65 protein-coding genes, 1 tRNA gene and 1 pseudogene (2 of these 67 cut by a window edge) are annotated in these 54656 nt (G+C 63.6%); 13 read left to right on the plus strand and 54 right to left on the minus strand.

Annotation, left to right across the window (positions count from 1 at the left end; all coding sequences use genetic code 11):
- From mazG to N7I30_RS16455, 8 genes are all read right to left on the minus strand, one after another.
- On the minus strand, nt 1-816 hold the 5' portion of the coding sequence (mazG, locus tag N7I30_RS16420) for a nucleoside triphosphate pyrophosphohydrolase (protein WP_498640172.1). The gene continues 57 nt to the left of window position 1, outside the view; the window shows 816 of its 873 coding nt (coding positions 1-816); its start codon is at nt 814-816; the stop codon falls past the left edge of the window.
- A gap of 261 nt (nt 817-1077) precedes the next feature.
- A complete protein-coding gene (locus N7I30_RS16425; protein WP_498640174.1) occupies nt 1078-1890 on the minus strand; it encodes an MBL fold metallo-hydrolase in 813 nt (270 codons plus the stop codon).
- 15 nt (nt 1891-1905) lie between these two features.
- On the minus strand, nt 1906-2700 hold the full coding sequence (locus N7I30_RS16430; RefSeq protein ID WP_498640334.1) for a TatD family hydrolase: 795 nt from the start codon (nt 2698-2700) through the stop codon (nt 1906-1908).
- Nucleotides 2700-4247, minus strand: coding sequence for a methionine--tRNA ligase (gene metG / locus N7I30_RS16435; RefSeq protein WP_498640176.1), 1548 nt, complete (start codon nt 4245-4247; stop codon nt 2700-2702). The genes N7I30_RS16430 and metG overlap by 1 nt, the downstream gene beginning before the upstream one ends.
- Nucleotides 4248-4354: 107 nt before the next feature.
- Nucleotides 4355-5413, minus strand: a complete 1059-nt coding sequence (locus N7I30_RS16440) for a DNA polymerase III subunit delta' (RefSeq protein ID WP_498640178.1) — start codon at nt 5411-5413, stop codon at nt 4355-4357.
- Entirely contained in the window at nt 5410-6078 is a 669-nt protein-coding gene (gene tmk, locus N7I30_RS16445; RefSeq protein WP_498640180.1) for a dTMP kinase, read from the minus strand. The genes N7I30_RS16440 and tmk overlap by 4 nt, the downstream gene beginning before the upstream one ends.
- A gap of 34 nt (nt 6079-6112) precedes the next feature.
- Nucleotides 6113-7306 (minus strand): D-alanyl-D-alanine carboxypeptidase family protein, encoded by a 1194-nt coding sequence (locus tag N7I30_RS16450; protein WP_498640182.1) that lies wholly within the window; start codon nt 7304-7306, stop codon nt 6113-6115.
- A gap of 197 nt (nt 7307-7503) precedes the next feature.
- Nucleotides 7504-8595 carry a septal ring lytic transglycosylase RlpA family protein gene (locus tag N7I30_RS16455; protein WP_498640184.1) on the minus strand — a complete coding sequence of 364 codons (1092 nt, stop codon included), beginning with the start codon at nt 8593-8595 and terminating at the stop codon, nt 7504-7506.
- A gap of 822 nt (nt 8596-9417) precedes the next feature.
- Here N7I30_RS16455 and N7I30_RS16460 point away from each other — a divergent pair.
- The 3 genes from N7I30_RS16460 (at nt 9418) to N7I30_RS16470 (ending at nt 10653) form a co-directional block, all read left to right on the plus strand.
- Nucleotides 9418-9711: a helix-turn-helix domain-containing protein gene (locus N7I30_RS16460; protein ID WP_498640186.1), complete on the plus strand. Its 294-nt coding sequence runs from the start codon at nt 9418-9420 to the stop codon at nt 9709-9711.
- 389 nt (nt 9712-10100) lie between these two features.
- Entirely contained in the window at nt 10101-10334 is a 234-nt protein-coding gene (locus N7I30_RS16465) for a hypothetical protein (RefSeq protein ID WP_498640188.1), read from the plus strand.
- Nucleotides 10335-10389: 55 nt separating this feature from the next.
- Nucleotides 10390-10653: a pyocin activator PrtN family protein gene (locus tag N7I30_RS16470; RefSeq protein ID WP_498640190.1), complete on the plus strand. Its 264-nt coding sequence runs from the start codon at nt 10390-10392 to the stop codon at nt 10651-10653.
- Between the two features lie 54 nt (nt 10654-10707).
- Here N7I30_RS16470 and N7I30_RS16475 read toward each other — a convergent pair whose 3' ends face one another.
- Both N7I30_RS16475 and N7I30_RS16480 read right to left on the minus strand, forming a co-directional pair.
- Nucleotides 10708-11181 (minus strand): hypothetical protein, encoded by a 474-nt coding sequence (locus tag N7I30_RS16475; protein WP_498640192.1) that lies wholly within the window; start codon nt 11179-11181, stop codon nt 10708-10710.
- Nucleotides 11182-11201: 20 nt separating this feature from the next.
- A complete protein-coding gene (locus tag N7I30_RS16480; RefSeq protein WP_498640194.1) occupies nt 11202-11666 on the minus strand; it encodes a hypothetical protein in 465 nt (154 codons plus the stop codon).
- A gap of 857 nt (nt 11667-12523) precedes the next feature.
- Here N7I30_RS16480 and N7I30_RS16485 point away from each other — a divergent pair.
- The 4 genes from N7I30_RS16485 (at nt 12524) to N7I30_RS16500 (ending at nt 13688) form a co-directional block, all read left to right on the plus strand.
- Entirely contained in the window at nt 12524-12622 is a 99-nt protein-coding gene (locus N7I30_RS16485) for a pyocin activator PrtN family protein (protein ID WP_498640336.1), read from the plus strand.
- 203 nt (nt 12623-12825) lie between these two features.
- Nucleotides 12826-13023 (plus strand): hypothetical protein, encoded by a 198-nt coding sequence (locus N7I30_RS16490; protein WP_498640196.1) that lies wholly within the window; start codon nt 12826-12828, stop codon nt 13021-13023.
- Between the two features lie 96 nt (nt 13024-13119).
- Nucleotides 13120-13485: a DUF1622 domain-containing protein gene (locus tag N7I30_RS16495; protein ID WP_228240175.1), complete on the plus strand. Its 366-nt coding sequence runs from the start codon at nt 13120-13122 to the stop codon at nt 13483-13485.
- Between the two features lie 5 nt (nt 13486-13490).
- On the plus strand, nt 13491-13688 hold the full coding sequence (locus tag N7I30_RS16500; RefSeq protein ID WP_498640198.1) for a hypothetical protein: 198 nt from the start codon (nt 13491-13493) through the stop codon (nt 13686-13688).
- 1282 nt (nt 13689-14970) lie between these two features.
- On the opposite strand, the gene N7I30_RS16505 is transcribed toward N7I30_RS16500, so the two are convergent.
- From N7I30_RS16505 to N7I30_RS16665, 33 genes are all read right to left on the minus strand, one after another.
- Complete coding sequence (locus tag N7I30_RS16505) at nt 14971-15627, minus strand: SOS response-associated peptidase (protein WP_498640200.1); 657 nt, start codon at nt 15625-15627, stop codon at nt 14971-14973.
- A 341-nt stretch (nt 15628-15968) separates the two neighbouring features.
- The gene (locus N7I30_RS16510; protein WP_483213244.1) at nt 15969-16175 is read right to left on the minus strand and encodes a CsbD family protein; all 207 of its coding nucleotides are present in this window, start codon (nt 16173-16175) and stop codon (nt 15969-15971) included.
- A 325-nt stretch (nt 16176-16500) separates the two neighbouring features.
- The gene (locus tag N7I30_RS16515; protein WP_498640202.1) at nt 16501-17106 is read right to left on the minus strand and encodes a hypothetical protein; all 606 of its coding nucleotides are present in this window, start codon (nt 17104-17106) and stop codon (nt 16501-16503) included.
- Nucleotides 17107-17340: 234 nt separating this feature from the next.
- Nucleotides 17341-17676, minus strand: coding sequence for a hypothetical protein (locus tag N7I30_RS16520; protein WP_370193552.1), 336 nt, complete (start codon nt 17674-17676; stop codon nt 17341-17343).
- Nucleotides 17657-18097, minus strand: coding sequence for a hypothetical protein (locus tag N7I30_RS16525; RefSeq protein ID WP_498640204.1), 441 nt, complete (start codon nt 18095-18097; stop codon nt 17657-17659). The genes N7I30_RS16520 and N7I30_RS16525 overlap by 20 nt, the downstream gene beginning before the upstream one ends.
- A gap of 235 nt (nt 18098-18332) precedes the next feature.
- The gene (locus tag N7I30_RS16530; RefSeq protein ID WP_498640207.1) at nt 18333-18689 is read right to left on the minus strand and encodes a hypothetical protein; all 357 of its coding nucleotides are present in this window, start codon (nt 18687-18689) and stop codon (nt 18333-18335) included.
- Between the two features lie 3 nt (nt 18690-18692).
- Entirely contained in the window at nt 18693-19010 is a 318-nt protein-coding gene (locus N7I30_RS16535; RefSeq protein ID WP_370193549.1) for a hypothetical protein, read from the minus strand.
- A 2-nt stretch (nt 19011-19012) separates the two neighbouring features.
- Nucleotides 19013-19714: an NlpC/P60 family protein gene (locus N7I30_RS16540; RefSeq protein ID WP_498640209.1), complete on the minus strand. Its 702-nt coding sequence runs from the start codon at nt 19712-19714 to the stop codon at nt 19013-19015.
- A 462-nt stretch (nt 19715-20176) separates the two neighbouring features.
- On the minus strand, nt 20177-20791 hold the full coding sequence (locus N7I30_RS16545; RefSeq protein ID WP_498640211.1) for a hypothetical protein: 615 nt from the start codon (nt 20789-20791) through the stop codon (nt 20177-20179).
- Nucleotides 20761-23070 carry a hypothetical protein gene (locus tag N7I30_RS16550; RefSeq protein WP_498640213.1) on the minus strand — a complete coding sequence of 770 codons (2310 nt, stop codon included), beginning with the start codon at nt 23068-23070 and terminating at the stop codon, nt 20761-20763. Before N7I30_RS16550 ends, N7I30_RS16545 begins: the two co-directional genes overlap by 31 nt.
- Before the next feature lie 70 nt (nt 23071-23140).
- Nucleotides 23141-23542, minus strand: coding sequence for a hypothetical protein (locus N7I30_RS16555; RefSeq protein ID WP_498640215.1), 402 nt, complete (start codon nt 23540-23542; stop codon nt 23141-23143).
- 9 nt (nt 23543-23551) lie between these two features.
- Complete coding sequence (locus tag N7I30_RS16560; protein ID WP_498640217.1) at nt 23552-25417, minus strand: phage tail protein; 1866 nt, start codon at nt 25415-25417, stop codon at nt 23552-23554.
- Nucleotides 25418-25807 carry a DUF6950 family protein gene (locus N7I30_RS16565; RefSeq protein ID WP_498640219.1) on the minus strand — a complete coding sequence of 130 codons (390 nt, stop codon included), beginning with the start codon at nt 25805-25807 and terminating at the stop codon, nt 25418-25420. It lies immediately after the preceding gene.
- Nucleotides 25808-26374: a hypothetical protein gene (locus tag N7I30_RS16570; protein WP_498640221.1), complete on the minus strand. Its 567-nt coding sequence runs from the start codon at nt 26372-26374 to the stop codon at nt 25808-25810.
- Entirely contained in the window at nt 26374-27051 is a 678-nt protein-coding gene (locus tag N7I30_RS16575) for a hypothetical protein (RefSeq protein ID WP_498640223.1), read from the minus strand. The genes N7I30_RS16570 and N7I30_RS16575 overlap by 1 nt, the downstream gene beginning before the upstream one ends.
- Nucleotide 27052: 1 nt before the next feature.
- Nucleotides 27053-29173, minus strand: a complete 2121-nt coding sequence (locus tag N7I30_RS16580; protein WP_498640226.1) for a hypothetical protein — start codon at nt 29171-29173, stop codon at nt 27053-27055.
- Nucleotides 29174-29176: 3 nt separating this feature from the next.
- Nucleotides 29177-29398, minus strand: coding sequence for a hypothetical protein (locus tag N7I30_RS16585; RefSeq protein WP_498640227.1), 222 nt, complete (start codon nt 29396-29398; stop codon nt 29177-29179).
- 68 nt (nt 29399-29466) lie between these two features.
- Nucleotides 29467-29817, minus strand: a complete 351-nt coding sequence (locus N7I30_RS16590; protein ID WP_498640229.1) for a hypothetical protein — start codon at nt 29815-29817, stop codon at nt 29467-29469.
- Nucleotides 29817-30245: a phage tail tube protein gene (locus N7I30_RS16595; protein WP_498640231.1), complete on the minus strand. Its 429-nt coding sequence runs from the start codon at nt 30243-30245 to the stop codon at nt 29817-29819. The genes N7I30_RS16590 and N7I30_RS16595 overlap by 1 nt, the downstream gene beginning before the upstream one ends.
- Before the next feature lie 3 nt (nt 30246-30248).
- The gene (locus tag N7I30_RS16600) at nt 30249-30644 is read right to left on the minus strand and encodes a DUF3168 domain-containing protein (protein ID WP_498640232.1); all 396 of its coding nucleotides are present in this window, start codon (nt 30642-30644) and stop codon (nt 30249-30251) included.
- A gap of 3 nt (nt 30645-30647) precedes the next feature.
- Nucleotides 30648-31109, minus strand: a complete 462-nt coding sequence (locus N7I30_RS16605) for an HK97-gp10 family putative phage morphogenesis protein (RefSeq protein ID WP_498640234.1) — start codon at nt 31107-31109, stop codon at nt 30648-30650.
- Nucleotides 31109-31435, minus strand: a complete 327-nt coding sequence (locus N7I30_RS16610; RefSeq protein WP_498640236.1) for a phage head closure protein — start codon at nt 31433-31435, stop codon at nt 31109-31111. The genes N7I30_RS16605 and N7I30_RS16610 overlap by 1 nt, the downstream gene beginning before the upstream one ends.
- 72 nt (nt 31436-31507) lie before the next feature.
- Nucleotides 31508-32998, minus strand: a complete 1491-nt coding sequence (locus tag N7I30_RS16615) for an SGNH/GDSL hydrolase family protein (protein WP_498640238.1) — start codon at nt 32996-32998, stop codon at nt 31508-31510.
- Between the two features lie 70 nt (nt 32999-33068).
- Nucleotides 33069-33335: a spike base protein, RCAP_Rcc01079 family gene (locus N7I30_RS16620; RefSeq protein ID WP_370194842.1), complete on the minus strand. Its 267-nt coding sequence runs from the start codon at nt 33333-33335 to the stop codon at nt 33069-33071.
- Nucleotides 33335-33925, minus strand: coding sequence for a head-tail connector protein (locus tag N7I30_RS16625; RefSeq protein ID WP_498640240.1), 591 nt, complete (start codon nt 33923-33925; stop codon nt 33335-33337). The genes N7I30_RS16620 and N7I30_RS16625 overlap by 1 nt, the downstream gene beginning before the upstream one ends.
- Nucleotides 33925-34239, minus strand: coding sequence for a hypothetical protein (locus N7I30_RS16630; RefSeq protein WP_498640242.1), 315 nt, complete (start codon nt 34237-34239; stop codon nt 33925-33927). Before N7I30_RS16630 ends, N7I30_RS16625 begins: the two co-directional genes overlap by 1 nt.
- A 28-nt stretch (nt 34240-34267) precedes the next feature.
- Complete coding sequence (locus N7I30_RS16635) at nt 34268-34477, minus strand: hypothetical protein (RefSeq protein WP_498640244.1); 210 nt, start codon at nt 34475-34477, stop codon at nt 34268-34270.
- A 66-nt stretch (nt 34478-34543) separates the two neighbouring features.
- Nucleotides 34544-35863, minus strand: a complete 1320-nt coding sequence (locus tag N7I30_RS16640; RefSeq protein WP_498640245.1) for a phage major capsid protein — start codon at nt 35861-35863, stop codon at nt 34544-34546.
- Nucleotides 35864-35896: 33 nt separating this feature from the next.
- Nucleotides 35897-36589: an HK97 family phage prohead protease gene (locus N7I30_RS16645; RefSeq protein ID WP_370194848.1), complete on the minus strand. Its 693-nt coding sequence runs from the start codon at nt 36587-36589 to the stop codon at nt 35897-35899.
- Between the two features lie 4 nt (nt 36590-36593).
- Nucleotides 36594-37826 carry a phage portal protein gene (locus N7I30_RS16650; RefSeq protein WP_498640247.1) on the minus strand — a complete coding sequence of 411 codons (1233 nt, stop codon included), beginning with the start codon at nt 37824-37826 and terminating at the stop codon, nt 36594-36596.
- Nucleotides 37823-39535 (minus strand): terminase large subunit, encoded by a 1713-nt coding sequence (locus N7I30_RS16655; protein ID WP_498640249.1) that lies wholly within the window; start codon nt 39533-39535, stop codon nt 37823-37825. Before N7I30_RS16655 ends, N7I30_RS16650 begins: the two co-directional genes overlap by 4 nt.
- Entirely contained in the window at nt 39504-39968 is a 465-nt protein-coding gene (locus N7I30_RS16660; protein WP_370194851.1) for a P27 family phage terminase small subunit, read from the minus strand. Before N7I30_RS16660 ends, N7I30_RS16655 begins: the two co-directional genes overlap by 32 nt.
- Before the next feature lie 64 nt (nt 39969-40032).
- Nucleotides 40033-40383: an HNH endonuclease gene (locus tag N7I30_RS16665; RefSeq protein ID WP_498640252.1), complete on the minus strand. Its 351-nt coding sequence runs from the start codon at nt 40381-40383 to the stop codon at nt 40033-40035.
- 120 nt (nt 40384-40503) lie between these two features.
- Between N7I30_RS16665 and N7I30_RS16670 the strand changes: the two genes are divergently transcribed.
- Nucleotides 40504-40929 (plus strand): avidin/streptavidin family protein, encoded by a 426-nt coding sequence (locus tag N7I30_RS16670; RefSeq protein ID WP_498640338.1) that lies wholly within the window; start codon nt 40504-40506, stop codon nt 40927-40929.
- A gap of 819 nt (nt 40930-41748) precedes the next feature.
- On the opposite strand, the gene nusG is transcribed toward N7I30_RS16670, so the two are convergent.
- From nusG to N7I30_RS16700, 6 genes are read right to left on the minus strand one after another with little or no spacing between them, the layout of a single operon-like run.
- Nucleotides 41749-42429, minus strand: a complete 681-nt coding sequence (gene nusG, locus N7I30_RS16675) for a transcription termination/antitermination protein NusG (protein WP_498640254.1) — start codon at nt 42427-42429, stop codon at nt 41749-41751.
- Entirely contained in the window at nt 42429-44195 is a 1767-nt protein-coding gene (locus N7I30_RS16680; RefSeq protein ID WP_498640256.1) for a DnaB-like helicase C-terminal domain-containing protein, read from the minus strand. The genes nusG and N7I30_RS16680 overlap by 1 nt, the downstream gene beginning before the upstream one ends.
- 17 nt (nt 44196-44212) lie before the next feature.
- Nucleotides 44213-44959, minus strand: coding sequence for a DUF1376 domain-containing protein (locus N7I30_RS16685; RefSeq protein WP_498640258.1), 747 nt, complete (start codon nt 44957-44959; stop codon nt 44213-44215).
- Nucleotides 44956-45171 carry a hypothetical protein gene (locus N7I30_RS16690; protein ID WP_498640260.1) on the minus strand — a complete coding sequence of 72 codons (216 nt, stop codon included), beginning with the start codon at nt 45169-45171 and terminating at the stop codon, nt 44956-44958. The genes N7I30_RS16685 and N7I30_RS16690 overlap by 4 nt, the downstream gene beginning before the upstream one ends.
- Nucleotides 45168-45881 (minus strand): hypothetical protein, encoded by a 714-nt coding sequence (locus N7I30_RS16695; RefSeq protein WP_498640262.1) that lies wholly within the window; start codon nt 45879-45881, stop codon nt 45168-45170. The genes N7I30_RS16690 and N7I30_RS16695 overlap by 4 nt, the downstream gene beginning before the upstream one ends.
- The gene (locus N7I30_RS16700; protein ID WP_498640264.1) at nt 45878-46084 is read right to left on the minus strand and encodes a helix-turn-helix domain-containing protein; all 207 of its coding nucleotides are present in this window, start codon (nt 46082-46084) and stop codon (nt 45878-45880) included. Before N7I30_RS16700 ends, N7I30_RS16695 begins: the two co-directional genes overlap by 4 nt.
- 123 nt (nt 46085-46207) lie before the next feature.
- On the opposite strand from N7I30_RS16700, the gene N7I30_RS16705 reads away from it, so the two are divergent.
- The 3 genes from N7I30_RS16705 (at nt 46208) to N7I30_RS16715 (ending at nt 48046) form a co-directional block, all read left to right on the plus strand.
- Entirely contained in the window at nt 46208-46732 is a 525-nt protein-coding gene (locus N7I30_RS16705; RefSeq protein ID WP_498640265.1) for a hypothetical protein, read from the plus strand.
- A complete protein-coding gene (locus tag N7I30_RS16710; protein WP_498640267.1) occupies nt 46729-47889 on the plus strand; it encodes a site-specific integrase in 1161 nt (386 codons plus the stop codon). Before N7I30_RS16705 ends, N7I30_RS16710 begins: the two co-directional genes overlap by 4 nt.
- Nucleotides 47890-47956: 67 nt before the next feature.
- Nucleotides 47957-48046: transfer RNA gene (locus N7I30_RS16715), tRNA-Ser, on the plus strand.
- 78 nt (nt 48047-48124) lie between these two features.
- On the opposite strand, the pseudogene N7I30_RS16720 reads toward N7I30_RS16715, so the two are convergent.
- The 5 genes and pseudogenes from N7I30_RS16720 to N7I30_RS16740 all read right to left on the minus strand — a co-directional run.
- Nucleotides 48125-48640 (minus strand): annotated as a pseudogene (locus N7I30_RS16720) (GMC family oxidoreductase); the annotation flags it as partial.
- A gap of 27 nt (nt 48641-48667) precedes the next feature.
- Entirely contained in the window at nt 48668-49831 is a 1164-nt protein-coding gene (locus tag N7I30_RS16725) for an FAD-binding protein (RefSeq protein WP_498640340.1), read from the minus strand.
- Between the two features lie 118 nt (nt 49832-49949).
- Complete coding sequence (locus N7I30_RS16730) at nt 49950-50867, minus strand: amidohydrolase family protein (RefSeq protein ID WP_498640269.1); 918 nt, start codon at nt 50865-50867, stop codon at nt 49950-49952.
- An 8-nt stretch (nt 50868-50875) separates the two neighbouring features.
- Entirely contained in the window at nt 50876-51322 is a 447-nt protein-coding gene (locus N7I30_RS16735) for an RbsD/FucU family protein (protein WP_187389658.1), read from the minus strand.
- A gap of 73 nt (nt 51323-51395) precedes the next feature.
- Nucleotides 51396-52328, minus strand: coding sequence for an SMP-30/gluconolactonase/LRE family protein (locus tag N7I30_RS16740; protein WP_498640272.1), 933 nt, complete (start codon nt 52326-52328; stop codon nt 51396-51398).
- A 334-nt stretch (nt 52329-52662) separates the two neighbouring features.
- Here N7I30_RS16740 and N7I30_RS16745 point away from each other — a divergent pair, with 334 nt between their 5' ends.
- The gene (locus N7I30_RS16745) at nt 52663-53607 is read left to right on the plus strand and encodes a substrate-binding domain-containing protein (protein ID WP_244495471.1); all 945 of its coding nucleotides are present in this window, start codon (nt 52663-52665) and stop codon (nt 53605-53607) included.
- 76 nt (nt 53608-53683) lie between these two features.
- Nucleotides 53684-54656, plus strand: the 5' portion of a protein-coding gene (locus N7I30_RS16750; RefSeq protein WP_498640275.1) for an ABC transporter permease. Its footprint extends 59 nt past the window's final position; the window shows 973 of its 1032 coding nt (coding positions 1-973); its start codon is at nt 53684-53686; its stop codon lies beyond the right edge, outside the window.

Below are 54656 nucleotides of genomic sequence, written 5' to 3' on the forward strand. Positions count from 1 at the left end.
ATCGAGGCTGGCCGTTTCCAGCGCGCGGCCCGTCGCGGCAAGCTCCTGTTCGATATGGCGGAAACGGCCGCGGAACTTGCGGACGCAACGCCGCAGCGCGGCTTCGGGATCGATCTCGTGATAGCGCGCGAGATTGACTGCGCTGAACAGAAGATCCCCGATCTCGCCCTCCAGCGCGTCGCGATCGCCGCTCTCCGCAGCCTCGGCCACTTCGTCGATTTCCTCGATGATCTTGCCGACGATCGGCTCCGGCCGGTCCCAGTCGAAGCCCACTTTCGCGGCTTTCTGCTGGATTTTCAGTGCCAGCGTCAGCGCCGGAAAGCCTGACGGAACCCCATCGAGAAACCCGGACCCGGCCTGGTCTGCTGCCTCCGGGACGCGCGTCTCGGCCGTCAGCGCGACTGTGGCGACGGTTTCGCGCAGAGCCGCGCGCTCGGCCTTTTCCTCGGCCTTGATGCGCTCCCACTGGCCCTTGGCCGAACCCGCCGAACGCGCTTCCGCATCTCCGAAGACATGCGGATGCCGGCGGATCATCTTGCGGGTGATGCCGTCCACCACGTCGCCGAAATCGAACAGGCCGGCCTCCGTTGCCAGCTGCGCGTGATAGACGACCTGCAGCAGGAGGTCGCCCAGCTCCTCGCGCAGGTCGACCGCGTCGTTGCGTTCGATGGCGTCGGCGACCTCGTAGGCTTCCTCGATCGTGTAGGGCGCGATCGTCGCGAAATCCTGCTCGACATCCCAGGGGCAGCCGGACACCGGATCGCGCAGCGCCGCCATGATCTCGACGAGGCGTGCAACGTCCTTGGATGGCGTCATGGCGAAACTCCGGAACAGTCCTGCGGATCGATCCCGCATAGCGACGCGCGGACCGGAGGGGAAGGGCCAGCCGATGGCCGCCACGCATCGCGGCGTCTCACACGGCCCACAGCCGAGCAGATACCCATCCACCCATACAGATAAGTTGCATAAGATAGATTATGGAACCAAACCGATGGCGGCTGATGGACAGCAGATATGCCGGACGTTGGACGGCCTCGGTCGGCCCTGCGATCCGTTGGCGGCTGGCTCGGCTTCGGCTCAGGCATCGAGCGACCATTCCAACGTCAGGCCGTCAAAGCCCGGACGCACATGGCCTGGCAGCTCGCGGCAGAGCGTGTCGTAGTCCAGCGGAATATGCATATGGGTCAGCGTCGCTTCCGGCACGCCGAGACGCGCGATCCAGTCGAGCGCCTGTTCGACCGACAGATGGCTGGGATGCGTCCGGTACTGAAGCGCGTCGATGACGATGTGCTGCGCACCGGCAATGGCCGCGATCGCAGCCGCCGGAAAATCGCTGACATCGCTGCAATAGGCCAGCGGCCCGATCCGGTAGCCCAGCGAATGGATGGAGCCGTGCTCCTGGCGAAATGGCGCAAAGTTCAGCTTGCCGCCGGCGCCATCGACCGAGAATGCTTCGCCGGCGCTGATCTCGACATGCCGCGCCACCGGCGGATAGGCGCTGCCCGCCGGGGTCTCGAAGCAATAGCGGAAGGCTTCCAGCACCCGTGCATGGGTCGAGTGGTCGGAATGCACCGGAATCCGGGACTTCTGCGTCAGCATGTAGCCGCGCAGATCGTCCATGCCGTGAATGTGGTCGGCATGCGGATGGGTCAGCACCACGGCGTCGAGATGCGTTACCCGGGCCATCAGCATCTGCTCGCGAAAATCCGGGCCGCAATCGATGGCAACGACCGTCCGGCCGTCCGGCCCGATCCGTTCGACCAGCGCCGACGACCGCAGACGGCGGTTCTTCGGGTTCGTGGGATCGCAGGCCCCCCAGTCGCCGTTGATGCGCGGCACGCCCGGCGACGAAGCGCAGCCCAGAATGGTCAGCCGTAGCGTGTCGCTCACCCTCAGCGTCTCCGCCTAAGCCGTTCTCGGATCGGGAACTTTCGAGAACAGCGCGAAGAAATTGTCCGAGGTCTGGCGCGCGATGGTCGCCAGATCGACTCCCTTCGTTTTTGCAAGCACCTCAGCGGTATGGCGAACGTAAGCCGGCTCATTGCGCTTGCCGCGATATGGCGGCGGCGCGAGATACGGCGCGTCGGTCTCCACCAGGAGGCGCTCCATCGGGACGTCGGCGGCGATGGCGCGGATCTCCTCGGACTTTTTGAAGGCCAGGATGCCGGAGAACGACAAATGGCCGCCAAGCGCCACGCCGACCTCGGCGAGCCGCGGTCCGGCGGAGAAGCAGTGCAGGATGAAGGGGAAGGCCCCCTTCCCGCTTTCGTCCTCGAGGATGCGGATCATGTCGTCGTCGGCGTCGCGGGAATGGATCACCAGCGGCAACCCGGTCTCGCGCGCCGCCGCGATATGCCGGCGAAACACCATCTCCTGGATGTCGCGCGGCGCCTTGTCGTAGAAATAGTCGAGCCCGGCTTCGCCGATGGCGACGATCCTCTGGTCCTGCGACAGACGCACGAGTTCTTCGGTGCTGACATCCGGCTCGGCGGCGGCATTGTGCGGATGGGTCCCGACCGAGGCATAGACCTCCGGATGGTCCCGCGTGATCGCCTTCAAGTTCTCGATCTTCGAGACGAAGGTCGAGATCGTCACGAACAGGCCGACGCCTTCGGCCTTGGCGCGGGCGATCAGGTCCGCACGGTCCTCGGCGAAGTCCGGGAAGTCCAGATGGCAATGGCTGTCGACGAGGAACGGCATCATGATGCGGCGTCTTCCGCCTCGACGAAGCGCGGGAAGATCGGCTGCGGCGCCGGCAGGTCGGCCCCCGGCACCAGGCGGACATCCGGCGTCAGTTCGTTGAACGTCCTAGCGTCCGCGCCGACCCCGAGAATGTCGAGCAGCTTGCCGGCGCTCTCGGGCACGAAGGGCTGCAGCAGGATCGCCACGCGGCGCAGGATTTCGGCAGTAACGAACAGCACCGTCTCCATTCGCGCCGGATCGCTCTTGCGCAGTGCCCAGGGCTCCTGGCCGGCGAAATAGCGATTGGCCTCGCTGACCACGGCGATGATCGCGGCGAGGACGCCGTGCAGTTCCTGCCGGTCGATCATCGTGCGGACCTTGGGCAACAGGTCGTTCGCAGCCGTCAGGATCGCCGTATCGGCCTCGGTGAACGCGCCCGGCGTCGGCACCTTGGCGCCGCAATGCTTGCCGACCATCGACAGCGACCGCTGCGCCAGATTGCCGAGATCGTTGGCGAGCTCGGAATTGGTCCGGTTGACGATCGCTTCGTGAGAATAATTGCCGTCCTGGCCGAACGGAACCTCGCGAAGCAGGAAATAGCGCAGCCGATCGAGGCCGTAGACCTCGACCAGGGCAGCCGGGTCGATGACGTTGCCGACCGACTTCGACATCTTCTCCCCGCGGTTGAACAGGAAGCCGTGCGCATAGACGCGGCGCGGCAGCGGCAGGCCGGCGGACATCAGGAAGGCCGGCCAGTAGACCGTGTGGAAGCGCACGATGTCCTTGCCGATGACGTGCAGGTCGGCGGGCCAGTAGGCCGAGCGCTCGCCCTCCTCCGGAAAGCCGGTCGCGGTCAGGTAGTTGGTGAGGGCGTCGACCCACACATACATGACGTGCTTCTCGTCGCCGGGCACGGGAATGCCCCAGTCGAAGGTGGTCCGCGAGATCGACAGGTCGCGCAGGCCCGAGCGCACGAAGGACATCACCTCGTTGCGCCGCTCGGCCGGGCCGATGAAGTCGGGATTGTCCTCATAGAGCGCCAGCAGCCGGTCCTGGAATTCCGACAGCTTGAAGAAATAGCTTTCCTCGGCCACCCATTCGACGGGCGAGCCCTGCGGGCCGTAGCGCTTGCCGTCCTCGCGCAGCTCTGTCTCGTCCTCGCCATAATAGGCTTCGTCGCGGACCGAGTACCAGCCCGAATAGGCGTCCTTGTAGACGTCTCCGGCGGCGGCCATCTTGGTCCAGATCGCTTGGCTGGCGGCCACGTGCCGGTCTTCGCTGGTGCGGATGAAATCGTCGTTGGTGCCGCCCAGAAGGGTCGCCATCGCCTCGAACTCGGCCGAGTTCCGCCGGGCGAGCTCGGCCGGGCTGATGCCCTGCTCGCGCGCGCTCTGCAGCATCTTGATGCCGTGCTCGTCGGTGCCCGTCAGGAAGAACACGTCGTAGCCGTCCAGCCGCTTGAAGCGCGCCAGCGCGTCGGTCGCGATGAACTCGTAAGCGTGGCCGATATGCGGACGACCGTTCGGATAGGAGATCGCGGTGGTCAGGTAGAAGCGTTCGGCCATGGGGCTGTCGTCAAACTCCGGTACGATAGGCGACGTGATCCCTGCGACATAGTGCATTGGCGCAGGCGGCTCAATCGATCGGCGCCCGAAACCTGCCGCAATGGCGTTCAGGAGGCGCTTGCGGCCCCGCGGCAGCGGTAGAACCGGTCGAAAAGCGTCAGCAGCGCCTGCTTGCGATCGAGATTGTAGGCCGCGGCCTCGCGCAGCCTTGCGGTCTCGTCCTGCCATAGCGCCGCGAGCGACGCGGCCCCGGCACTGTCGCCGCGCGAAAGGCACGCCTCGCTCGCCTCGGCTGTTGCCGACAGGAGCGCCGTGATGAGAAACTCGTAGGCCTGCTCGCGCCCCTTCTGGGTCAGGGCGTCGGCCATGGAATGGATGCTGTTCCAGTCGGGCCGGTCTGCTGCAATGAGCGTCTGGAGCGACTGCCGGATCTCGATCCCGCCATAGGCGATCAGCGAGATCGCCTGCCGCGCGCTGCCTTCGCTGAGCGGCACGGCGGCGGCAATCTCGTCCTGGCCGGCGCTGGGCAGCGCGGCGGCGGTCGCCGCGGCCAGGTCATCGTCACCCAGCGGCTCGAAGCGCAGGGTGCGGCAGCGCGACCGGATGGTCGGCAACAGCCGGCCCGGCGTGTGGTTCATGATCAGGAAGACCGAGCGCGCCGGCGGCTCCTCAAGAATCTTCAACAGCGCATTGGCGGCACTGCGATTCATGTCGTCGGCCGGATCGATGATCGCGATCCGCCAGCTCGTGCGCGAACCGGTGGCCTGGAAGAAGCGGTTCAGCTTGCGCACGCCCTCGACGGTGATCTGGGTGCGAAAGCCCGTGCCCTTCTCGACCGGCGGCCGGGTGACATGGACGAGGCCGGGATAGGTGCCGAGCGCGATCTGGCGCATGGCGGGGTCGGCCGGATCGAACACCGGCGGCTCGGTGCCCCTGGCATGGCCGGGCGAAAGCAGGTGCCGCGCGAAGGCGAAGGCGGTCGTCGCCTTGCCGACCCCGCGCGGACCCTGAAACAGCCAGGCATGGTGCAGCCGCCCGGCCGCTTCGGCCGACGCCAGCTCGGCGAATTCGCTGCGGTGTCCGAAGAGCGTGGGGGTTGCCGCGGGCGGCGGCACGCCATCGAGATCGTCGTGGCTCGCCGGGATGTCCAGCGCCGCCTCGCTCATCGTGCGGCCTGCCCTGCCCCCAGCGACTGGCCGATCGCCTCGAACCGGGCCGCCCCGAGGCGGTCGTCGACGATGTCCCGGATCTCCGCCGCGACCTTCTCTTCGGCCTGTGTGCCATCGACGATCACGCAGCGCTCCGGTTCGTCCTCGGCGAGCTTGCGGAAGGCCTGCCGGCGGCGCTCGTGCAGCGCTTCGTCCTCCTTCTCGAAACGGTCGGGCGAATGGTCGGCCCGGCGCTGCCGCGCCCGCTCGACACCGACGCTCGCCGGCACGTCGAGGATGATGGTCAGGTTCGGCAGGAGATCGCCGAGCGCGGCTCGCTCCATCGCGTCGCGATAATCCTGGTCGAGATCGGAATCGAGGAATTGATAGACCCGGGTGGAATCGTGGAACCGGTCGCACAGGACGATCTTGCCGGCATCCAGTGCCGGCCGGATCAGCGTGTCCACATGGTCGGCGCGGGCGGCTGCGAAGAGCATCGCCTCGACCTCGACGCCCAGCCCCTCGGCGGCGCCGGACAGGATGACGTGCCGCAGTGCGTCGGCGCCGGGCGAGCCGCCCGGCTCGCGGGTGGTGACGACGTCGTGGCCCTCGTTGCGCAGATGGTCGGCAAGCCGGGCGATCTGGGTCGTCTTGCCACTCCCCTCGCCGCCCTCGAATGTCATGAAAAATCGGGTCAATTCGCGTCCGCGTGGATGATCAGAGCGTCCGGAGCCAGCCGACGGCGAGCTCCCTGACCGCGCCGAGCGCGCGATCGGTGAAGCTTCCGGCGGCCACCGCGCTGGCAGCGTGGAGGTCGCGCGAAAGCACCGGCTCTCCTTCTACCAGAATATCCAGCGAGGCAACGGTCTGGCCTTCGGCAATCGGCGCGATCAATGGTTCCAGATAGCGGATCTGCAGGCTGACGAGCTCCGGCGCATCGGCGGGAACGAGCGCCTCGACGGGCTCCGTCGCGGCCAGCGCGACGCTCCCGGATTCGCCGCCGAAGACATTGGCCGAACCGACGATCTGGCCGGCCGGAAACAGCGTCTCCGATTCGAACGATTCCCGCGCCCACAGCAGCAGCTTGCGGGCTTCGCTGGCGCGGTCGCGGGCGGTTTCGAGACCGCTCACCGCCAGAAGCGTATCGCGGCCGCCATGCGAGGTGGCGCCGACCAGGCTGAACCCCGAGGCCTCGGTATAGCCGGTCTCGATCCCGTCCGCGCCGATCTCCATCGACAGCAGCGGATTGCGATTGCGCTGGAATATCTTGTTCCACTCGAAGGCCGGCTCGGCATAGATCGCGTAGAGCTCGGGATAGGTGGACCGCAGGTGACGCGCCAGCGTGATCAGGTCGCGGGCGGTGACATACTGGTCGTCCGCCGGCAGGCCGGTCGGATTGGCGAAGCGCGAATTGATCATGCCGAGTTCGCGGGCCCGGGCGTTCATGCGCTCGGCGAAGGCCGCCTCGGAGCCTTCCATGCCCTCGGCGATCACGATCGCCGCGTCGTTGGCCGACTGGATGATCGCCCCACGGATCAGCGCCGAGACCGGCACCTGCGACTTCAGCTCGGCGAACATCGTCGAGGTCCGCGACGGCGCGCCGCCGGTGCGCCAGGCATGCTCGCTGACGGGAAATTCCGTGTCGAGGGTGAGCGTCCCGTCCTTGATCGCGGCGAAGACGATTTCCATCGTCATCATCTTGGCGAGCGACGCCGGTGGAAACGGTGCGTCGGCATTCTTGGCAAACAGGACCGTGCCGGTTTCGCCATCGACGAGCAACGCTTCGCGGGCCGTCGTCTCGATCCGCGGCACGTCCTCCTCCTGGGCCAGGACGGGGCTGGCGGGCCCTGCCAGCGGCAGCAGGAGAGAGGCGGTGACGAGGAAGGCCTTGAACGGAAATGCGTGTGTCATCGGTGTCCGCGTGCACGTGCCGGCGGCTGGGAGCCGCGGGCACTGGAAGATGAGCGGACTTTAGGCCGCTGCCGGACGCCGCTGCAACATGCGCGTCGTCACTTTCCGCCGGACTGGTTTCCGCTCTCTCAGGACAGGATGCGCGCAGGGGTTCGACAAGCCCGTCGGCCGCCGTGCCGGGCCTGTCGCGCAACCGATCAGTCGCGAATGACGAAGGCGTCTTCGGCGCCGACCTGCCAGAGCCGACGCAACACGGCATCGGTGTCGGCACCCGGGGCGACGACCAGCGTCGCGACGCGGCCATTCTCGCCCGGGACATCGTCCTCGACCAGCTCGCCATGACCGAATGCGACGCTGCGCACCCGCTCGGCCAGATCGCCGGCGATCGTGCCGATGGCAATCCGTTCCGGCTCCACGGCGATCGCCGCCGACAGTGCATCGCCTGCACCGCCGGTGCTCTGTTCCGGCGCGTAGGAACTGGCGAAAGCCGCGATCCCGTCCAGCGGCAGCAAGCGGCGCAGGTCGAAGCCCTCACCCGATCCGGCGCCCCTGCCCTCGCCCGCCCGGACGGCGTCCGGACGCACACCCGGCAATTCGCGGGTCTCGCCATAGGCAATCGCGCTTGGCTGAACGCCGCGCTGCGGGACCGGCCGATCGTCGGCCGAAGCGACCATGACGGTGTCGCCATACGGATCGGCGCCCTGGGCCGGCACGTAGCTCGCCATCAGCATCTGCGTGTCGTCGCCTTCCAGCGGCGCCCGGCCGATATAGTCGACCTGCACCTCGGCAGTGCCGGCATGCTGGAAGTCGAGCAGCTTCGCCGCTACGGCCGACAGATCGATCTCGCGACCATGGGCGAAGGGCCCGCGGTCGTTGACCCGCACCATCACGCGGCTGCCATTCTCCAGATTGGTAACCATGGCATAGGAGGGCAGCGGGAACGTCTTGTGGGCCGCCGACAGGCCATGCATGTCGTAGACTTCGCCATTCGCGGTCAGGCGCCCGTGGAAGTTCGGGCCGTACCACGAGGCTGTGCCGGACTTGGAATAGCCGGGATCGTCCTTGGGATAGTACCACTTGCCGCGCACCTTGTAGGGCTTGCCGACCTGCGAGCGGCCGCCGCCCTTGGGTACGCGCTTGGCAGTGGTGATGCGCGGACTGGCCGGAACACCGAAGGTCCGGGAGTCGAATTTCACGGTGGTGCTGATGTCGGCCAGTTCCTCGACCGGGGACTGCGTCCCCGTGCAGCCGGCCAGAAACATTCCGGACGAAACGATCAGGCCGGTCATCAGCCCGTGTCGCTTCCGTCTCGCAGCGGCAATGCCCATGCTGCGCCCCTTCCATCACTCAATACACAGCCGGAAGATCCGCGAACGGCACTTCCGGCACCTGCGCCCCCATGCAGGCTGGAGCTTACCAAAGACTGAACCCGCCGGGCAAACCTTTGGCCGCAACGCGCCCGATCCGCCGGCCCTTTCGGCGCTTGACTTGGCCGCCGGCCGCGCGCAGCCGACACGCTCTTCACAACCGCCCGGCTCCGCGTTGCCACGCCCCCCAAACGCGGCGCGGCCCCTGCCGCGCCCGGCGATAACGCGTTGAGTCCGAACAGGCTCTCCCACGCGAACACAGCACGATGCGCCGGCATGCCGTCAGCTGCGCGGCCCCGCTGCCCAGCCGCTGCTGCCACATTGCCGCCACTGTTGACCCGCCAGCCGCATGCGGATCACGCCCGTTCACGAATTATTACAACACCCTCTCCCGCCCCGGCTGCGCGTCACCGACTGCCTGAACCGGGGCAGCCATCGCCAGGAACGTCGCGCCCACGATCGCGGCAAAGGCACGGCGCCCGCTTGCGCCGGACCGCTGTCGGCTTTAATCGGACGCTGTCGGATGGGTGGCCGAGCGGTTGAAGGCACCGGTCTTGAAATTCGCTTACGAGCGTATCGGGTTGCACCCGCTGATCCCCGTAAGCCCCGTATTGTACGGCTTCCTGCCCTGCCCTGTACCTGCCGATCCCATCGGGTTTAGGCTGATGCTACCGAGTTCGGTAGCAAAATGGTAGCAGGGTGTTCCAGTTACGCTCGGCTACTCCACCCGACATGAGATGCGACATGGAATCCCATCAGAAGCCGTTGCTGACGCCGGCCGAAGCAGCCAAGTTTCTAGCAGTCTCCACGCGTCAACTGCGCGATCTGACGACAAGCGGAGCGATCGCGTACATCAACATCGGGCGATTTGATAGAGAGACACGGCGATACCGGTCAGACGATCTGGAGGCGTTTGTGACAAGCCGACGGCGCCAGCGTCACGCCAACGCCGGTGCTAGCTCGAAGTCAAATGTAGTTTACAATGCCGGCGAGTTCCGTCGACTGCTTGAAACCCGTGCTGCTAAGGTTGGGCTGTAACCTGACCATGCAATCCAAATTGCTCGGCGAATTGAGCTTGCGCCGAGGACGATACGGTGGTGGACCTCGATGTCCCTAACGCGCGTGCTACGGCGCTTACGACGCCTATTCCAAGCACCTGAACATATCCGCCGGGAGGCCACCGTCCTTGTCACCATGCACGGGCCGCACGGTGCGTGGGTGACAGCCCGCGACAAACGTCGGCTTGCACAGGTGGTCGACGCTTCAGACGATGTGCGTCGCTGGAACGCGGTCATGCGGGAGATCGAACGCCAGACCGGCTACCAGCACCAGCCGGATACGGCGACGCGGATGACTGAGAGTTGACGGGAATCAATGTTCTGGGCCAACTGACTAGCGAGTGAGCATGTAGCCGTCGAAAGCAGCATATGGGTGCCAACAATCTGGCCAGCAAAATTGCGGCCGCCGAACGCGAACGTGCGGCTTGGGAAGCAGGCCGGCAAGCCTTCCGCGCCGAGGGTGCCGAGGCTTCCAACCCGTATACATTGCATTCTCCGGATCATTCACTCTGGTCCGAAGGATTTGAGGCAGAGCGACGAGAGAGGCAGATGCCCAGATGGCTCGATGCTGAGGTTTTCTCAATGACGGCGGATAGCCTGTGACCGATGAGGCGAACGAGCCGCTAACGCTGGATGTTTACGGCCAGGAGGAACGCGAGTGAGAACTGAATTCCTCCTGATGGCGCAGTACGACGGGCAAGCCGTCATCCCGATCGACATTGTATGCCGTGACTACTTCTGCCACCTGACGCCAAAGAAGCTATCGGAGAAAATAGCCAGCGGGGAGATCCGATTGCCGATGATTCGCATCGAGACCAGCCAGAAAGCGGCAAAGGGCGTCCATTTGACCGATCTAGCCGCATGGGTGGACGCCCGTCGAGCCGCCGCTCGCAAAGAACTGGCGCAAATGATTGGCGAATGACGCATAGCGGGATAGCGTCGAACGCATCGCTTCAATCTCGCCGGCATTAGGAATTCAGCCCGCGCCATCTCGCCGCGCCTCGTACGCTTCGACGACCTCTCGCTTTATCCGCAGGAGCTTTCCACCGAGGCAAAATGTTTCGAGGTCGCCCTTTCGGACCACGTTTCGAATGTGCCGTTCGGAGCAGTGCCAGCGTCTGGCGAGGGTTGCAGGGCTGTAAGCGCTCGGCAAATGGTCCCCAGCCTGACCCGTGACTGAGGGGCTGCCTTTCGCCGGCGGCGTCTCGACCCCCAAGCGCACGTCCGACGGATTGCTGGCGGATGCCTCATCGGCGACATGGGGCAGTTCTTCGAATGCCCGGTCGACTTCCTGCCGGTCCCAGACTCGGCGCCCCGCGATTTCCCGCGGCTGGGGCATCTTACCAGTTGCCACCAGCCGATCGAACAGAGTGGCCCCGATCCCCACGTAGGCGGCTGCCTGAGAGCGCGACAATCCGCGGGGCGCGATGGGTGTCTCAGCCAGTTTCACAAACGCCTCCGCGGGGTGCCTCACTCCGGGTACTCATCATCAATGTTACGGCAAAAGTGAAATGCTGCGATCTGGGACTTCCCATAGTGCAGCTTCGGCGCCCAAATCGACACGCGCTTGAACTTATTCGCGGTCAGCATGACGAGGACGGAAGACAGGACATCTATGGGCAGGACGACAAAGGCCTTGAGCAATCCATCATACAGGTTGAGGTCCCCGATCGATGGCGGCGGCGAAGAGCCCTCCACTTCCTTCATATCGACGAGGAACAGAAGCCGGAATAATGCCGCGTCTGCCCGCAGGCCGTGCGGACGAATCGGCACGCCGTACAACTCAATTTGCCTGTTATCGAAATAGGGTTTGCGGGGCGATTCTCGTCCTAATGGGGCGGCGACGGCGAAACCGTATTCCCAACGCCAGTCCGTCAGGCGGACATCGAAGTGAACAAGCTCATGATTTCTGCGCTCCCGGGGTTTCGAGGGCATCGTGCCTTGCTCCGAAAGGCATAGCGAAAGGACCTCCATCATGGGCCGTGGCCCTCTGTCTTTCAAACGGTCCGATGTTGTTCGGGCGATAAAAGCCGCTCAGGCCGCGGGGCTTGAGATACATCGAACCGAGATCGGGCAGGATGGCCGGATCGTTCTCGTTCACCGTTCTGATGCTGTAGCTGAGCCGGACGCCTACGAAGTCTGGAAGGCAAGCAGGGCGAGCAGAGGCGAAACATGATGTCGACTTTGGCCCAGGCGCTCTTGATCGCATACGTACGGGCGGGCGAATCTCCGCGCGCAGCGTAAATGCTTCGCTAACCAAGTCCCTCGCTTTTACCGTGCCTGTCGAAATTGCGCCGTTCCCTCGGAGCTTGCTGGTCACGTCAATCAAACGGAGCGATCAGAATGCGTGACAGACACTTTCGCGAACATACGAAAGACGAGTCGCACGATCTCGTCGTTTATGGCGCCTACGCTGCTGCTACGGTATTCGCTTTCGCGTGCGCATACTTCATCTTCGTCCCATGACGACCCCTCTGAGCTCGTAGCGCATCACGCGCGGAGCTTTTAAGGATGCTGCAAATGAGAGCTACCGGACGCTTAATACAGTTCGCAGCCATCGGTCTTGGAGCGCTGATGCTCAGCGGCTGCGTTGCCGGAACCGGCTACTATAGCGAGTCCTACTCAGGGGTGATCTACGAGCAGCCGGTCTATGCCGAGCCGGTCTTCGTGATCGATGACAGGCCGCGCTATCGGCACCACGACTACTATCGCCATCGAGATTGGAGGCGACACCACCGCGACCGATGGGATCGTGGCTACCGATATAGGGATCGCCGCTACCGGCATTACTGATCCAGGCCATCGAAGACAGCCAGAAGGCTGCCAAGGGCGTGCACCTGACCGACCTCGCCGAGTGGCTAGATGCACGTCGCGCTGCCGCTCGCAGATAATTGGCCCAGCTCATCGGAGAATGATCGCTACAGGTACACAGGAGCCGCGACGGTGCGTGGTCCGTTATCGACACCTTCACCAACGTTCCGGTAGAAGTCAGCGGCCGCAATCTGACGCGCCTGAGGTTGGCCGAAGGGGACAAGACGGCGGTTTCGCTGAATGAACGCGTTCGATTAAATCGCGATGATGAATCGTAATCCTGATGACAAGCGATCGGTACAAACTCAGACGCGACGATCACAACTGCTTCAGCATCGTTGATGTCCTCAACGAAGCGCCAGCGAGATTTGGGAGCCTCGATCTTTCGGAGCTGCTATCGATGGAAGCCTCCGAGATGCTCCAGTCCCTGAACCAGCTCGATCAGTTCCAGCGCCGTTTCCAGGAAATCCTCGAGAACTGAGACCTGGCTGAGGCGGAAACCAGCCGCGGCCTTCATTAAACTGGAACGCGCTTTCAGGGCGGCCGTTCGTCCGGTGACCCAGGAAGGGAGAAGCTCGTGGATGAAGCGCTCGGCCTAGCCTTGCATTGGACAACCCGAGGAATTGAAGTCGCAGGCATTCTCGTCATCGTAATCGGGACGATCAGCGCAACGATTTCATTCCTGAGACAGCGACTGGCAGACGCTCGCTCTGAGCCTTTCCACCAATTCCGGTCCAGTCTTGGTCGCTCCATCCTACTGGGGCTAGAGTTCCTTGTGGCAGCAGACATCATCAACACGGTTGCGATCGAGCCGACCCTGGAGAGTCTTGCCGTACTGGCCGGCATCGTCCTAATCCGCACGTTCCTCAGCTTCTCCCTAGAAGTGGAGATTGAGGGGCGGTGGCCTTGGCAGAAGGACCGTCGCCTTTCGCCGGAGACCTGAACCTTATGCCGCACGACCGCTACACCATCAGGCAGAATGCCGTCGGCCGATGCAGCATAATTGATATCTTCACCGATGAGCCTGCCGCGTTCGAGCGTCTGCACCTGATTAACCTGCTCCCCCAGGAAGCCGCCGATCTGCTCGAAATCCTGAACGACGTGGATCGTTTGAAACGCCGCCTGTGGTCGATGGCCGACAATTAGCTCAGGGTTCTCATCGGATCCGGAATGGTAAGGTAGGCGTTCGTTCATTCCCCCGATCTAGTTTGCCTCAGCGCGAACGAATCTCGGCAAGGTTATGAGAACATTCGGAAAGAGAACTCACGGGATAGAGGTGAGATCGGAGCGCCGCACATCTAGCCGAGACCGCCCGGACCCTGTTGACCGAATGACCAAGGAACGTCGAGCGGCTCTGCGTCGGAGCTTGGAGATCGCAGGACGGCTCGACCGCGACGAGCCGAAAGGCGGATCGACTGACAAGCTGTTCATCGCGGTCTGTGCGGTAGTCACTGTGGTCGCTGTAGCGCTCGCGATTGCAGCTCCCAGCAGCCTCTCCGGTGAAGTGACTATAGAAACCAAGCGGCCCGTTGGATTGCCGTGAGCGGAGATCGAGTTGCCGATCCGTCGCCGTATAAGGGAAGTCAGGTGTGCAGGCAGTAGATGACGCGGTCTCTGGCGGTGCTGTTCCGCTGGCGTGGGAGGATCGCAGGGAGGGCTGCTGGCACGGCCTGCGTAATGGCCGGGTTATCGCGTCGGTGATGTCCCAGCCGGATGGCGCGTGGCGCTGGTCAATCCGCGGGGTGAACCCCTTCGGCATTTCGAGGATATCCGGGAGGGAGGACAGCCGGGGAAGTGCGATGGCCGCCGCGCAGGCATCCTGGGACCACTGGTGTGCTGCTCTCGGCCTGAGTGCTGCATAGCGCCTGCATGACGCGCCCTTCCCCAGACCCGCATACCATCGACACCCCCGGCAAGCTCGCCGACGCCCGCATGGGGCTTGTCTGGACCTGCAATGAGTGCCACCGGACGCTCGGCCTGACGCTTGACGAGGCTATTTGTCGCTGGGGACGCAACCGAGTGTTCGTCCGATGGGCGCCGCCGTTGAAGTGCGCCGAGTGCGGCAGTCGGGACATCAGCATGCGGGTGCGGGCGAAGGCGCCGGGGCGAACCTGAAGAACGCCAGCATGATGAAGGCGATACGGTTTCGCGCTGGCTCTCAAGCCTACGCTCCCAAAACCCAGGCGGCCCCCATGATCAGGGTGATGAGGACCAGCATGATGAGGACGCCATGCAGAGCTGACTCGACAACGAACTCGCGGCGTACAGGCTTATCGCTCATGGCAATCACTCCGATTGAAGCGGAGCGGGCTATACGCCTGTCGGCGCGGCCGCACAACGAGGATTTTTGGACGCTTGCTCTACCGGGCAGTTTGCATGTTCGGCATGGCCAAGCCAAGGCGCGTGGGTAGTCGCGCAAGGCGGCAGCCTACTCCCCATCCTTCCGCTCACCACGGGCCACGATCTGCAGCGCATCGTCCGGCAAGGGCCGTTGCAGCGCTGACGCCTCTGGCCAGTCTGCGCGCATCCATGTGTCCATCTCTTCAGCTTCCGTCAGTATGACAGGCATTGCCTTCGGGTGGATTGGTGCCACGACGGCGTTCGGCTCGCAGGTCAGGAAGGCGTAGAGGTCCGCATTGACCTCGCCTTCTTTCGTCTTCCGCACACTGGTCCAGTTCGTCCAGATCCCGGCGAACGCCATCAGGGGCCGGCTCTCGTCCTGCGCGAACCATGCCGGCACCTTCTTACCCTCTGCCGTCGTCTCGTATTCGGAGAAGCTGGTGAACGGCACCAGGCAACGGTTCGTCGGTCCGAGCCATCGGCGCCAGTGCGGCGACTTCACGTTGCGGACATTGGTCACGCCGCTGTCGACCTTGCGGCCCTTCAGCACGAACTGCGGCGACGGCATGCCCCAGCGCATCATCGTCAACTCACGCTCGCCGTTTTCAGCGTTTCGGACCACCGGCGCGGCATAGTCAGGGAAGACGCCAGGCAGCAAGGGCAGATTGCCCGTGCTGTCACGCACGGCGCGGGTGAACTCGCGGATCGCGGTCTGACCCTTGGTAATGGAGTAAAGATTGCACATGCCGCGTCATATAAGGACCGCCGAACAAAAAGCTTCTGCGCTTCACTTCAACAAGGTGCGATGGAGTGTGCCGCAGACCACCGTTTCAGCCGGCGAAGGCTGTCCAGAAGATGACACCCCAGAAAGCCCCTACTCCGAGTACGATTGCGATCCATGCCGCGGCGATGAAAATGACATCCTGTGCCTTATTGAATGATGCGGGACAGTTTCGTTGCATTGCTGAACAGACATCCGATCGTAGGTTGCAAGACATTCAGAATCTCGCAATCAGCATGCCAAACGAAAACGCCCGACCACCGACGAAGGGCAGCCGGGCGTAGTGCTAGCTCAGGCGAGTGAACTTACATGTCGCTCCGCCCTGCTGCCCACTCGTCAACCTGCCGGTGCGCCTCTTCCTTCTCGACGCCGTAGGCTTCCTGGATCCGTCCGGCGAGCATGTCCTTGTTCCCTTCGACCCGGTCGAGATCGTCGTCGGTCAGCTTGCCCCACTGCTCCTTCGCGCTGCCCTTGAACTGCTTCCACTTTCCTTCGATCTGATCCCAGTTCATGACTTGTCTCCCATTGTAGATATGGGCGTACAACGTGAAGTCTGGGAAGGCAGTTCCGTATCGCTTGGGCCATCGGACTGACCGGGAACGAACTGAGACGATCGACGACTGGGCCCCGCCACGGCCAGCAGGGTTAAAGCTTCAGGAACATCGTGTTAACGGTGCAGATGTGATGGCGCATGAGATAGTTTGCGAGCCCCGACGCCGAGGCATCGGGGCTCCGTGGAGCGTTCGATGAGTTGCGCTACATCCAACGGCGTCCACGATCACGAGCCGTGCCTGCCCTGGTGAAATCACCTGCGGGCGGCGGCAATAGTATGTCGCGTCAGCCGTTCGCCTCAGCGGATGCTCGATCGGATACCGCACCGACACGATGGGACTTATGAGTTTCCCGAAGGCGCTGCGCCTGGATTGCCGCGCGAGCATATTGTTCCCAGGCAGACCGGACTGCCATCAGGTTGGCATTAAGCGCTTCAGCGAGACTTTCCAGTTCGTCCAGCTTGGCCGCGCTCTTGCTGAACTTTGCCGACAGATCGCCGCTGACGTCGCCCTTGCGCGCGCTCTCGATCATGCCGGAAAGACTGCGACCGTTCTCGTCGACCTCTGGAACTATCCGTGTCAGCGACTGATGGAGGCGAACTCGCTCGGATTCGGCGGCTTCGAGTGGCGGGCGAAGCTGTTCCATCAGGCGCACCGCATTGCGGCATTCGCGGCCATGCCGGTCCAGGTCGTGACCAAGTCCGACAAAGCCGCCGTCGATGCGGCGAGGCAGACGCGCGGTCGGATCGACGACGCCCTGCCCAGAGATCGGTGAGATGCCGGCCCCGTTTGCCACCTTTTCGCTGCGTTCACTGTAATCTCCCGAAAGAGCTTCCGAAAGGAATTTTGCCATCTCTGGGGAGGTATCTTTGACGTCTACTTCGACGGGCATGCTGAACTCCTGCACTCTCTACGGTGTCTTTCCGTGTGTGGGAATATGCACAGGTTTTTTGAATTGGGTACGCAAGAGTTTAGAAATGGTTAAGCATCAATTTTTCTTTGCTAGCCAAGAAAGTCTAAGATCGAAAAAAGCGCGGCCACCCATGAGCGGTCGCCGAGCCGGTATGCACTGACGATGCGCGCTCGCGATGGTAGCGATATGAAACGGCCGCAGCACGCCGTTGCGTCAGCGCCGCCGGTTCCGCATCTCCTCGCGGATGTCTTCCAGCGTCCGCCCGTTCCGCTTCTGCTCCTCGACGATGCGGTCCATGTCGTGCTCCGACTGCTCGCGAGATTCCTTGATCTCCTTGCGCACGTCGTGGATCGCCTCCAGCATCTTCTTCGCCGACTGCGTATCGGCGAGACTGCCGCCCATGATGGCATAGTGCGGGTCGGCCTGAGCCGTCGCTCGCGGCGGCGCTTGGAACTTGCGGTAGAGGAACAGGGTCGCCCCGCCGATCACCAGGATCACGTAGAACAGCACCCGGGCCCACTCCGGCAGCTCAGCGATGAGGCTTTCCATGCGGCCGCTCTCCGTAAGGGACGCGAGCATCCGTGGCCGCTATCCAGATGTTCGATCCTTCCCCGAGAGCGAGGAATGCGTAGGTGACGGCGCCGGGTGAAGCGACGCCGGACGCCTCCACGCCCAGCGCGAGGGCGGCAAAGACCAGGCCGCCGCCGATGGCGCAGATGCCGCGAAGCTCCGGCGATGGCCGCCAGGCGCCGTTATAGGCGAGGATGACCATGCGCAGCAGGCCGCCCCAGAACATGAGCGCTCCCCATGTACCCTCGTCCGCCCATGCGGCGAGCTCTCGCCATGCCGGCTGGGCGAAGCTGTCGGCAGGGTCGAGGAGCCGAAGGCCGATGCCGGTGATGATGCCGGCGCAGATCCACTCCAGTCGGCGCACCGGAAAGTGGCGGCGCAGTTCGGAGAGGATGATCATCGAGGCACCCAGAGCGACCAGCGGACGCAGCCGCGCCGGTCTCGCCAGGACGCTTCCATCCGCCCCTGCCGATCGAGCCGAATGGCCGGCATGGTTCCGGCGCGGTCGCAGTCGAGGACGACGACGCGCAGCGGCTGCCGCGGCGTCGGCGCTGCATGGGCCGGCGTGAACAGCCACGCAACTGCGGCGGCGACCAATGCGACTCCGACCGCCCATGCCGTCCAGCGCCAGACGCTCACCGCGTCACCTTCTCGATCTGCCGCTGGATATGCGGGACGACGAGATCGGCGATCTTGCTGTCGGACAGCCCAAGCGTCTTCACCGTGTCGGGCACTGAGGACTTCACGTAAGCGATCGCCGCCCCGGTCGCGTCCGAGGTCACCGCCGGGATGACGCGCGCGCCCCCTGCCCGCGCAATGGCCGTCAGCGCCGCATTCTCCAGCGCCGACTGCAGGAGCTTTGCCCGCGCCTCGTCCTTGATGACGTTGTTCGCCTTCAGCCAGGCGATGGCCGCCGGAATCGCGATTGTCGTGAGCACCGTTGCGAGCAGCGGCAGGGCGATGGCGAGCGTGATGTCGAGAATGCTGTCCAAGGATCAGTTCTCCTGTTCGGCGAGAGACTGCGCCGCCAGCACATCGGCATAGGCGGCGGAGGCAGCGGCCAGGGCGGTCGCGGCATCGGTCGGCGGATCGGCGCAGATGCGCGTGACGACGATGTGCGCGTTGCGCTCGGCTGCGATGATCCGAGGCGAGACCGCCCTGTTCTGCGTCAGGACGACGAAGGCGGTGTGCGCCAACGGTTCGTACTGGCAGATGCGGGCGAGCTGCGCCGACACCGGAACCGGGATCTGCGGGTTGGCCGAGACACAGCCGGAGAGAGCGGCAGCGCAGGCCACCAATGCGAACGGCTTCATGGTCACGCCTCGTTCTGGCTGATGGCGCCGGTGGCCGCCTTGGCGACCGATCCGGTGGCGGTGGCGTCGGTCTTCGGCCAGCGGGCGCCGAGGAAGCGATCCTTCGCCATCCGCGTCACGCTGATCTGGTTAGACTGGTTGCCGCCGAGGACGTGGTAGGTGCTGGCGTCCTCGCCGACATAGAAGGCGACGTGCCCCGAAATGCCGTTCCGCGAGCCGCGCCAGAACACCATCACCGCGCCGAGGCGGGGCTTGGTCTCGACGCCGAACTTGAGCCAGTTGCGGGCCAGGTAGGGATTGGTCGGAATCGGCTCGTCGGGGAGCGTCAGCTTGATGGCTGTCTGGACGAAGTCGCCACACCACGGCAGCTTGCGCGGGTCTCCGAGGGTCGGGCCGTCCGAGCGCAGCCAACTGGAGAGCGCGGTGTAATCCTTGACCTCGTGCAGGCCCATCTTCGAGCGCGCCTCGACCATCCAGACGGGCTCGCCGGAGACGATCGGCTTGGCCTTGGCCTTCGCGTCCTCGTCGAACAGGAGGTGCAGGGACTGGATCACCGGATACGGCCGGGCGACGAAGCCATGCGCGGCCTTAAAGTCTTTGAGCGCGGTCTCGGTCTTCGTGCCGGCGTCGCCGTCGATTTTGCCGAAGTAGTAGCCAAGCTCCTGAAGCCGGGCCTGGACGGACTGGACGATCTCTTTCGACATGATGGTCTCCGTTGCGGGCATGAAAAAGCCCGCCGCGGATGAGCCGGGACGGGCATGAGAATGACGCTGTGTCTGGATCAATTGTGATATGATGCGGTGTCGCGGTGCTCGCCCTGCAGGCTGGCCTCCAAGTTCGCGACAGGCCCGGTGGCTCTCTTCCCAAAAGCGTGGCTGCCGGGCCGCCTATCGCGAACCCATGAGCAACGCCGCCACGAGAGCGCCATCTATTCAAGTCAGATGAGGTTAGTTGCGGCAGTAGGGATACGGACCGTGACTAGGCCCGGCAGTTCCTTTGCCCGCGATGCGATGCTGTCGGGCCGCCTGCGTCAAATCGCCAATGACAAAGGCGCGCCTCGCAGACGCCGGTCATGATGTCGCGCGCGCGGTTTGTCGCGTGGGAGGGATATGCTCCCGTCCAGGCCCGACGGTGCCTTAACCGGAACTAACACTGCGGGGTCGCAATCAGTCTGCTGACGACGTCGGTTTGAGATCATACGCCGCCTTGATGACGAACTTCTTGCCGTCCCAGGTGTGCATCCCGACACAGGCTTCGTTGCTCTCCTTGGCCTTGTGGCCCTTCTTGACGAGCGGTTCCGAGGATACGGATACGACCTCACCGTCGCGTTCGCGCACCAGCACCCAGCGCTTGTCGCGCGGCTCCTTGCCGGCACCGTCCCAGAGCCGGTCGCCGCACCATTTGTCGCCGACCACGGCGTTGTCACTGGCAACCGCGAACATCTGGCCCGAAGGGATGTCGCGGTAGACGATGTCGACGACCATGCCGGTGATGTCGCCGGGATTCTGGCGCACCAGCGCCTGCCGCTTGCCCTTGGGCTCGTGCTCCAGCAGCTTCATCTTGCCGTTCTCGCACAGCGTGAAGCAGAGCACGTCGCCGGTCTTGAACGAAAGCGATGGCTGGCCGTTCAGCAGGAGGTCGCCGTCCTCGCCGTCCATCGTCTGCGGCAGGATCGTCACCTCGTCCGGCCCGGTGCGGACCATGTTGATGTTCAGAGTGATCGTGGAAATCATGTTTATCGTTCCTTCGCTCAGGCGGCCTGACGGCCGGTTTCGATCCATTCGGCGGCATCGATCGCACTCTCCAGGAAGATCCAACTTCCTGCCGGCGCGGCCCAGTTGACGCCGCCGTTTAGGCGGAGATTGCCGCCACCCGCGTGCTGCAGTGTCAGACCGTTATCGATGCGCAGTGCGAGCCGGCGATTGCGATGACTGACGGTCGCGTTGATATTGCCGACCGTCGTTGTGCCGGTGAGATGGTGCTGCCGAACTCCGATCGGAGGCGCAATTGTGGTCGCGGAGGCGACGTTCGGTGTGCCGAGATCCGTGTCGACATCCTCACTGATCTGAACGCGGGCGCCGATCGCAGCTGCCATCTGGATTCGAGTGGAAGCGCCCTTCAGGCGCCCGCCGCTGACCTTCAGCATCGTGCCGTTGCGAAGATCAATCGCTGCAGCAGCGAGGTTCGGCAGATCGACCGCCTGCGTCGTGAGATTGTCGATGATGGCGCCATCCGGGCCTACGCCGCCATTGCCAACGATGCAGTAGAAGCGCCCGCCCGAGTTCGCGACAACATCGATGTCCGCGCAACTCGTGTCCGACACCAACAGGTCGCGCCCATTTTCGAGCAACATGCAGTCGCCGATGGCCTGCCGCATGTCGTAGCCCATCAGCTTAATCTGCCGGGGAGCCGTACCTGCGACATAATACATCGCAGTGGAGCCGTTCAGCATTTGGCCTGCCGAGAAAGTCACGGCGTTCAGCGGATTGGCCTGATTTGAGACAACTGTTACGGCATATGCCGCGCCGCCGTTGATCGCTTCGTAGGTGTCCTGCCCGGAGAAGAAGTTGTAGCCGTCCTGGCCGTTCGACGTGACAGACAGGCACGTCACGTCGCAGCCCCAGATGTGGTTACCGACCGATTTAATCTGATCGAAGCCATCCATCACGCCACCGTTCTGGATGCCGATGCCGCCGCCTCGATTCGAGAGCATGTGGATGTTGTGGCAGATGCCGGTTGTAACGCCCGGGGTCGCCGTTGATACGCCTTCGATGTACCAGAGATAGGAGCCCGAGATCGCTGGCTTGGAGTTTGGCGCGATCCAGGTATTCCGCGACATCTGCTTCTCCAGCGGACCTTCGCAGGAGACGAACTCGATGCCCTGATAAATGTTGAAAAAGGTGTTCTGCTCGATCGTGAACTGCTGGACCTCGAACAGGCGGAACAGCTTGCCGGCAGTCGGCTTCTGGTTGGTGTTATCGCCGGCCACTGAGCATTCGGTGAACGAGAAGCCGTAGGAGGCCTTAGACCCGTTGATGTGTCCGATGATGTCGAACAGTAGAATGCCACCGGTGCCGTAGACACGCGTGAGCCAGTCGCCGCGGCCAATGATCTTGCAGGCGCGAAAATCGACGACCACCGTGGAAGACAGCCCGTAGTCGCCCTGTTCGAACTGCAGGACGCCGCCGACAGAGCCGGAGATCACCCTCTGTTTCAGGAACGCGATGGCCGCCAGGATGCCAACCGTGCAGTCGCCGACCGGGTTCGCGCCCCACCATTCGGACCAGATCGAATTTCCGGGCAGCTTTGGCGAGCCAAGGACCGTGCCGCCAAGCGACACATCAAAGATGCGAAACGGCAGCGCATAGAGTGAATTCGAGAACGTGACCGTGATGGTGTTGTCGGGCCGGAGGATGCCGCCCTCGAAGAAAACCTCGGACGCCAAGGTCATAGGTGAGCCGAGCCGATACGTGCCCCAAGTGATCACCAGCGGAATATGCAGCGCGACGGCGGCCTGATCAGCCAACTGGATAGCGTTCGCGTCACCAGTGATGCCACCAGTTCCGACCGCGCCGAGGTGGTACGGGGTCAGGCGATCCCCGGCAAATTCCCAGTGCTTGCTGCCGCTGTTGGTCGTGAACTTCGCGCCATGGGACGGAGCCGATGCGACCTTCCGATAAGGCCCCCCGCCCTTGCCCGTGGCCGACGAGTAACCGCTGACCCAGATGCGTTCGATCCCATCGGGCACGTCAAGCGCCGGCATCCCGGTGACGGTGGCATATATCGGGACATTGCCCTGGCTTACGGCGTCGGAGGCGTATCCCGCTGCGATGTCGCGCGCCGCCTCGGCAGCGATCCTGTCGGCATCGGCGAGTGCAGCGCTTGCGGCGGCTTCATCGGCCGCAGAGCCGATGTCGAGCCACTCGCCCCATGTGCCGCCCGGGTTTTGCCAGCGGATCATGTAATCGCTGATCTCGTGGGGCGGCTTGTTCCCCTGAAGACCCCGCGGCCCGCGCTCAGGCAGGGCGAGATCAGGACCGCGCACTTTGGTATAGGCCATGCTGTTCTCCGCGCATGAAAAAGGCCCGCCGAAGCGAGCCTGCTGGGGTGTTGAATTGGGTTTCGTCCCGCTAAGCGGTCACGCGCCCTGGATAGACGATCATCGCGCCTCGGAACCGCTCCTGGTAACGAATGCCGTCGTCTGGATCGCTCGTCTCGGCTATGCTCTGGACGCAGAAGTGATCCCACTTGCCGACCGGAATGTCGGAGATCACAGTGGAGCGTCCGACATTGATGCTGGCGAGGCCGCTCACCGCGTCATCAACGACGATGGTCCCGTCCGCCGTCGAAAGCTTCTTGATGAGAACCGAATGATCGTAGACGGGCCGAATGAATATCTCGATCGTCACGTCTGTGAGGTCAGTCGGCGTGTCGCCATCTAAGAAGCGTGGAAGCGGGTCGTACCAGTCCTCGTCCTGTACGATTTCGCATGTGGCGATCGTATATGGTGGCTGGACAATTACGGTAGCCATGATGCCTCGCTATGTGATGGTGATGGGGTAGTCCGAAGACCACGGGCCGATGGCTGTGACGCCGGCATTCATGCGAATGCGAACCTGATGAAGACCAGTGTCGACCACGTCGCTCTCCGCGCTGTCTCGCGTGCCAGCCACTGTCATGGCCGTGTACGACAGGGCACCGTCTTCGCGGAACTGCACTTCGTAATTGCGGTTGAGCGCGACTGCCGCCGTCCAATCCGCGCGGATCTTCGGCCCCGCAATCTGCGAAAGCGTGATGACTGGCGGCGTCAGTTCCAGATCAGGTGACGTGTCCGGCGGGACCGATGTGGACGTGCCCTCTTCCGCGGTGGTCCAGTCATAGGACGCGGCGTTGGCCGAGCGCAGCGACAGGCGAACCCCGCTGAAGTCTGGCAGAAGCTCCGGCCCGCCCTCGACCCAATACGGGCCGTTGATGTCCAACTCAGGCCAGTTTAGCGTGATGACACGTTCGCCGATGGCGTTCAGGCCGTTCAGGTTGGTGACGACCTCGCCGACCCAATCGCAGTTCTCGCGGGCCATGCGGATCTTCGCGAGGCGGCGCGACTGGCCGTGCGCCGGCACCTGGACGAGATCCGCCGGGACCGTGACGAGCTGCCCCGTCGCCGCGATGTCGTCCACGTCCTGCCAGGGCTCGCCTTCGTTCTCTACGTAGCCGAGCGCCGGTTCCATGTATTGGATCGACAGCTCGTTGAAGCGCGACATCGCGTCCGGCGGCGCGAAGTTGGTCTCGATGATGTGGCCCAGATCCGCGTCGATAGTGACGGTCGGCGCTTCCCACTTGCCGCCGCGGATCGCGACCTTGCCGTCCTGCGACGGGAACAGCCGCGCGTCGCAGGCTTCCAGAAGGCGGGCCAGAACGTCCTTGCGCGCCTCCGTCAGTGCGACTGAGGTCGCGACCCGGTAGCGCTTCTCAGTGCCGCCCGCGGCCAACGGCACGGCCTCGTCGCAAATGTTCGCCATGGCGATGAAGGACGGCAGGTCCATCTTCGTGATGGCGCGGTCGTAGCCGTCCTCATGCGTCAGATAGTCGAGGATGCACAGCGCCGCGTTGTCGCGCCATTCCCACGTGGACTTATCGGCATGGCGATGCGAGCCGCTGCCGCCGGCCACCGTGGAATCCTTGCGCGGATCGTAGACCCGAGCGCCGCGCACCAGCGCAGAGACCTGCGGTTCACCACTCGGATAGTGCGCCTGGAACTCGTCGTCGGCGCCGGTCTGGCAAACGACCACGATGTACGCGGTGCCCCTCAGGCGGTGATTGGCCGACCATTCCGGGAACGTGCTGTTGAGGTAGGGATCGACAGCCTGGTCGTCGGTTCCGAAGTGCCACGCAATGCGGACCAGCGGATTGCTGCCGTTCTCATATGGCGCGCTCTGTACCCAGCCGGAGCCGTCGATCGTTGCCGGGGAATCCTGCAGGTAGATCTGTTCGAATGCATCCACCTGTCGCGATGAAACCAGCACGGCCTTGAACAGCGTACTGTCGCGCGTTTCGTAGAACGCGAGCGACCCGCTGACCTTGACCCGCCCGTAGTGCCAGATGCGGGCCGGGATTGCCTGCCGCGCCTCGACCTGCCCGTCGCTGGGCTTGGGCTGCTGGGGACGATTGAACAGCGAGGCGACGTAGGAGACGCCGAGGCCGAGCGCGATGGTGCCAACGGTCGAGGCGATCGAGCCCAGCACGCCGACACCGATGATGGCGTTGGCGACCGCGACACTCGCGCCGGCCTGAAAGGCTGCGAGGGCGATCGGCATGAAGATCGGATCGGCCTTTGCCGGGATCGTGACAACGGTCAGCGACGCCATGACCGTGGAAGCGGCCAGCGCAGCGCGAACGGATCGCAGCATTCAAACTCTCCAGGCTGCGAGAATGGGCACCTGCCGAAAGCGCAGACCGCCGGGGCCGATGCAGGCCGTCCATGCGCCGGTCACGATTGCGCCCAACTCGCCCTCAGGGGCGTCCACGAGCGCGATATCGCCTCGGCGGGCGGCATTGGTGCGGCGGATGCCGAGCGGCGCCACAGCAGCCCCTATGAGGGCTTCACGCGAACCGTGCTCTGCGATGATCCGATAGGCGGCGATGCGAGTGGCGTAGCGGCTGCGGAACTGCCCCGCCGGGTTGACGCCATGGCGAACAGCGACCCACTCGCCGAGCCAAGACAGGCAGTCGGCGCCGTCATCCGCCCATGAAAAAGGCCGCTCAGCGGCGGCCTTGAGGAAGTGCGAGAGGTCGTCCATCTAGAAGGTCGGCCAGGATAGGCGTTTATTCTTGAGCGTCGGGATGAACTGGCATCCGAGGTCGCCGGGGAACCGCGCCTGCTGATCGCGGTCGGACCAGTAGGCGAAAGCGGCAAGGTTGCGCGTCGTCCAGATCGTCTCGGCCGTCATGCTGATGGATCTCTGGGACGGGCCTTTCGCGCCATAGCCGATCGTATCCATGATGAGCTGCCGGACGACCCACTTCTCACCGAGGGGCTGCATGGTGTCGACATCGAGGAACAGCGCGTAGATCGTCACGTCGCGACCGCGCACGCTGTCACCGGAACGGGCCAGCGTCACGAACTCAGGATCGACACCGGAGAGCGCGAAGGTCACCTTCTCGGCAGCGTCGTTCTCGCCGAACTTGATCGCCGAAATGGAGCCAAGCTCGCCGGTTCCCAGCCATTCGTAGCCGTCGAGATCCATCACGCCGTTGCCATTCCAGACGCGGCGAACACCCTCCGCGAAATCGAACTCGACGAGATTGACGAGGTGGACGACCTTCTCGGCCATCGCTGCCTGCTGGAGAGCAGAGAAGTCTGCCATCAGATGCTCTCGACGAAGCTAAGATCGACGAAGCCCCAGCGCGCCACTTCCAGATTGAGGCTACCTTCGTCGTCTGACATCAGGCGCATCTCGCAAGTCGGCCGAGTGAAATCGACCGCCTGCCCCAGCGTGACTGCATCGCGCAGCGGCGGCATGATCGAGAACGTTGTGGCGTTGACCACTGCGGTGATGAGATGCAGGCGCCCTGGCGCTGGCGAGAAGTATTGCCCCGCGCGAATGGCCGAGCCCTGGCTGACCGTGATCTGCACTGTCGTGGAGCGCCGAGCCGCTGCCGCCGCAAAGGCGGCGTTGACCTGACTTTGCGGTGGGATCTCCGGGTCTTCGAACTGCGTGCCGTCAAGCCGCTTGCGGCGGGTAAACGTCGGGTCGAGCGTGCGCCCGTAAGTGTCGACGGGCCAGTTCGCCCGGAACCAGTCGAAGGCTGGAACCAGCACAGTGCCTGCCCGTCCGCGTATCCCGATGTGGAATGCACGCCATGCGAGGATGGCGTCGTCGTTCTTGATGGGGATGCCGGACAGTTGCGCTGTCCAGCGCCCGGCACCCGATGCCACGATCTGTTCCTGCCCATTCGTTGCAGCGCCGCCGGATCGGCTGACGTTCTGAATGCTGAATGCGATGGTGCGCGGGTAGATGTCCGCAGGCCAAGCTGTCGCCATGCTATCCGGTCCTCCGCTGGCGATCTTGCTGGAGCTGAGGGAACTGGCGTGCGGATTGCTGCATCGCCGACTGGCTAGCTGTCTGCGCCTCACGACGGGACACGCTGGTAACGAACGGCATCAGGTTGCCGGAACTGTCAGCATCGACACCGACGGTGACGTGGATCGAGCCGCCGCCTGCTCCGATGTTCTCGTTGGCGACGATCGAACCCGAGCGCCCAGGCGAGAACAGTTCGGGGCCGTTCTCTCCGACGACATACGCCTTGCTGCTGGACACCGGCCCGCCGGCAGCACGGAAGCCACCGAACAGCCCGCCCAAGATCGAGCCGAGAAGGCCACCGCCGCCACCGGAGCCGCCACCCATCAGCGCCTGAAAGCCCTGATTGAGCAGCATGTCGCCGAGGCTCGACAGCACGTCCGCGAGAACGTCCTTCAGCTTCTTGGAGCCGTCAATCAGGCCCTTGAAGGAACTGCTGATCGTCTGGCTGATGTTCTGGCCGATCTGGCCCAGAGACGAGAGGCTGTCTTTGCTGGCGTCGGTCTCCTTGCGAAGCCCCTTCCATGCGTCGGCCGCCTTCTTGCCAGCCCCTGCCAGACCGCCGCCCTTGCCGCCGCCAGAGCCGCCGCCTGCTTCGCTGCCGCCAACCGCTGCGGCAGCATCCTCCGCAGATCGCGTGAAGCTCTGCGCGGATTCGGTAGCGCTGTCGAAGGACGAGGCAATCGCGCCGACGTAATCCTTCTGAGCGCCAGCGAACGCCGCAGATGCGGCGCCAGCAGCACCAGCCGCGGCGCCTGCATAGGGATTGGCGACGCCGTCCATGCTCGGGGGCAGGATGTTGATTGGCGCGTCGAGCATCGGGATCGCGATGCCGGCGTCACGCAGCGTTCCGTTGATAGAGGCGATCACGCCGTTGACTTCGGCAATTGCCGTGCGGCCCATGTTCTGGATGCCGCGCACGAAAGCGTCGGCGGCCTGATGCGCGATATCGCCCATTGCGGCAGGAAACTGGCGCCACGTCGCCATGATGGCTTCGAACGCACCGACCATCGCCCCGATGGTCGCATTTGCCCCAGCCTTGAAGACGCCGACGACATCAACGCCGATCGCCTGCTTGATCTCATCGCGGAAGTGGTAGACCGCCGTGATAGCGACCGTCAGGCCCACGACCAAAGCGCCAAGCGGATTGGCCGCCGCAGCAACCGCCACCGCACGGAGTGCGCCCACAAGCGCCGTGCCGAGCGCCGTGGCTGCACCGTAGATCGCAGCGATGATCTGCGGGCTGATCATCAGCGCCAGGGAGCCGCCGGCAACCGCTGCATATTCGGCGACCGTTGGCAGATAAGACAGCATCTCGACGAGGCCGCGCGCCGCGGCCACCAGCGCCTCAGACACGACGACGAGCGCCGGCAGGAGTGCGGAGGCCAATGCGGTCGTCACGCCCTGCGCCGCATAGCCGATGCGCGAGATGTTATCGTTGAACGCTTCAGCGCGCTTTCCAGTCTCGGCGCTGATCGTCAGGCCGAACGCATCGGCCTCGTCCGTCAGTTCCTTGAGCGCCGCCGATCCACCGTTGAGGAACGGGATCATGTCCGCGCCGGAGCGGCCCATCAACTGCATGGCGAGCGCGGTCTTCTGTGCTCCATCAGGCATAGTGGCGAACCTGTCGCCGATCTCGCCCATGATGTCGGTGGCCGACTTCAAGCTGCCATCCGCACCTTTGACGTTGATGCCAAGCTGCTTGAACGCTTTGGCGCCCTCGCCTGTCCCTGCTGCCGCATCCGACATATTGCGGGAAAGCCGCTGCACGCCGGTCTGAAGCTGGCCCATCGCCACGCCGGACAGATCCGCCGCATACTTCAGGCGCGACAGTTCCTCGATCGGAATGCCGATTTTCGCTGCCGTTTTGCTGAGCGCATCCGCGTCGTTGATGATGCCGCGGATCGCGACGCCGATGCCGGCAATGGCGGCGACCGCCGCAGCCGCAGCCGCGACGAACGCCGTCTTCATCATCTGCCCGACCTTGGACAGCGTTCCCTGTGCGCCCTGAAGCCCCTTGTCAAAAGCGGCGGTGTCGATCCCGAGATTGACCCGGAGCGCACCGATGACGGCATTACCGGCCATGCATCACCCTTTCCGCCGGCCCGAAAGCCACGACCTGACCACTGCCTCGATCTGTTCGGGCAGCATCTTCTGAGGCCGGGCGGGTTTGTCGCTCGGCATCATGTCTTTGAGTTTGGGGAACTTCTTTGCCCGGTAGAGCGCAGCGGTTGTCCAGCCGAGCCATGCCCGGCCTTCCTGTTCCTGCTTCGCCCTGCGGGTCCGCCCATCGACGACCGCAGAGAACATCCGGGGGGTCTGACGCCAGAAGTCTTCCGGCGGCAGGCCGAACTCCCCCGTCCATGTGCCGTAGAGGCTTAGCCAGTCCGGCCCTTCCGGCTCTTCGGAGGGCGGCTGTTGGACGTGCCGACCTCCGTAGCCGGGAATGACGCCTGGAACGCCTTGGCGACAAGCTGCCCAGAATCGCCAGCGCCGACCGCCGTGATGATGTCGCCGGCCTCTTCCACGCTCACGTCATGGTAGCGCTTCAGGCCGATCTGGAAGACCTTGCGAAATGCCGACGCCTTAGCGCCCATCACTTCGCCGAGGTCTTCCATCTTGATGTCGAATTCTTCCTCGATCGCGACGATCGCATTGAAGTCGAACACCAGCGTGTATTCGGCGCCATCCGCCTCGAAGGCGACCTCGCCCTTGATCGAGTTCGCCATTAGGCAGCCGCCGTCCACGTCTCAGCACCCGAAGGCGCAACGGTGATCGTCGCCGTCATCTTGTCGTCGATGGGGATCGCCTTCGAATAGCTGAGAAGCACAGCATCGAAGCTGACGGTGACGCCATTCGGGAACTCGATGGTGTGGGTGCGGGTCTCGCCGCTGGTGCGGAGATCGCGCAGAAAGATATCGGTGGCGCTGCCCGGCACCCAGTTGATGGTGAAGCTTGCCTCGCCCGGATCGATCAGGCCGGCGATGAACTCGCGGCGACGATCGGGGCTCTGCATGTGAGTGACATCGACGCGATCGGTCGATTCCTCGCCGGGGGCGATCTCGACCACCTCGCCGATCTCGACAAGAGCGCCGGGGCTCTCGCCATCGTCGATCGAGTATTTGCTGTTGTAGCCAATCATTGCTTCGGTTGCCATTGGTCAGGTCTCCTGATGCCAGATGATGAAATCGAGGCTGATGCGGTGGAAGTCTTCCCCGCCCGAGCCCTGCTCGTAGGATTGCCGCTCGCTATCGAGGAACGACCCATGAAGGCGGATGCCGCCGATGGTGGTTTGAAGGCCGCTCAGTGCGGCAGCGACAGCGCGCGAAACGCCGATCGCGGAACCGTAGGTTTTGCCCCAGCAATCGACTTGGATGCGGCTGTCAACGAGACCCGAAGCGCCGGCCATCATGTAGTCGCGTGTGCCGCCGACGCGGGTGAGAACGACCGATGGTGACGCCTGCGCCTGCGGGCGCGCATTCCAGTTGACGCGGTTATCGACGAGCGCCGTCAGCCCGGCGTCGGCCAGGAGATAGGCGGACAGAGCCTCTTCCATTGATCAGCCCTTCCTGGCGAGCCGTGCCATCTTGCGGGCGTGGCGCTGTGCGGCCTTCTGGATCTCGGCCCAGAGATCATCCTTGATGCTTTCGAGGACGCCATTTTTCTCGGCATCCCAGGCAGCGCGCATGAACGGCTGCGGGCTATGATCGACCGTTCCGAATTCCTGCGTGATCGCCTGCGGCAGACCACCAGCGCCGACGAACATCTCGACCGAAGCTTTGTCGCTCTTGAACATCTTGCGGTGAACACCGCGCTGCCGGCGGGTGAGCTTGGTGCCGACGCCGATGCTCTCGCGCAGCGCGCCCTCGTCCACCGGGGCTTTTGATGCCGCGCTGTCGGCAACCGGCTGCGCTGCCTTCTTGAGTGCCCGCCGCAGCGCCGCCTTGCCAGTCGACCGCGGCAGTTCTTTCAGCGCCGCTTCAAGCTCGCGAAGGCCCTCGACCTTGACCGTCTCGGCCATCAGTCAGCCCTTGCGTTGGCAGTAATCTCCAGGCCCTCGCGGCGCCCGATCTCCTTAACTGCCACGACGTTGTAGGACCTGCCGTCAAAGGTGATGCTCGCCTGGGGATCGAGATCCGCGAACGTCGCAGCCCAGCGGATGCGAAAGCGGGTCGTCACCTCGGCGCCAACCTCCTGCGCCGTCCATCGCTCGCCGTCTCGGATGTCTTCCTTGGAAGCCCAGACGGTCGTCTCGGTCGTGCTGTAGATCGGCTCGTTGAACGCATCACGCCCGGTTTCCGTCTCGCGCACGATGGTGATGCGGCGATCGATGCGTCCTGCGTCCATCTTGCCCTCACATGAAAAAGGCGGCCCCGAGGACCGCCCATATTGCCGCGCTGATGGCGAGGAAGTCAGGCATCATACGGCAGTCCATCCGTCAGCCGGCAGAGGACCATTCGGTGCGACCACGACGCTGTCGTTCACGCGGGTGACTTGACGCCCAGCGTCGCCCTTGGACCGAAGGTTGACGAGCGTGGTGGCGTTGCCAAGTTCCGCTGTGGTTGCGGTGGTCAGCCACTCAGCGTTCAGCGCCGGATACCGATCGTCGTAATCGGCAACGTCCTGCATCGCCATTTTCTTGAACAGTTCCTGCGATAGGGATTCCGAAGAAATGCAACCCTGCATCAGATAAACGGCGTCCGCGCCGGATGCCCTGATCTGCTCCAGCACTGCCCTGATCTGCTGCCAGAGCGTTGTTGCGGTAACTCCTGAATTCTGTTCATTGATGCCGGTATGCAGCACGACCTTCGTCGGCTGGTAGGTCGTGAGCCAGCCGGCAAGGCTTGCGCTCCAATCGCTGATCTTGCTGCCGCCGATGGCCTCGTTGGTGATTGTGCCCGCCCCACCGGCTGCCGTCATCAGCGCGCGTATTTCCGTGTCAAACGGTGCCCCATAGGCGTCGCCATCATCGAACCAGCTATCCCCAATCAGGAGAACCTTGTCGTCTGCCCCGATCAGGGGATCATCGCCCGCAGCCAAATCTGTCAGATCGGCCGCGTGAACTTCTCCGATCCGCAGAGAGTAGGCTGTCGTGCCAGCGGTCGTGCGAGTGACCCGGATCTCGATATCCGTCGACCCCTCGGAGATCTCCACTTCATGCCAGGACAGGAAGGTGTTGAACGCCTTGGTATAGATGCTCACGCCGTCGCGAAGGACCGTCACTGATCCGGCAGCCGCCAGCGTGCTGTCATTGATCCCGCACGAGAAGGCCAGCATGAGGTGCTTGCCACCGGTCGCGATGTCGAGGGACACACCCTCGCCCGCGGCGTCGGTGTTGACGTTCACACAGATCGTTGAATTGGAGTGGATGAACTTCGGGGTAGATGTCGAGGCGTTGGCAGTGCTGGCGAAGTTGATCGCGTTTAGCGCAAGCCCGCCGTAGGGGTTCCACGTCTGCGGTGTGTAGAGACTGTCGGAGTTGTATAGAAACTTGTCGCCGTGCCACAGGCTGAACTCGGATGTCTCACGGAACGCCCGCTTGCGCGTCTGGCCCCAGAGATATTGCGCGAGAGCTTTGCTGCCCTCGGTGGATAGATGCTGCCCAGTTGCGGCTGAATGCGCGTTGTGCAGCCCAACGGCTGCCCCCGTCAGCGAATGCGCCAGCGTGAACACATCTCCTGCGCCCGACACCACGACATTGAACTCGCGCGAGCCGTCGTCGTACTCGACCACAGCATACCATGTGCCGGTTCCTGCATCGGCGGATGGATGGCCACCGGAGCGGGTGAACGTCTTCGTGCCGCTTGTCCCGGCCCCTGCCATGGAGAAGTCGCCCTGCGTATAACTGGCGACCGCAGAAACCGTCCCGTAGCTTGGCCGCGTTGCTGCTGCGGTGGGAACCAGAAACACGTCGGCTGCTGTAGCCCCCCCCCGCCCCGACGCACCGACAGGCCGGTAAGAGACAGGCCAAGGCCAAGCATTAGGCGAGGCCGACAATGTCGGTCGCCGTCGAAGCCGCGCGCACCTGAGTGACCCGAACGGGCAGCGTGGTTCCGGCAGCGACGCCAACGAAGGTCACATCATCACCGCCGTCTGCGGGACGAACGACCAGATCGCCAGCGCCACCAACGTAGAGGCCGCGCGTGACATAGGCGAGGTCGGCATCGGCAGCCGTGATGGCGAAAAGGGTTCCGCTCGAAGCGCTCGAACCCATCGAGTGGCTTCGGTAATTGTCGATGATCGGCATCAGATTGTCATCCTTCGATAGGGCGCGATCAGCGCGTTGACCGTCAAGCTCATGTCGATCCGACCAGCGCCCCGCTCCGAGACGGTGGCACGGTTCTCATACAGATCGCCGACCATCAGCAGGATCGCCGATCGCAGCGACGCCGGCACGTCAGCAGGTTCATCGCCAAAGCCAGCGGTGAATGTGACTCGGACAGACCCCGCGTCCATGCGCGCCGAGGGCCAGACGGTATCCAGCGAGGCTGCAACGTAAGCGCTCATGTGGTCGGACAGGATGCGGAACGATCCGCTGTCCACCGTCTGCTCAACGCCATCGGCATCGTCGTATGTGACCGCGGCCGCCGAAACGTTCGGCAGAGGCAGGCGCAGGATGCGGCAAAAGCCGTCGAAGTCCTGGCGCCACTCCTGATTGATCAGCGCGCGGCCGAGGGCGCCGCTGTAGCCGTCGAGGTGAGCCGTAGCTGCCTCGATATAAGTCGTGATCAGGCTGTTCTCGTCGTCATGATCGACGCGGAGGTGCTGCTTCACGTCGGCCAGCGCGACGGGGAGCGCCGCCGGCGCCGTGATGAGAACCGGCGGACGCGAGATCATTACGCTGCCGCCACTGCGGCGGTAGCCGCACTCGTTTCGGACGCGGAGCCGGTCCAGTTCGTGCCGGTAACCGTCACAGTGATGACCGCGCCCACATCGTCGGCAACAAGGTCATAGGTCGATCCGGTCGCGCCTTCTATCGCCGCGGCGTCGCGCTCCCACTGATAGGTCAGCACGGGCGCTTCCCGACCGGTCCAAGTACCGCCGACCGCAGTCAGGGTCTCACCCTCGGTCGCAGTGCCGGTGATCGTCGGGGTAACCGTATTCTCGGGCGCGAGCGGCAGGCCACCCGTCGCCCCGATGAAGCCGGCCATCGTGCGCTGCTTTGAATACCGCATAGCCCTAGCGCCTCTTGTTCTTCGATGCCCGTGCGGCTTTGTTCGCCGGGGCTGCTTCCATCTTGTTTTTCAACGCCGGCTCTGCCTTCTTGCCCGGCTCTTTCAGAACACCATTCCGCACCAGCGCAGCGGCGTCGCCCTCCGAGATCTCACGCTCGTCGCCGGGCATATACATCCGGTCTCCGAGGTGCTGTCGGATCACTTCGTACTTCATGGCAGTGACTCCTTCGGTTCATGAAGAGGGCGCCCCGTAGGCCGCCCTCCGTGATGAGCCGAACGATTAGGCGACGAAGCCCAGATCGCCGTAGATGAAGGCCTCGGGCCGATACACGGCCAGAGCCAGACGCTCTTCGGCGAGGATCGTGACGAGGTTCTTCGTGAAGTCGTCGTTCACGTAGCCCGTCTCGACGCGAGCATCCCAGCGATCGAAGACCTGCGCGCCGAGCTGGAACGCGCCGGTCAGGAACTTGTCGATCGAAATGGCCTGGGTCGTCACCACCGGCAGGCTCCAGAGCGTCGGCTGAGCCGTGCCCTGCGGAACGCCGATGATGTAGTCGCCGCCGGCATTCTTGGTCAGTTCGATGCGCGCCCAATCGGTGGGGTGCATGACGTGACCGGTCGCCGGGTATTCGGCCAGCGCCGCCTGGAGCATAGCGAGACGCATCGTGTCGATGGCCGTCGCCGCCGAAGGCGTGAACGGTGCCGAGTAGGCAGTCGCCTGCGGGATGATGCCGTTCAGGTTCTGGCCGGTGCCGTCGCCGTTGAGAAGCTGCGCTTCCTCGACATAGGCGAGGCCGTACAGCAGACGCTGGTCGATGATCGAGCGAAGCTGCGACACGTCCGACAGAGCCTGACGCGAAGCCTTCATCCAGTGCGCGATCACCTTCGCCGAGGTCGAGACCAGATCGAACTTCAGATCCGATTCCGGCTTGGCAGCGCCTTCCGCGACCGGCGCCGCGCTGTTCGTGAAGCCCGTCTCCTTGACGTACTCCAGCGTGTTGCCGTCCATCTGGCCCTGAGTGAGCAGATCGCGGACGGTCATGCGGCGCTGCGCGAGCGGCATGATGCCCGGCAGACGGGTCTGGTTCACCGCATCGCCGACAGAGCCGGCAGCATCGGTGGTAGCCGTGGTCAGCGTCGCCTTGACGTTGAGATCGGCAGCGCGGGCGCTCTTGGAGAAGCCGGTTGCCTCGAAAGCCTTGTAGCCCTCGCTCTCGACGAACTGCTCACCGATCGACTTGCGACGCTCGTGCTCATCGCTACCGCCGCGGGACATCTTCTGCTCGATGCCCGAAGCCTGTTCTGCCAGCTCGTTCATCTTGACGAGGGCCTCATCGACCGTCTGCTTCAGCGAGGCCGACAATTCTTCGCCGGCCTTGGCCTTGCCGAGCGCTTCCTCGGCGACCGCCTTCACCTTGTCGACGGCTTCGCTGTGCGCGGCCTTGACCTCGGCTGCGAGCTGTTCGGCCGTCTTCTGGCCGCCGCCGTTCGGCTTGTCCGGTGCCTCAAATGCAAAGCGGGGCAGAAAGCGGTGGGTGTCTGCGAAACTGGCGACGCGCGCCAGGGAGCCGCCGGTCAGGGCAGCGTGCTTGAGTTCCATCACGGGAACCTCCTTACTTGGGGAAAATGGCCGTCAGGCCGTGAGAGCGCGCAGGAATGCGAGCCCGTCGTTCTCCGCTTCGGCAGGTTCCCCCTGCCCCTTCAGGTGGACGCGCGCGGCACGCTCCGCCTGTGAATTCGAGAAGCCCAATCCCTTGAGCCAAGTCTCGAATTCGCGCTCTGTCAGCCGGTCCCCGGCCTTCAGACGATCGTTGAGTTCATGCGCCGCCTTCGCAGCTTTCACGCTGGAGACGACGGCATTCTCATTGGCGCCGATCGACACGACGGACACCTCATGCAGATCGAGCTTTTCCAGCGTCCAGATCCCGGTGTCCGTGTCGACGGAGTATTCCTTGATGCGATAGCCGATCGACAGGCCATCGATGTCGCCTTCCTTCAGAAGCGCATAGGCTTCCTTGGCGCGCTGCACGTTCATGTTCAGCTTGCCACGCATCAGCAGGCCGCGGTCGTCTTCCTCGGCAGCAAGCCACTTGCCGATCGGCTCCGATGGGTCGTGCTGCCAGAACATCTTCGGCATCGTGCCCTTGGCCGAATGAGCCGCAAGGCTCTCTGCGTAGGCACCGGCCGCGATCACGTCGCCGTAGCTGTCGGGCTCGCCGCCGAAGGTCGAACCGTAGCCCTCGAATTCGCCGCTCTTGTCCAGCGCCTTGATGTCGAGCACCGGCGCCGCCTGCTTGATCAGCAGGGCTGCATCCTTGGTCTTCATCTCGTCAATTCCCTTGAGGCTGCGGTAGCGCTGCTGGCGCCTGTCCGGCGTCAGTGATCGGCACGTTCTGGGACTGCATCCGGGGCACGTCGCCACCTTCGACCGGCGGCAGGTTCTCGCGAGAACGGACCTCGTTGATGGTCATCGCGCCCATTTGCGTCATCTCGCGATAGAACTCGGCACGGCCCTTGCTGTCGGCCCGTAGAAGGCCTTCGATGTTGAACTCGATGATAATGCCGGCAGCGCGATCTGCGGGCGTCAGAAGCTGTTTCTCGAAAGCCTGCTCTATGCGCTTGAGCCGATGGCGAAGCGAGAACTTCAGGAAGCCGAGCGTCTGCTGTTCAAGGCCGGTGCCCCAACTTGTCGACTTCTCGGTGTGGCCGATCATGAACGGCGGCACCCCGAAGAACCGGCAGATCTCTTCGACAGAGAAGGACCTGCTCTCCAGCATCTGTGCGTCTTCGGCGCTCAGCGAAACCGTGCTGAGATCGGTGTCGCCTTCCAGGATGAAGGGGCGCCCGGCGTTGACCGCGCCGAGGTACTTCTCAGCGAGGCGGGTTTCGGTGAGATCGCGCTGTTCCTTCGTAAGCCAGTTCTTGAACTTCAGCACGACCGAAGGGCGGAGGCCATTGCGGAACATGCTGGCCGCGGCTCGATCCGTCGCGGTCGCCAGAGAAAATGCGTTGCGCCCGAACTGAAGCGTTGACATGCCACTGATGGAGTCGCCGCCCGGCCCGCGAACATGCAGGATATTCGTCTCTGCTTCCGTGAACTGGCGTCCTCTGTCATCGGTCCAGCGGTACTCGAGAGCGCCGCTTGGGAGCCGACGAGCCGCCATCCTGTCCGGCGGAATCGGGACCAGCGAGACGATGCGAGCGCCCTCGCGGCGAACCCTTGCATAAGAGTTGCCACGCAGCTCGATCGACGAGCACAGGAAGTCGAGGAAGTCGACCGCCGTCTGCTCGAAGTTCGGGCTGTCATGGAGAATGCGATAGAGCGGATGATTGCGCGCCACCTCGCGGGCGCCATCCTCTCGTGTGCGATAGACCATCAACGGCAACGAGGCGACGGTGCCGCAAAGCAGATTGCGACAGGCCCACACGGCCGACAGCGAAAGCGCGGTGTGGTCGTTGACCACCTCGCCCGCATCGCCGCGGTGAGAGCCATCAACCCAGGCGTCGGGTTCTCGAATGACGAGGCTGCGAACATAGTCCGCCATCTTGCGAAGCACGTTCACGCGGCATCCACCAAGCTTGCGAAGAAGTCGTTCATCTTGCCGGCTCCCTCGTCAATCGTCATCCATCGAGCCAGCGCCATCATGTGCGCCACCGGCCCGTCGATCTTGTTCTCTGGCCGGTTCTTGCGAGGATAGACGTTGTCCTTCGCATCCGGCTTGGCGACGACGTTGGACAGCATCCACGTGAACACCGGATCGCCGTTGTGGGCGATCTTCCGCGACCGGATCAGGCCGTCCATCTGCTTCATCGCAGGCGAGAAGTTCAGCACCAGCGGCCGGACTTCGACAACCGGCACGCCTTCTTGCGCAAGCTCCGACATCATCATCATCGCCTGGTGCGGATCGAAGGCGATTTCCTCGACCTGGAATAGCGTTGTCAGCCCGATCAGGTCGTCGCGGATCGTCACGTAGTCGATCATGTCGCCATCGGTCTGGGTCAGCCAGCCGGCTTTCTCCCATCCGCGATAGTGCTCGTTCTCGCCCTGCTCGATCGTTGCTTCCGGCAGGTAGTAGCGCCCGAAACGGGCGAAGCCGTTGCCGTGCTGGAATGTGATCTCGACGGCGGCAATGTCGATCGTCGAGGCAAGGTCAACACCGATGCGGCACGGCTGGCCGGCGAAGTCTTCGATCTTGAGCGAAGGGTCTGCGCTCTCCGTCCAGCGCTGGATGTTGAAGTAGGCGTCGCGCGCCTGCACCCAGAGGTTCAGGTGCTTGGTCTTGAAGATGCCGACCTTGCGCGGGTTGTTGATCGCGTCGCGCTGTCGAGCGCGTAGGAACTCGCCCTTCACGCTCACGTCGAGGTTTGGGTTCGCCTTGCGGAGAGCGGTTTCGCTCGTCCAGTCGTCATCCGCATCGACTGTGTAAATCAGAGCGAAGAGTTCGTCGTTCTCGACCAGCCCTTCCAGCACCTTATGCGCGTCTTCCATAGCCGCGAAGCATGGCCCGGCAAGGTTGTCGCCCGCAGTCGTGATGATTAGCAGCAGCGGCTGCTCACGGGCGCCCATGCCCGTCTCCATCGTGTCGACCTGAACGTCTGTTTCGTGCTCGTGGTACTCGTCGATGATCGCGCAGGTCGGGGAAGAACCATCGCCCGGCTTGCCGATCACCGGCTCAAACTTCGATCCGTTCCCCAGGATATGCAGGTTCGATGCATTGACCGAGAGGCCAAACGCCGACTGAAGCGCTGGGGTTTTCTGCGCCATCAGGCGCGCAGGCCCGAACACCTCCCAAGCCTGCCGCTCTGTTGTGGCGCCCGAATAGACCTCTGCGCCATGTTCGCCGTCCGCTGTCAGCATGTAGAGGCCGACACCGGCAGCCCATGTCGACTTTGCGTTCTTGCGCGGCTCCAGAATGAGCGCCTTGCGGAACCGCCGTAGACCGTCCCGCTTGCGGACCCAGCCGAACAGAGCCGATGTCTTGAAGCACTGCCATGGCTCAAGCTGGAGCTTCAGCCCCTTGCGAGCCCACTCGCCTTTCGAATGAGGCAGCAGCTCCAGAAACCGACAGACCTTCTCAGCCTTCGCCGGATCGAACCGGTAGGGGAACGCCTTGTCCTTCTGCTTCGCAAGGTCGTCGAGATGCCGCTGACAAGCGAGCCGCACCCATTTGCAGGCAAGGATCTTGCCGGCGGCGACATCGCGCGCGTAGCTGTTGGCCCTGCCGACGTAACTCGCAGGCTTATCCGAGCGCGTTGAACGGGTTGTCTTCATTGCGCTTCGATGCCGATACCCTGGATTTTGCCGCCGGCCCGAGCCCCAATTCAGCGCGCAGCGATTGCGCCCGCTTCATCGCGTCCGATCGCATTGCCACTTCCGGCCGTGGGCGGAACATCGTGTCGCCGGCTGCCGTCGTCGTGGTGTAGGTTCGCCCAAGGTCTTCAATGATGCCGGTGGTGATCTCGACTTCCTCGACGCACGAGGCGTAGTCGGCGATGACGTTTCCCCACTCCAGGCTCAGCGTGCCCATGCGCTCCATCGAGGCGCAGGTCTCGAAGAAGATCACCGTCGCCCGCTCTGAAAGCCAGTCCGCGGGCTGCGGTGTGCCGACTTCCGCCTGCGGCTCATCCGGGTTCATGCGGCACTTCTGCGCCGTGCCCGACACGACCTTCAGGTGCGTCGGCTTGCGTGGTCGTCCACCGGCCATGTTCGGGTTCCAGTTTTGCACGTGCAGAAAAGAGTCTACCGCACCGGTCTTTAGCGAAGAGACCCTAGACTTTAGACGGCCCCCCGGTTGCTCGTTCGTCGGACTGGATCGGTCCATCGTGGCATGGCTGGCAGACCGCTTCCCAGTTGTCCCGCTCCCAGAACAGTGTCTTGTCGCCTTTGTGTGCGATCCGGTGATGGACGACGGTTGCAGCGACTACGCGCCCCGAAGCCTCGCACCGAGCGCATAGCGGGTGAGCGTCGAGATAGGCGCGTCGTGCCCTCTGCCATCGGCTGTCATAGCCGCGTGATGCAGCGGAGCCGCGCCATCTGTCGTTGGCCTTGTCTCTCTCCCTCTTGGCTTCTCTTCCAGAAAATGAGCCGAAAGTGCGATGCGTCGACGGGCGATATGGCACAAACTGACCTCCTGACGAACGCGTATTTGTCCATCGACTTTGCCAGCCGAAGCCGGCTATATTACCTTAAGTAATCACGCTCGGGAGGTTCTCATGATGGGTATAAGACTCGCAGCTTGTATGGTCTTGCTCGCTTCGCCGGCGCTTGCGGAATCGGCGCCAGACCCATCGTCGATCTTTCCCGGAAAGTGGTGGAATGAGCGGTGTTCGACGATCGACTTAACCGTCACAGAGACAGCGCCCGATCAGTTCGAAGTCGGCGGGACGTTCACAACCGGTGTAGGGTCGGGAGTAGGAAATTCTGTCCCGATCACGGGCTATGTCGCGGGTGATCTGATTGCGTTCTCTGCCGCACTCGGAGCTACTGGCTCACTTACGAGTTGGTCAGGACAACACACGCTGAATGGCGGAGAGGATGTCATCTTAACTCAGTGGCTACTAGCCGCAAATCTGTCTGATGACGAAGACGAAAAAGAGAAGCTCTGGAGATCGCTTTGGACGGGTTCGGACAATTTCAAAAAGACAAAGCCATCCGACTGCAAATGAGGCTAACATTCTCGCGGCAGAGATTCTTCTATATTCGTCGGGCGTAAAATATGCAGATGAGGGACTTGCTGATTGGATCAGGTATTGGACTAGCAGCTCTTAGCTGGGGCATAACGGCTGAGCTACGCATCCAACGCTTCAGCGAGAAGATCGAAGAACAGCAAGAGAAAATTGGTCTCATAGCAGTCGCGCCGGCTGTTCAACGTCAAGGCGAGCCCAGCCCAATCGAAAACCCTCTCCATAAAGCATGCGCCGATTTGGCAATCCGATCATCCGACGCTAGCGCTGCAATCAAAATATCCGTTGTATCCGACATTGAGAGGCTTATGGCGAACTTGGGATGCAATGACGTTTTGCGGAAGCAAACCGATTGACCGTACCGGTCGGCGAAACTTGCACACCATACCGGTGGATAAGCTACCGCGTCCCAAACGTTCCCTTGCGTTCCAGCCTGCCGCAATCAATCCTGCGGTCGTGACCATGGGAGATGCAAGTGGCAAAGAAGCAATCAAGTTCAAGCACGTCGACGCTGGCATCTAAGGTGCTTAGCGGAGCGAAGAAGGCTACGGCTGCTGATTCCAAGAAGCTCGCAGCCTCAGTCCTGTCTCAGGATGAGAAGAAGGGGCAGAAGTAAGCTCAGCACCGTTAGTGAAATGCGAGGCGCAGACTCCGTCTAGATACTGCGTCTCGCCATTTGTAGATGCAAGAGGCCCGCCGAAGCGAGCCCATAAACCTTCAGGAGTGCCGGTCCACTTGGCGGGATGGCTGGGTCCGGGTGATGCCGCAATGGCAGGGACCCGGATCGTCCTGTAACCATATCTACTCCGCTGCCACGAGGATTTCAAGCGGCACCTCCAGTTCGTCCACAAGACCGCCGAACAACGCCAAGGCCACCTTCGCCTTATTGCCTGCGATCGACTTCACCGGAACTGTCTGGCCGGCGAATGGGCCATCAATGACCTCAACCAGATCGCCCTCGGCAAACTCATGGTGGGTGTGCATAAAGCGGTGCGCGGCCGGCGAATTGAGGCCGCTCCCGGTGGAGCGTAGGAGCGCACGCATGGCAGGCGCCGGGATCTGTACCGGCGTACCGCTGATGCCGACCACGGCGCTGATGACCGGCAGGTTGAACAGGTCGAACCAGAGCGGAAGTCCGGGTCGGAAGCCCGCGAACACATACCGCGGGGCCACGGCATAGCTGCGAAGCTCCTTCTCCTTTGAGAACTTGCTGCGCCGGCGCCATTCGTGGCGTGTCGGAACGTATGTCGGCAGCCCGTAACGCTCCAGAATGACCTGCGCGACAAACTCCTTCTGAGGCGGCACCTGCAGCGCGTACCAGTGGAGCGCGTCGGCCATCGCCAGCAGCTCGCCCAGCCGCGGCTTTGCCGTCTCGCGCAGCCGAAGGCGTGAAGAGGGACGCTCCCTCGCCTTCTGGCGCGTCGGCACTTCCACGGATTCCTTGGCCTTAGCCGATGTCGGGCACCATGAGATCTTCCGCATCAGGCCGCCTCCGCCGATGTGCCAAGGCGCGAATAGGTCTGCGGGATCTCCTCGAACCTCCGATGGGCGCCGAGGAACTCGAATTTCACCGTGCCCGGCTCTCCGCAGCGCGGCTGGAAGCGGATCTTCTTCGAGATCACCAGCGTCTGGTCCCGCGCATAGTCGCGGTAGACGACGAGGCCGGCATCGGCCTTGTTGCGCCAGTGCGCGGAGCCGGCAAGGTCGTATAGCGTCGGGATCGGTTCACGGCTTTCTCCCGGCGCTGCCCGGATCTTGGTCGGGTGGACGATGATCCAGACCGTCACGTCGTGGTGCGCGGCGAAGCGTTTGCACTTCGAAATGAACTGGCTGATGAATTCGGTCTCCGTCAGCTTCGTGGGCCGGCTGGCCTCGATCTCGTTGTACGGGTCGATGATCAGGTGGCGGACACCCTGGCGGATGACGGCGGCCTTGGCGCGATCCAGAACCCAGTCGATTGCCGGGGTGTGGTCCTTGGCATTGATGAACACGAAGCGGTCCCTCACCCACGCCATCGCGTCGGCGAGTTCCTTCGGGGTCATGCGCTGCGTCGGGCCATCGTGGAACGGAAAGCCGGCCCAGATCTCGCAGAGGTCCGCGATATGGTTGGCGTCTCCCGTCTCCGGTGAGAAGACAGCCCAGCGGTCGCCATTCATGCGCGCCGTCTGGACTGCCACCTGATCGAGCCAGCGGCTCTTGCCATGGTTGGGAATGCCGGTGACGACGATGAACTGTCCCGGCTGATAGCGGAAGGCGCGGTCCATCTCCGGGAAGCCCGTAGACTTCGGCTGCGGGCCGCGACCGTGGTAGAGGTCGAGCACCTCGTCGGCGAATTCCCCGGCGTCGTGCAGACCGTCGATTGGCCATGGCTCCGCATCCGTCACGCATCGGCGCACTGCGTCGGCGCCGTGATGCAACAGCGTGTCGTTGGCGTCCTTTTCTTGGATGTCGTCTCGGTTCGGAAAGCGCACCCGCCAGCAGCGATCCTTGCCAAGGCGGCGCGCGAGCTCGTTGGCCAGCATCTCGCCCGGGCCGTCCATGTCGGTGGCGATGAAGACGCGGCTGACAGCCTCCAGAGCGTCGGCGTGCGTCGCCAGTGGCTCGTATCGCCGTTCGCTCGCCTCGGGCTTCGACGGGGCGCCATTGGGCAGCGAGACCACACACTCGAAGCCGGCCTCGATGAAACTCAGCACGTCGATCTCGCCTTCGCAGATGATCAGGTCCTGCCCGACGACGATGCTGTCCGCGTTGTAGAGGACCGGCTCTGGGTCCTTCTCCTGGCGGAAGTGCTTCTCCGCCGAGCGGTATTTCACGTTCCGCAGGGCGCCGGCCCACTCATAGGGGAACGCGATACAATCCAGTTCGCCGTTGGTCTGCGGAAACCAGATCTTGGTCCGATAGATGCCGGCCGCCATGACGGTCTCAGCCGAGATGCCGCGTCCGGAGAACCATTCGAGCAGCTTGTCCGGCCGCTGCGGGTTCTCCACCGGCTCGGGACGGCGGTAGCTGCGAGAACCACGGGTATTGGCTGATGGCCGATGGTCCCGGCCACCGGTCGCCCCGGCGAAGCCGCAGTGGTGGCAGTTCCAGACCGCCCTGCCCTCCGGCTCCACCGTCACCGACAGGCACGGTTCTGTCTTCTTGCGCCGCTGGTGCGAGCATGCCGGGCAAATCACCTTGTGGGTTCCGGCAGCCGCCGAGCGGAGCTTGATGCCCTGCTCTCCGAGAGCGCTGATCACGTCTGTCATGGGGATTATCGCGCCGTTCAAAACGATTGCCTCATCTGGCGTTCGACGGGATCTGTCGACCAGCCGGGTTTGATCGCTTCGCCGATCCATGGCACCGGATCGGCGACCCGATCCACCTCCGCCTGCCGGATTTTCGTCAGGACGACACGGCAGTCGTCGCGGCTGGCCTTCAGCCATTTGCCGATCAGCGCCCGGCAGCGACTATCCGGTTTTCCGGTCTGCCGGATGAGGGACCTGATGCCTTCGTCGAACAGCTCTTTTCGGATATCCGGCGGCGCGTTTGCGCCCGATCCGTCAGGATCGGAATAAGAACCGTCAGGTTCTTCTCTGGCTTCTGGCTTCTGGAACGCGCGCGTATAGCTTGAACTTTGCTGCAGCTCTTGCTGGCCCGGCACATTGATAACGCTGCGTTTTTTCCGGACTTCGGCAGATTTTACTCCGCCTCTCGATCCGTTTTCGGCGCGTTTTCGAGAGGTTTTCGAGGAGTTTTCGCGCTCTTTCTGGAAGCGCGCGTTCGTCAAACGACCGTCGGCAAGACGGATGATCTTGCCGCTCACGATCAGTTTGTCACGCAGGATGCGATACCGGCGGAGCGACACCTGCATCCATCCAGCGATCAGGCGCTCATTGTCCACGACCGGCTCACCGCTCTGGTACATGAGATCGAGGAGCGTGGTGTACGCTCCCCGCTCCTCCAGGCTGAGGCCCATGTAGCCGTTGAGCGCATCCGAGTGGTAGCGCTTGTGCCACGGGTTGCTGCTCACGGCCGCGCCTCCGGATGCTGAACGGAAAGGACGGTGCAAGACGCAGGCTCACCGAGCCGCCGATCAGACGGCAGGTAGAGGTCCATGAAGCGACGCCGCGCTGCACCCGCGGCTCTTGCATCCTCGAAGGACGCCGTCTTCTCGACGAGAGCCTTGGCAGCTAGATAATCGTCGAACGCCTCGCGCTGCCTTTGATCGCTGTTGGTGATCATGCTGCGGCCCTCGCATCGGCTTCGTCGAATACGGCCCGCACGTGATCCGCTGCCGCCTGGAGGTCCGCGTCGTTGACCTCATTCGGTGCGAGCCGGTCGCGGATGCTTGCAGCGATCTGCTCGCGCTCTGTGAGACCGTCGTCGACGATCGCATTGACGATCATCTTGCCGATTGCGTTGACATGGCGCCTCTGGCGCTTCGCTTCATCCCGCGCCTTCACCATCTGCGCCGTCAGGTCGAGGAGGTTGCCGACCGGCTCGCCGCACTCGACGAGATAAGCGACGATGCAGCGGATCCGCTCTTCGTCGACATACCCGCCATCAAAGGGCCGGCGCTGCATTTCCTCCATCGCCATTTCGCGGATGGCGCCAAGACGCTCCATCTCGGAGTCCAGCCAACAGTGTGATGCGCTCTCCCCTTGGCACCGGGGCATGTTCACGATGGAGAGGTACGCTCCCATGGCCGCAATGAGACCGTCCACGAGAATGATCATCTCGCCGCATTCCATGTCCCGGATCTTCGCGGCTTCGGCTGGGTACTCAGCTTCGAAGCGGTAGGGTTCAGTTGCGATCCCGCCTGTTGCCGTGGTATCTGTTCGGTTGTTCATTTCCTGATCCATTTCCTGGTGGGTTGAACCATGGCTCGGCGAGGTTGCCCCCTCGGCCGAGCCTTTCATTTTCTGAGCCGCCGCCGCCGCCGCCGCCGTCACGCCGCGGTCCCGATGCTGGTACGCAGGCCAACCTTTTCGGCCAACTTCGCCACAGGGACGACAATCCGCCCGCCGATGCGAATGGTAGGGATTTCGCCGCTTTTCGCCGCGTCGTAGGCCGCGTTGCGTCCCAACCCGAAAAATACTGCCCCTGCGTCCGGGACAGAAATGGTGGCCCTGCTAAGGGCTTCGTCGATCGTCATCCGCTTAAGCTCCGGTAAACCTACGTATCATACGTAGCGTGCGTATGACGTTCTAGCAGGCGCTGGGACGATTGCAAGCGGGGCCTACGCAATATACGTAGGTTGAGACGCGAGGGGACGAAAATGGTTGTGGACACACCTGACGACGAGCCGAAGAGCGAACGGTTCAACATGTTCATCTCACGGTCAGAACTGACCGCGATCGAAGAATGGGGATGGAGGAACCGCATAAGGTCAAAATCAGAGGCAGTGCGCCGACTGATCCAAATCGGCATGCTGTTCGATGAAAATTCCGATAAAGTCGTAAAAACTGCAGTAGAATTAAAAGAAGATTTCTCGGCAAGGGCAGTTGATAATTCGGAGAAATTGTTAGATGAAGATAATGTAGACGAGTTTATCCTTAGTACGATGAGGCTTTATACGGATACGGTAAATAAGCATGCCGATCTGATTGACGCGCTCAATTTGATTCTGCAGCCGGCGCACGCGATGAAAAAGAACGTAAAATTTGAGGATGCGCAGAGTGCATTTGTGGCAGCGAAGGTGGACTCGGTTAGTCGAGCGTTACAGCGAAGTATAGAGAGATATGAGACGCAGAAAGGCGACCCACATTCGTCGAATGAATCTCCAGAGGGATCGTCAGAATGAAAGGCCACATCCGAGAACGCTCACCGGGTAAATGGGCCATCATCGTGGATCTGCCGGACGCGGGCGGTAAGCGTCGTCGCAAGTGGCATTCCTTCGCCGGCACGAAGCGGCAAGCGCAGGACGAATGCGCGCGCATTATCACGGCAATCAAATACGGTGGCTACACCGAGCCGACGAAGACGACGCTCACTGCCTATCTCGATCGCTGGCTGGAACACGAGAAGTCGGCTGTCTCTCCGAAGACGCTGGAGCGCTATACGGAGATCGCCCGGAAGAACATCGTCCCCCTCCTCGGCGACGTGCTGCTGTCGAAGCTGAAGACGGAACGGATCGACGCTGCCTGGACAACAGCTCTTGCAAGCGGCCGGCGCGATGGCAAAGGTGGCCTCGCGCCCCGCACTGTGCACCACATGCGACGAGTGCTGATCAAGGCACTCAATCAAGCTGTGGTTTGGGACATGCTGCCGAAGAACCCGGCGACGGCATCGAAGCCTCCTAAGGTCGAGCGCAAGGCCATGGCTGCCTACGGTGCCGTCACGACCGCGGAACTGCTAGAGACCGTCCGGCCAACCCGCATTTACATGCCGGTCCTCCTGGCGGTGATGTGCGGCTTGCGGCGCGGCGAGATCATTGCGCTCAGATGGAAGAACGTCGACCTCGCCGGCAGGACGCTAGCCGTCGTCGAGACAGCCGAGCAGATCGACAGGACAGTCCGCCTGAAGGAAACGAAGTCGGGCTTGTCTCGGGTCGTCAGCCTGTCCTCAACCGTTGTCGACGAGCTGCGGGCCTATCGCGCTCGTCAAGCTGAGGAACAGCTTCGCCTTGGAATGGCGCTCAACGACGATTCACATGTCGTGGCCCAGATCGATGGGCGCATCCTGCAGCCGCGCTCCCTCACCCACGAATGGACGCGGATTATGGCGAAGACCTCGCTGCCGCGGATCCGCTTCCATGACCTCCGACACAGCCACGCGACCCAGATGCTCGCCGCCGGCGTCCATCCTAAGATCGCCCAGGAGCGCCTTGGGCACTCGACGATCGCGATCACGCTTGACCTGTACTCGCACGTTATGCCGGGGATGCAGGCGGACGCCGCTGAGCAGGTTGACCTGGCAATCCGGCAGGCGGTAAAGCCTGCGGGCGAAACCATTCGGTAGCAATTCGGTAGCAAAGGCCCTTCCCGGCCGATCGCGGAAGCCGAAAAGGCTAACGATAACAAGACACGGATGGGTGTCCGAGTGGTTTAAGGAACCGGTCTTGAAAACCGGCGTGCGGGAGACCGTACCGTGGGTTCGAATCCCACCCCATCCGCCAACCCAGCTATCGATCTGGTATCGCGAATTCCTATAGTCCCGGGTGCAGTGCGGTTCGCGTCAATGACCGAGTATCGGTTCACGCTTCTGCCCCGTCTGTTCGTCCTCGGAGGAAACGCCCCTCAGTCAAGGTGGAGGACGAACGTGCTGGCGGGTCGTGCGGAGCCGGGCTGGGCGAGCCGCGCGTCGAGAGCCTTCGGGTGAGGTGATCGCCAAGTCTCTGCGCAAGCGCGACTGCGGCGAGGGTCGGGTTGGCTTGTCCGGAGGTCGGGAAAACCGAGCTTCCTGCGATGGAGAGGTTAGCGACCCCGTGTACGGTGCAGTTTGTGTCGACGACCCCATCTCCCTGCCTATCCGACATGCGGGTCAGGCCGATTTGGTGGTAGCCGTCCCGGGCATGGCGGCGGATGCCCTCAAGGCGATCCCCGCTATCGTCGAGATATCGCAATCGGCCATATCCTTGAGACCTCAGCCACTCATCCAGCAGTTCATGGGCGCGTACGACGGACTGGAAATCCTGGTGGCCATAGCGGAAGCTCACCGATAGCCTGTGAAGCCCGAAATCGTCCTTGTCGGACGAAAGCGCGATCCGGCTAGCGTCGTTCGGCGCGTGTTCGGAGTGCTAGTGGAGTAGATAGATATTATCGGGTGTCCGAAGAAAATAATGCGGATATCGGCTCCGCGGCGTCGCTTGCCGATAGGCATAGCTGGCTGCCCCGATCATCGCAGCGCCCGGTTTGCGGAGAATATTAAGGATGTGCGCGCTGGCGACTGTCGGGTCGGCTGGGCGCCCCGGTCGATGTCGCGCTCGTACGCGCAGCCGGCTCATTATGTGCAGCGCCGAAGCCACGCCGTCGCGATGGGACGCATCCTCCGGCGGCGGACTTTTTGGCCAGAAAGCGATATTAAGAAGCTCGTGGCGGCGCTGGGTCTCGTCGGTCGGTCGAAACCGGTGCCGTATGAAGGTCCGCTGCCCGGCCCGCCGAAAGAAGAACGCTTCGGCCAGACTTGGGTCCGCGAATTCGATACAGGCGATTTCGCCGGCCAGATGGCCCATGTAACGGCGTCCCAGTGGGCCCCCTTCCCCGCCGAACATTGCGGAGAACCGCCTCTGCAGGTTGAGGAGCAAACGGGCGTTCTCGCGCCCCCCACAGGCGAGAACGAAGGCGCAGCCCCGGACGACAACCTCCTGCCCGCGAGACCGGATGACGAACGCTTCGACGGCGCCGCCCCCATTGCGCATCCGCACGTCGACCAATGTGCTGTCGGTGCAGACGAGTATGCTTTTCGACGATTTCAGGACCTCGCGGTGGTAATGCGCCGTGTTTCTGTCGCGGGTCCAGCTTTCCAGCGACGTGGTCTGGAAGACACTCTGCTCCGGCACCGGGTCAATTGCGCCGAAATCGCTGCTGAGGAAACGGCGCGCGGCGTCGTAGTACGGTCTCAGCGTATAATGGGCGATAGGCCAGCCCGATCCTCCCACATGGTCGCGCCTGACAAAGTCGATATCGTCGTACTCGACGCAGCGCCCGCCCCACATGGTTGATGTGCCACCCAGAACCCTGCGCACGGTCAGATGCGCCGGAGCATGAATGATGTCGTCGTCGCTGGTGAAATTCGACAGCAGCTGGTGCGTCTTGCTTGCGCGCTGCGTACCGGACTCCAGAAGGATCACCTTGAGGCCGGCCTGGGCGCATTGCAGTGCAACTGCGAGACCGACCGGGCCCGCTCCCGCCACACAGATATCCGCGGTTCCGAAATGCGAAGGAACACCATGCGAGATCATGATCAAGCCCCGATGCTGCATTGCACTTTGACCAAGCTGGCACGTTTCGCAACGGAAGGGGAGCGCGTCTACGTTGTACCGGGACATATTGCTCGCGCAAGGAAGCGAGAAAGCGCGTTCAGGTGCCGGTCAGCTTGGCTGAGCCAAATCCGTTATTCGCCTCCGCCAGCCCGTAGAACCGGCGGGCATTGCCCCCAAGGATCGCCGCGCGCTCGCTCGCCGACAGTGGAGCGAGCAAGGCGTCGGTGATCTCGACCCAGAGTGCGTGAGACGCCGCCAGGGTCAGCACCGGCCAGTCCGAGCCCCAGACGAGGCGCTCGGGTCCGAACCAGTCCATCAGCTGCTCGAACGCCGGCTGCAGGACGCTCAGCGCCGCCTCCGGCGTGTCGCGCTGGTCGGGCCGCATTTCGGTCAGGAGGCCGGACAGCTTGCAGGCGCAGGCCGTCTCGCTGGCCAGCCGGGCCATCCCCTCGGCCCATAGGGCATGGCGCGGATCGTCCGCCGGCGCGCCGAGCGCCGGCTTGGCGGCGTGGTCGATGATGACTGGCAGATCGGGATGGGCAGCACAGAAGCTCGCGAGCCGCGACAGATGCACCGGCAGCACCAGCGCGTCGAAGCGCAGGCCCGAGCGGTCCAGGGCTGCGAGTGCAGCGGGCGTCGGGGCCGTCAGCAGCCAGTCGGGATCGGCAATGTCCTGCAGCATCGGCCGGAGCGATTTCAGCGCCGGCTCCGCCGCAAGCGCTGCGATCCGGTCCGCGGCCCCGGCCGAGGCCAGATCGACCCAACCGACGACGCCGGCGATCTCGTCGTTCTGCCGGGCAAGCGCCAGCAGGAAATCGGTCTCGGCATCGCTTTCGGCCGCCTGCACCACGACCACCTGCCCGATCCCGGCCGTTGCTGAAAGCGGCCGGAGATCGGCGGGACCGAAATCGTGCCGGATCGGCGCCAGCGCCGGATCGTCATTGTCCTGCAGCCAGTGATAGTCGCCCCGCGACAGCTGCCAGAAATGGCAATGGGCGTCGATCCGCTCCGACATCGCTCGCCTCAACCGCCCGATGCCGGCGGGATCACGCCCTTGCGGATGATGAAATTGCCGTAGAAACGCCGCTCGGTGGTCTGGACGATCGCATAGGCCTCGCGCGCCTGATCGTAGAAATCGAACCGGTCGACGCCGGTGAGGTCTGCGCCTTCGGCCCGAAACAACGCCTCGCCCTCCTGGATCACCTCCGGCCGGGCCTTGGGATCGCCCACGACATTCATGAAGCGTACGGCGTCCGGCTCGAAATCGTCGACCGGCAAGAGCGACAGGATCGCCTCGACCGCGCGCGGGGCCGAGCAGTCCATGCGCAGCGCGGTGCCGTGCACCGTGTCGCGCGCCACGGATTCGGACGGAAAGTTCGCGTCGGTGATGACGATCTCGTCGCCATGTCCCATGGCGGCGAGGACGCCCAGCAATTCGGCGTTCAGGAGCGGGTCGATCCCCTTCAGCATGGGCGACAATCCTTCTGGTGGTCGGCCCCGTTCCGGCGCCGGATGTTCGTGAGAGAGGTGCGGACGGTGACCATCACGGCCGCTGCGCCCCGCACCGCGTGGTGTCGATGGCGTAGATCGAACTCGTTCCGCAGATGAAGAGCCGCGCGCGATCCGGTCCGCCGAAAGTGAGGTTGGCCACGACCTCCGGTACCCGCACGCGGCCGAGCCGTTCGCCGGCCGGCGTGAAGCAATGGACGCCGTCGGCCGCCGAGATCCACAGCAGGTCCTCCATGTCGACCCGCAGGCCGTCGGGCACGCGGTCGACCTCGCAGACGACCCGGCTCGTGCCCAGCCGCCGGCCATCCACCACGGTCAGTGCCCGCACGTGATGCGGCCGGCTGTCGTCGGTGCCGAAGCCATGGCCGCGGGCGCGTCCGGAATCGGCCACGTAGAGAACGGACTCGTCGACCGAGAAGGCCAGGCCGTTGGGCCGGTCGAAATCGTCGGCGACGAGCTCGACCGCACCGGTGTCGGGATCGATCCGGTAGACATTGTTCGACCCGATGTCGCTCTCGGCGCGGATGCCCTCATGGTCCGAGATGATTCCGTAGGGCGGATCGGTGAACCAGATCGAGCCGTCGGACTTGACCACCACGTCGTTGGGCGAGTTCAGCCGCTTGCCCTGCCAGTGGGTCGCCAGCACCTCGTAGGTGCCGTCCATCCGGGTCCGGCTAACGCAGCGCCCGGTATGCTCGCAGGAGATCATCGCCCCGTCGCGGTCGCGGGTATGACCGTTGGTGCTCTGCGCCGGCTGGCGGAAGACGCGCAGTCCGCCCTCCTGCGTCCAGGCCATCATGCGGTTGTTGGGAATGTCGGAGAAGCGCAATTCGCCGATCTCGTCGAACCAGACCGGCCCCTCGGCCCAGATGAAACCCTCCGCAATGCGCTCCAGCTTCGCGTCTGGCGGGAAGAATGCCGCAAAGCGCGGATTCTCCACGGCTACAGCCGACCCTGTTTCCCCCATATTCGGCCCTCCCGCCGGCAGTTCGTCGCGGGCGCTTGCGGCAGGAATGCCGTCGCCCTCGCCTTGAGTGTCACCCGAAGGCGACGCAGATCAACCCTTTACTGTCGGATTTCGCATCGCAACATCGCTATACATGCAGCGCCAAGTTGAAATCCGCTGGCGACAGCCCGGCCATTGACCGATCGCAGCACCGAAGCTAGCGTAGCATCGTTGCACACGTGTGCAAAGGGCGGTTTTACTTGGGGCGGTTGGCGCTTCCGATTGATTCCGCAACGATAAATACGGGCGTTCGACGCTGGGAGGCCGCGAACGCGCCGGATCTCGGGAGGATGGAATGAAGCCGTTTTCGAAATTGCTGGCGCCGGGCGTTGTTGCCGCGTCGCTGCTGGGCGCCATGGTGCCGGGGCATGCCCAGGACGTCACGCTGGCGACCTCCATGCCGGCGCTGGAGTTCCCGTTCTTCGTCCACATGCAGGACGCGCTGACCAAGAAGGCCGAGGAGGTTGGCGGCATCAGCCTGATCGCCACCGACGGCCAGAACCAGACGACGAAGCAGACCGGTGACGTCGAAGCGGCGATTATCCAGGGCGTCGACGGCATCATCATCAGCCCGATCGACGCGGTCGCGATGGCCCCGGCCCTCAAGCAGGCCGTGGATGCCGAGATCCCGGTGATCACGATCGACCGCCGCGTCGACGGTGTCGAGGGCATCCTGTCCCATGTCGGCGCCGACAACGTCGTCGGCGGCGAGGCCCAGGGCAACCTCATCATGGAACTGTTCCCGGACGGCGCCCGCGTCGTCAATCTGCAGGGCCAGCCCGGCGCGAGCCCGGCGATCGATCGCAACAAGGGCCTGCACAACGTCCTCGACGGCAAGGACAATTACGAGTTCGTCGCCGAGCAGACGGCGAATTTCGCCCGCGAGGAAGGCGCGTCGGTCACCGAGGCGATCCTCGGCGGCCTCGCCACCCCGCCCGATGTCATCGTCGCCGCCAATGACGACATGGCGCTCGGCGCCTTGCAGGTGGCGCAGGAGCGCGGCCTCGACATCCCGATCATCGGGTTCGACGCCCTGCCCGAGGCACTGGCCTCGGTGCGCGACGGTGGCCTCGCCGCGACCATCGAGCAGTTTCCCGGCGGCCAGAGCGCCACGGCGCTGGAGGCGATGATCGCGCATCTGCGCGACGGCAAGGCACCCGAGCCGCTGGTCCTTCTAAACCCGATCGCGATCACCAAGGACAATCTCGACAAGGCCGAGCGCCTCGGCGAGATCCAGTAGCGCCGGGCGTTACCGCGCTGCCAGAAGAGCCGGCGTCGCCGCCGGCTCTTTCCTGCCCCTGTCTTCGGATGAGACCATGACCCCTGCGCCCCCGTCTGCGGTGCCGCACTCGCGAGCGCATCCCTTCGATGCGATCCAGTTCCTGGCCCGCTATGCCGCCCCGCTGTTCCTGCTGCTGCTCGTCGCGATCTTCGCCATTCTCGAGCCGCGTTTCCTGCACCCGCTCAACATCTTCAACGTCCTGCGGCAGGTCTCAATCGCCGGGCTGATCGCCATCGGCATGACCTTCGTCATCCTGACCGCGGGCATCGACCTGTCGGTCGGCTCGCTCCTGGCGCTCGCCGGGCTCGTCGGCGCCTATGTCGCCAAGGGCGGCCTGGACGACCGCTTCGCCATCGCCGCCGGCGATGCTGCCGGCAACCCGGTGATCTTCGCCGTCCTCGCCGCTCTCGCCGTCGGCATGGCGGGCGGTGCACTTCAGGGGCTGGCGATCACCCGCCTCAAGGTGCCGCCCTTCGTCGTCACCTTGGGCGGGCTCACGGCCTTTCGCGGCGCTGCGTTGCTGTTTTCCGGTGGCGGCCCGATCTCCGGCTTCACCGCCGATTACGCCTGGTGGGGCCAGGGCCGCATCTCGATGGTGCCGGTTCCGGTCATCATCTTCGTCCTCGCGGCGCTCGTTGCCCATCTGGTGCTGCGCTACACCGCCTTCGGCAAGCACGTCTACGCCACCGGCGGCAATGCCCGGGCCGCCGCGCTGAATGGCGTGCCGATCCGCCGGATCGTGATGCTGGTCTATGTCATCAGCGGCTTCTTTTGCGGCCTCGCCGCCTTCCTGCTCTCGGCCCGCCTGAACTCGGCCGAGGCGGTTGCCGGGCTAAGCCTGGAACTGACCGTGATCGCCTCGGTCGTCATCGGTGGCACCAGCCTCTTCGGCGGCGTCGGCAGCATCTTCGGCACCGTCGTCGGCGCGCTGCTGATCGGCGTCCTTACCAACGGTCTTGTGCTGCTCAACGTCTCCTCCTTCATCCAGGAGATCCTGATCGGCGTGA

It is taken from the genome of Aurantimonas litoralis (genome assembly GCF_026153195.1).
Lineage (GTDB): Bacteria > Pseudomonadota > Alphaproteobacteria > Rhizobiales > Rhizobiaceae > Aurantimonas > Aurantimonas coralicida.

Coding starts and splice junctions, on each gene's coding strand:
- N7I30_RS16540 (WP_498640209.1), bottom strand. CDS start 19,714: ATGTCGAAAGAGATCGTCCAGTCCGTCCAGGCCCGGCTTCAGGAGCTT.
- N7I30_RS16640 (WP_498640245.1), bottom strand. CDS start 35,863: ATGGAACTCAAGCACGCTGCCCTGACCGGCGGCTCCCTGGCGCGCGTC.
- N7I30_RS16465 (WP_498640188.1), top strand. CDS start 10,101: ATGGGTGCCAACAATCTGGCCAGCAAAATTGCGGCCGCCGAACGCGAA.
- N7I30_RS16555 (WP_498640215.1), bottom strand. CDS start 23,542: ATGGCTACCGTAATTGTCCAGCCACCATATACGATCGCCACATGCGAA.
- N7I30_RS16595 (WP_498640231.1), bottom strand. CDS start 30,245: ATGGCAACCGAAGCAATGATTGGCTACAACAGCAAATACTCGATCGAC.
- N7I30_RS16545 (WP_498640211.1), bottom strand. CDS start 20,791: ATGGATCGAAACCGGCCGTCAGGCCGCCTGAGCGAAGGAACGATAAAC.
- N7I30_RS16620 (WP_370194842.1), bottom strand. CDS start 33,335: ATGCCGATCATCGACAATTACCGAAGCCACTCGATGGGTTCGAGCGCT.
- N7I30_RS16705 (WP_498640265.1), top strand. CDS start 46,208: ATGGTTGTGGACACACCTGACGACGAGCCGAAGAGCGAACGGTTCAAC.
- N7I30_RS16440 (WP_498640178.1), bottom strand. CDS start 5,413: ATGAGCGAGGCGGCGCTGGACATCCCGGCGAGCCACGACGATCTCGAT.
- N7I30_RS16430 (WP_498640334.1), bottom strand. CDS start 2,700: ATGCCGTTCCTCGTCGACAGCCATTGCCATCTGGACTTCCCGGACTTC.
- tmk (WP_498640180.1), bottom strand. CDS start 6,078: ATGACATTCGAGGGCGGCGAGGGGAGTGGCAAGACGACCCAGATCGCC.
- N7I30_RS16725 (WP_498640340.1), bottom strand. CDS start 49,831: ATGATCTCGCATGGTGTTCCTTCGCATTTCGGAACCGCGGATATCTGT.
- N7I30_RS16630 (WP_498640242.1), bottom strand. CDS start 34,239: ATGGCCGGCTTCATCGGGGCGACGGGTGGCCTGCCGCTCGCGCCCGAG.
- N7I30_RS16515 (WP_498640202.1), bottom strand. CDS start 17,106: ATGCCCGTCGAAGTAGACGTCAAAGATACCTCCCCAGAGATGGCAAAA.
- metG (WP_498640176.1), bottom strand. CDS start 4,247: ATGGCCGAACGCTTCTACCTGACCACCGCGATCTCCTATCCGAACGGT.
- N7I30_RS16525 (WP_498640204.1), bottom strand. CDS start 18,097: ATGATCATCCTCTCCGAACTGCGCCGCCACTTTCCGGTGCGCCGACTG.
- N7I30_RS16730 (WP_498640269.1), bottom strand. CDS start 50,867: ATGTCGGAGCGGATCGACGCCCATTGCCATTTCTGGCAGCTGTCGCGG.
- N7I30_RS16610 (WP_498640236.1), bottom strand. CDS start 31,435: ATGGACGCAGGACGCATCGATCGCCGCATCACCATCGTGCGCGAGACG.
- N7I30_RS16480 (WP_498640194.1), bottom strand. CDS start 11,666: ATGCCCTCGAAACCCCGGGAGCGCAGAAATCATGAGCTTGTTCACTTC.
- N7I30_RS16645 (WP_370194848.1), bottom strand. CDS start 36,589: ATGAAGACCAAGGATGCAGCCCTGCTGATCAAGCAGGCGGCGCCGGTG.
- nusG (WP_498640254.1), bottom strand. CDS start 42,429: ATGCGGAAGATCTCATGGTGCCCGACATCGGCTAAGGCCAAGGAATCC.
- N7I30_RS16735 (WP_187389658.1), bottom strand. CDS start 51,322: ATGCTGAAGGGGATCGACCCGCTCCTGAACGCCGAATTGCTGGGCGTC.
- N7I30_RS16585 (WP_498640227.1), bottom strand. CDS start 29,398: ATGTTCTCTGCGGTCGTCGATGGGCGGACCCGCAGGGCGAAGCAGGAA.
- N7I30_RS16565 (WP_498640219.1), bottom strand. CDS start 25,807: ATGGACGACCTCTCGCACTTCCTCAAGGCCGCCGCTGAGCGGCCTTTT.
- N7I30_RS16600 (WP_498640232.1), bottom strand. CDS start 30,644: ATGGAAGAGGCTCTGTCCGCCTATCTCCTGGCCGACGCCGGGCTGACG.
- N7I30_RS16625 (WP_498640240.1), bottom strand. CDS start 33,925: ATGATCTCGCGTCCGCCGGTTCTCATCACGGCGCCGGCGGCGCTCCCC.
- N7I30_RS16505 (WP_498640200.1), bottom strand. CDS start 15,627: ATGTGCAATCTTTACTCCATTACCAAGGGTCAGACCGCGATCCGCGAG.
- N7I30_RS16605 (WP_498640234.1), bottom strand. CDS start 31,109: ATGGCCGAGACGGTCAAGGTCGAGGGCCTTCGCGAGCTTGAAGCGGCG.
- N7I30_RS16680 (WP_498640256.1), bottom strand. CDS start 44,195: ATGACAGACGTGATCAGCGCTCTCGGAGAGCAGGGCATCAAGCTCCGC.
- N7I30_RS16535 (WP_370193549.1), bottom strand. CDS start 19,010: ATGAAGCCGTTCGCATTGGTGGCCTGCGCTGCCGCTCTCTCCGGCTGT.
- N7I30_RS16490 (WP_498640196.1), top strand. CDS start 12,826: ATGACAAGCGATCGGTACAAACTCAGACGCGACGATCACAACTGCTTC.
- N7I30_RS16520 (WP_370193552.1), bottom strand. CDS start 17,676: ATGGAAAGCCTCATCGCTGAGCTGCCGGAGTGGGCCCGGGTGCTGTTC.
- N7I30_RS16550 (WP_498640213.1), bottom strand. CDS start 23,070: ATGGCCTATACCAAAGTGCGCGGTCCTGATCTCGCCCTGCCTGAGCGC.
- N7I30_RS16710 (WP_498640267.1), top strand. CDS start 46,729: ATGAAAGGCCACATCCGAGAACGCTCACCGGGTAAATGGGCCATCATC.
- N7I30_RS16455 (WP_498640184.1), bottom strand. CDS start 8,595: ATGACCGGCCTGATCGTTTCGTCCGGAATGTTTCTGGCCGGCTGCACG.
- N7I30_RS16560 (WP_498640217.1), bottom strand. CDS start 25,417: ATGCTGCGATCCGTTCGCGCTGCGCTGGCCGCTTCCACGGTCATGGCG.
- N7I30_RS16510 (WP_483213244.1), bottom strand. CDS start 16,175: ATGAACTGGGATCAGATCGAAGGAAAGTGGAAGCAGTTCAAGGGCAGC.
- N7I30_RS16740 (WP_498640272.1), bottom strand. CDS start 52,328: ATGGGGGAAACAGGGTCGGCTGTAGCCGTGGAGAATCCGCGCTTTGCG.
- N7I30_RS16500 (WP_498640198.1), top strand. CDS start 13,491: ATGCCGCACGACCGCTACACCATCAGGCAGAATGCCGTCGGCCGATGC.
- N7I30_RS16660 (WP_370194851.1), bottom strand. CDS start 39,968: ATGGCCGGTGGACGACCACGCAAGCCGACGCACCTGAAGGTCGTGTCG.
- N7I30_RS16580 (WP_498640226.1), bottom strand. CDS start 29,173: ATGGCCGGTAATGCCGTCATCGGTGCGCTCCGGGTCAATCTCGGGATC.
- N7I30_RS16590 (WP_498640229.1), bottom strand. CDS start 29,817: ATGGCGAACTCGATCAAGGGCGAGGTCGCCTTCGAGGCGGATGGCGCC.
- N7I30_RS16700 (WP_498640264.1), bottom strand. CDS start 46,084: ATGACGATCGACGAAGCCCTTAGCAGGGCCACCATTTCTGTCCCGGAC.
- N7I30_RS16690 (WP_498640260.1), bottom strand. CDS start 45,171: ATGATCACCAACAGCGATCAAAGGCAGCGCGAGGCGTTCGACGATTAT.
- N7I30_RS16575 (WP_498640223.1), bottom strand. CDS start 27,051: ATGGCGACAGCTTGGCCTGCGGACATCTACCCGCGCACCATCGCATTC.
- N7I30_RS16670 (WP_498640338.1), top strand. CDS start 40,504: ATGGTCTTGCTCGCTTCGCCGGCGCTTGCGGAATCGGCGCCAGACCCA.
- N7I30_RS16745 (WP_244495471.1), top strand. CDS start 52,663: ATGAAGCCGTTTTCGAAATTGCTGGCGCCGGGCGTTGTTGCCGCGTCG.
- N7I30_RS16635 (WP_498640244.1), bottom strand. CDS start 34,477: ATGAAGTACGAAGTGATCCGACAGCACCTCGGAGACCGGATGTATATG.
- N7I30_RS16450 (WP_498640182.1), bottom strand. CDS start 7,306: ATGACACACGCATTTCCGTTCAAGGCCTTCCTCGTCACCGCCTCTCTC.
- N7I30_RS16460 (WP_498640186.1), top strand. CDS start 9,418: ATGGAATCCCATCAGAAGCCGTTGCTGACGCCGGCCGAAGCAGCCAAG.
- N7I30_RS16655 (WP_498640249.1), bottom strand. CDS start 39,535: ATGAAGACAACCCGTTCAACGCGCTCGGATAAGCCTGCGAGTTACGTC.
- N7I30_RS16570 (WP_498640221.1), bottom strand. CDS start 26,374: ATGGCAGACTTCTCTGCTCTCCAGCAGGCAGCGATGGCCGAGAAGGTC.